Source organism: Niameybacter sp. (genome assembly GCF_036655075.1).
In the GTDB taxonomy this organism is placed as follows: Bacteria; Bacillota; Clostridia; order Lachnospirales; family Cellulosilyticaceae; genus Holtiella.
The window spans coordinates 1-45,308 of the sequence record NZ_JAVVQU010000025.1 but is presented as its reverse complement, the minus strand read 5'-3'; the positions used below and the strand labels follow the sequence as shown (position 1 = coordinate 45,308).

The following is a 45,308-nucleotide window of genomic DNA, read 5'->3' as shown; positions in this document are numbered from 1 at the left end:
ACCAATATATTACTTCAAAATTAGATTCACTAAAACTAAGCTATAACTATTTGTTAACTTTAAAGGATTTATAAAGTAAAAAATCGTCATAGATAATAATCAAATTATCTATGGCGATTTTTTCACTATCAGTCTTGGTTAGCTTCTTCCATTGAATCCACATCACTAGGAGTGGCTTCTTCGGTTTCGCCCATATCATCAGAGATGATTGTTTCAGATAAAACATCTTCAGCTAAAGCGTCTTCAGGTTTAGCTTCATCCATGTCTTGTGAAACTTCTTCAGTAATGGCTTCAAGAAGTGGTACTTCGTAAGTAGTAGTAAGGGTTGCATCTTTTTGTTCTGAAAGAGCTACCTTTACAGCATCCATTAGAATGCTTGTTGATGCAGTGACATTGCTTGGATCTGGAAGTTCTACAGACTGAGTAGAAGTGACATAATCATTGACAAAAGAGACGCTGTTGTTTAAGTCAGAATACAACGTTCTTTCTGTTTCATCAAAGCTTTCTAAAGCGATAGAAGTGATGAGTTTGTCTTTGATTTGAACAACTAAGTCCATATCTGCATCCGTAAAAGCAATGCTTGCTATGTACATACCATCTGCATAGCTGCTATCGGGTGCAAAGGTTGGTGTTGCATCATCACCGCCAGTAAACATGAAGAAAGAAAAAGCGGCAATAGCAACGAGTAACATAATAAATGGGATACGTAGGTCTTTTAGTTTAAAGACCAAAAACTTGGGACGAGACATAGTTACCCTCCTTTAAAATTATAAGATGTCCTACTACATATATATGAAAAAAGGACAAATATATGCTTGTATTCTTCGGAAAATAAAATGATAAAATAGAAAAGTTATAAAGAGTAAAATCGAACATTACAAAATTTAAATGAAATAACGTTCGAAAAAACTATTGACCTAGATAAAGTTCTCGTGTAATATAAGGATGTAACACATAAAAGGTAAACATTGATACATAAATATAAACGATAAACATTTAAGGGAGAAGTATCGTGGAGAAATTTTTTAAACTTAAAGAAAATAAGACTACAGTAAAAACAGAAATTTTAGCTGGTATTACAACTTTCATGACAATGGCGTACATATTAGCAGTTAACCCGGATATTTTAAGTGCAGCGGGTATGAATAAACATGGTGTATTCGTAGCAACAGTTCTTGCATCTGTTATAGGAACAGCAGTCATGGCACTTGTAGCAAACTATCCATTTGCACTTGCTCCGGGTATGGGACTTAATGCATTCTTTGCATTCACTGTATGTGGTGTAATGGGACATAGTTGGCAATTTGCTTTATTCGCAGTATTCGTAGAAGGTATTATCTTCATTATCTTAACAGCATTTAACGTACGTGAAGCACTTTTCAATGCTATTCCAAAGTGTATGAAATATGCAGTAAGTGCGGGAATTGGTTTGTTTATTGCCTTTATCGGACTTAAAGGTGCGGGTGTCATTGTAGCAGATGGTGCAACATTCTTAACACTTGGAAATATGACAACACCTCAAGCTGTACTTTGTATGGTTGGTGTTATCTTAATCGTTGTTTTAATGAAACGTAACGTACCGGGTGCAGTGCTTATTGGGATTGCTACAACTTATGCATTAGGGATTGTAGCAGAACTTACAGGGTGGTACGTAGTAGATATCGAAGCGGGTGTTTACTCACTTATTCCAAACTTTGCAGCAGCAGAAGGAATCTTTGGTGGTCTTAATGAAGTAGCATTCAAATTCCCGGCTATGAGTGAAGTGTTCGGAAGTGCTGAAAGTATTATTACTTTCATTATCGTAGTATTCTCATTCTTATTCGTAGATTTATTCGATACATTAGGAACACTTATCGGGGTAGCAGCAAAAGCTGACTACTTAGATGAAAAAGGTGAATTACCACGTGTTAAACATGCATTATTTGCAGATGCAGTAGGTACAACAGCAGGTGCCCTTCTTGGTACTTCAACAGTAACAACATTTGTTGAAAGTAGTGCAGGGGTTATCGCTGGTGGACGTACGGGCCTTACAGGTCTTTCAACAGCAGCATGTTTTGCTTTAGCATTATTCGCAGCTCCAATTTTCATTGCAATTCCTTCATTTGCAACAGCACCAGCACTTATCGTGGTAGGTGTATTAATGCTTGAAAGTATTGTAAAAGTAGACTTTAGTGATATTACAGAAGCGCTTCCAGCCTTCTTAACACTTATCATGATGCCTCTTGCTTATAGTATTTCAGAAGGTATCGTATTCGGTGGTATTTCTTACGTATTAGTAAAAGTATTTACAGGTAAAGCAAAAGATGTAAGTATCGTCATGTACATTATGGCAGTACTCTTTGCAATCAAAATGGTGATCTAAGGCATTTAAGGCATACAAGTGAATAAAGTTTCTATATGACTGACGGATAAGCAGAATCAACTGCAGGGAGTATAGAAATGTAAAGTCGACCGTCTGGGCACTACTTAGTAGCAAGTAGCGTTCAGGCGGTCTTTTTTATTTTCCCAAACTTATAGATTAAAGTATTTATTATAACATTCATATAAAAGGAGAGAAAACATGAGAGCATTAATTAGTGTATCAGACAAAACAGGTATCGTAGCATTTGCAAAAGAACTTACAGCATTAGGTGTAGAAATTATATCAACAGGTGGAACTTTCAATGCTTTACAAAATGAAAGGGTACCAGTTATTGGGATTTCAGATGTAACAGGTTTTCCAGAATGTTTAGATGGACGTGTAAAAACACTTCATCCAGCAATCCATGCAGGTGTGCTTAACATTCGTGACAACGAAGAACATCAAAAACAAATGCAAGAATTAGGTCTTTCTAATATTGATCTTGTTGTAGTCAACCTTTACCCATTCAAAGAGACTATTCTAAAAAAGGGCGTTACACTTGCAGAAGCTATTGAAAACATTGATATCGGTGGCCCAACAATGCTTCGTTCAGCAGCAAAGAATAACCATGATGTGACAGTTGTTGTAGATCCAGCAGACTATAGTGTTGTATTAGAGGAATTAAAGGCAAATCATAAGGTAAGTACTGAGACAAATTTCTACCTTGCAACCAAAGTATTTGAACATACAGCTAACTATGATACAATGATTGCTAACTACTTAAGAGAACAACGCGGGGAGTATAGCTTACCAAATACTTTCACTATGACATTTGAGAAAGTACAAGATATGCGTTATGGAGAAAATCCACATCAAGGCGCTGCGTTCTACAAAGAAGTAGGTAAAACAAAAGGAACACTTGCAGATGTAGTTCAATTAAATGGGAAAGAACTTTCTTATAACAACATTAATGATGCAAATGGTGCACTTGAATTACTTCGTGAATTCAATGAACCTGCTGTGGTTGCTGTAAAGCATGCCAATCCATGTGGTGTAGGTGTAGGAGTTAATGTGCTTGAAGCTTACCAAAAAGCTTATAAAGCTGACCCGGTTTCTATCTTTGGAGGAATTATTGTTACCAATCAAGTTGTTGATAAAGCTACAGCAGAAGAAATGTCTAAGATTTTCTTTGAAATTGTGATTGCTCCAGACTACGAAGAAGAAGCACTTGAAATCTTCAAGCTTAAGAAAAACCTTCGTGTATTGAAACTTGAAAACATCTCATATTTTGACCCACATGCTGTAACAATGAAAAAAGTAGATGGTGGTCTTATCGTTCAACAAAAAGATTTAGAGCTTTTAGTTGAAGATGAACTTAAAGTTGTAACGGATCGTACACCTTCAGAACAAGAAATGGATGACTTACACTTTGCATGGAAACTCGTAAAACATGTCAAATCAAACGGAATCGCTCTTGCTAAAGAGGGTATGTCAGTTGGAATGGGTGGTGGCCAAACTAACCGTATTTGGGCAACAACACAAGCGATTGACCATGGAAATGAATTCTTAGGTGCAGAAGGTGTTAAGGGAAGTGTATTAGCTTCAGACGCATTCTTCCCATTCGATGACTGTGTGAAGGCAGCGGCTGCAGCTGGTATTACAGCAATCATTCAACCAGGTGGTTCAATCCGTGATGAGGATTCTATTAAGGCTTGTAATGAGGCAGGGATTGCCATGATTTTCACAGGAATGAGACACTTTAAACATTAATAACAAAGCCAGAGATACTTATGCTGCATAAATATTTCTGGCTTTATGTGATATAAAGTATTATTTTCTATTCTATAAAGAGGTGTAGAGGAGTTATTTCCTTGCACCTCTTTGTAGCGTTCTAAGCGGTAGTTACTTAATAATAAATTCATATCATAAAAGAAAATGGTAAAAAATAGAAAACAGTTTAAAATTAGCTTTAATTTTTTTTGAAATTATGGTAGAATATTATAATAATTGGAGTTTTTTGTGAGGGGGGAAACAATGGATATCGATGCTAGGATGCATGGAATATCAAACGCATTAAAAGAGCTTAAAAATTATACAGACATCGAGGGATTTGTTACAGACTTGGAATATCATGTAGGGCAGCTATCCTATTTTTATGATGAACTAACGCCTAAACAAACAGGGGATCCATCAACGACATTTTATCGACCTAAACATATACCTAAAGTACATCAGATAGCTTATTTTAATTTAACAAGGGGATTTCCTAAAGAACTTTATGGGGGACATTGGTGCTATGTTTTTAAGTATTTTAAGAGTAAGTTTGTTGTTATCCCAACAACATCTGTAAAAGCAGATTCATTACCACCTGACCCAGAGTTTCAACTAGATATTGCAGTCAATAATTTTAAGAACGGAATGTTGACACGTTTACAACTAAGTGATATGCGCACAGTGGATATACAGCGTCTCTATTGTGGAAAGGGTTTTTATGATGTAATTACAGATAGAGAATATATTGTACAGAATGTAAATAAAATGCTATTAGATAAATAAGATCAATAAAATATAAAAATTTATAAGTAATAAAAGTGTAGGAAACTTTTATTACTTATTTTTTTGCATTATACTTATAATTCTCGATAATATTGTGTTGTGTATATAAAAATTATATAATGAGAGTAGGAATGAAGTTCAGATGTGGAGGAATTACCCATGATTAAAACCACTATAGTAGGCTAGGGTAAAGCTAGAACTAGCATAATGGACCGTTACATAGATAGATTAGAGAAGTATTTCCCCCTATATTATCCGAATATATCTTGGCAATTTCGAGATAGTAGATTAAAAGAAGTAACAGCTAAGAAGTATGGTGAAACCGTAAGAAAAAAAGTGCTAACGTATCATCCCAATATAGTTTTTATTGAGCTAGGTATAGAGGGATTTCAGAATAATGAGACTACATTTGTTTCTTTAGATACATATGAAAAAGAGTTAGATGAATTGCTAAGTAAAATTAAGACTTGTAATAATAGAACAGGATTAAACGGATGTATGCCTATTCCTATTATTGACTTGTTTAATACGATGAGACAATTACCAAACTATGAAATGCTTTACCTTAATGAAGCAGGTACAGGCCTTAATGCAAAAGGCGAAGACCTTCTATACGATTTAGTGTTTATAACTTTAACACGTTTGATTAATTATCAGGGTGTATTAAAAGACCGATTTGTATCTTAGAGTAATAAAAGAGGAGTAGCGATTAGTGGCTACTCCTCTTTTATTACCTTTAGTTAGCGGCTATATCAATAATATAGTGTAGCTTTCTAGATTGATGTACACGCTGAACGCGAATAGTATAAGTTGTTTCATGTTCAGTTAATAAATCATTATCAGCATAAGAAAGGCTATAAGTTTGATGTAGCATTTCATTAGTGCGTTCAGAACTAATAAGTGTAAATGGACTAAAATATTTATCATCTTTCAAGTCATGCTTATTTCTATAGTACTCATAGAGCGCACGCATAAGTGTCGCATCTACAGATTTATGAAGATCCATTTCCGTTAGTGAGTAGGTAGGATAGAAAGTAGACCAAATAGTAGGGTAAGTCCATTTATCACTCCCTAAATGTAACTGGAGTGTACTTCCGTAGAAATCTATTTTTAAAGGTAAAGTCACTGTATCCACAATTTGATTAGGATAAGTATGGGTATTAAGGATACGATAGGTTACTTGAATATTGTTATAGGGTGAATGACCTAAACGTGACCTTAAATAATCTAGGACTTTTGTTTGGTTAGTATTGTCTAAAAAGCTGACGTACTGCTTGTTAGATATAGCTGATTCTAAAATTATCTCGGTAGGCGTACCTGTACTTAGACTTACAATGTGTTTGGGCAAGTTCTTTAAATTGTAAGTGGATTCTAGATAGGTATGATCTGTAGGTGAATCACTATTTCTGGAATAGGCCACAGGCGTAGTAATTTGAAGCGTATGATCCTCTAGTGTTACAGTACCATCTTCTAGGATGAGCTGCAAAAAGTGAATAGGGACATAGAGTGTATCTTCTAACTTAAAGCAAGGCTCAGAAAGTATTAATTTCTCAGAACCAGAAGAGAAAGTTCTAAGCTCAGGTTGAAGCTTGAAAGTTTTAGATTGGAAATTTAAGAAGTAAGATTCACCTTCGATAGTTAAATCTGCATAGAAAATATCAGCAAGTTCACTTAGGCTTATATAAAGTGTATCATTCCTTTCAATAAGTGGTGCCTTAGTTTGATAAGGAACCTCATTTACTTCAAGTGTGTAGGACGTAGCGGCATTGATAGGTTTAATGAGAAGTAGGCAAATGAAGCTGAAGCAAATAAGTTTTATATAATTTTTCATAATGCACCTCCAGGTGCAATTATAACATATAAATAAAGTATTAATCAAATATATAAAATTTGTTTCGAATAATACATTGACTATTAATGTATAAATAATGATTTGCTTAAAAAACCTTGCTATGTATGATTACTCGTACATAGCAAGGTCTTTTAAGTCTTCAAAGAAGTGGGGATAGGAAATGCGTACACATTCACTATTTGCAATCTCAGAAGGTGAAGAGGCCATAAGAGCGGCAACAGCTAAACTCATAGCAATACGGTGGTCATGATAGCTTTCGAAGCTAGCACCCTGGAGTGGGTGACCACCTTCTATAATAAGACCGTCTTCTTTGGCAGTAACATGTGCCCCCATCTTAGTGAGCTCGTCTGTCATGGCGTCAATTCGGTTAGATTCTTTTACACGCAACTCTTTAGCGTCTTGGATGATTGTTGTACCCTCTGCAAAGAGGCTAGCTACAGCAAAAGCAGGAATCTCGTCAATCATAGTTGGAATAATATCGCCACCTATGGTGATACCTTTTAAAGTGGAAGATTCTACAATCATATCACAAACAGCTTCCCCGCAGAGTTCTCTTTCATTGACACAGGTGATACGTCCACCCATTTGAATAAGGGCATCTAAGAGGCCTCGTCTTGTTGGGTTAATCCCTACATTTTTTAGGGTTAACTTACTATTTGGAACGATAAGTCCAGCTACCATAAAGAAGGCTGCAGAGGAAATATCTCCAGGAACAATGACCTCACGTCCAGAGAGTTTATTGCCTGGATGTAGGGTTACACACTTACCCTCTTGCTCAATATGAACACCAAACGCTTGAAGCATACGTTCTGTATGATCTCTTGAAATACTAGGTTCACACACTGTAACTGGACTATCTGCATATAGGCCAGCGAGTAGTATAGAGGATTTAACTTGGGCACTTGATACAGGTGAGTTGTAATGAATACCTGTTAAGGTGCTTGGAGTAAGTGTAAGAGGACAAAAACGTTCTTCTTGACCTGAGATTTTAGCATGCATCTCTTGAAGTGGAATCATAATACGATTCATAGGACGCTTTTGAATAGAAGCATCGCCTGTTAACGTGGACGTAAAGGGCTGACCTGCCAAAATACCTGCAAGTAGACGGGTTGTTGTTCCGCTGTTGCCACAATCTAATATTTCATTAGCAGGCGTGAGGCCATAGAGGCCTTTACCTTTTACGACTATAGATTCTGGACCTATTTCGATATCAACACCGAGTTGACGGAAGCAACGGATGGTGGAAAGGCAGTCATCTCCCATTAAAAAATTATAAATACGTGTTTCACCTTCAGCAATACTGCCGAACATAATACTACGATGAGAGATAGACTTATCGCCTGGTATAGGAAGTGTCCCATTTAGAGAGGCTACAGGTTGTATAATCATAACAAAACTCCTTTGTAAGATAAGTTTTAGCAATAAACCGTATAGTTGTGTTTGGTCAATAAATGATGCGCTTTTTGCATATCTTGTTTATGTCCAAAAGCAATACGGAGTACACCACTTGAAAATTCACGATGGTTGACAATGCCAATATCTTTGATGTTAATACTGTGAGAACTAAGGAGTGTTGCAATACAAGCAATAATACCAGGCTCATCTTCGGCATCTACAAAAATAGTATAGCTCTTTGCAATGTCTGGCTTGATGCCATCTTGGAAAGAGTCACGATAGTTTCTAGCATCTTCAAAAAAGTCATATAAGCTGTCGCTTTCTTCTACATCAAGCATGTTATAAAATTCAGAAAGTGAATAGATGAATTTTTTTAGACATATTTGGATATTTGCTTTATTGGATAAGCAAATATCTTGCCAAATGGTAGGATTTGAAGAGGCAATTCTGGTAATATCTTTAAATCCACCAGCAGCTAAAGTATGAAGGAAGTGACCATCTCCATCGTTATCTTTCACGAGATGGACTAAGTTACTTGCAATAATATGAGGTAAATGACTTACAGCGGCTGTTGCAAAGTCATGGTAATCTGGTTCAAGTGTAATAGGAATAGCACCAAGGCGCTCAATCATCTTTTGCATAATAAAGAGGATAAAGTCTGGTGTCCCCTTAAGTGGTGTTAAAATGTAGTAAGCATTTTCAAATAAGTAACTTGTAGATGCTGTGTAGCCTGATTGCTCAGAGCCGGTCATAGGATGGCCACCGATGAAGTAACACTTCTTAGGGCTGTTGGCAATGAGATGACCAAGTTTTTCTACAGTAGCTTGTTTGGTACTGCCTATGTCCGTTAAGATACAGTCTTTAGAGACATAAGGTAAGAGCTGTGATGCTACTTTTGTAATAGAAGAAACAGGTGTACAAATAAAGATAACATTGCAGTCTAAAAAGTCTTCACCTATTTCGACAGCGATATGGTCTATAGCACCATCAGCTAATGCTTTGGCACAAGAGATAGAATCTGTATCATAGCCAATAATATAGCTATTTTGTGCGTGAACCTTTTTGAGTGTCTTGGCAATTGATCCCCCGATAAGTCCAAGACCGATAATGCCAATACGCATTTAGAGTGTTCTACCCATAGCCTCAGCAATTGGGCGAAGTTCATCCATTAATACCTTGAAGTCATGGGGATCAAGAGATTGAGGACCATCGGATAAGGCTACCTTTGGATTTGGATGTACCTCAATCATAAGGCCATCTGCACCAGCAGCAATAGCAGCCTTAGCAAGACTTGGAATGTATGGACGCTTACCACACGCGTGACTTGGGTCAACAATAATAGGTAAGTGGCTCTTAGATTTGATGACAGGGATTGCACTAATGTCTAAAGTGTTACGTGTAGCCGTTTCAAAAGTACGTATACCACGTTCACAAAGGATAACGTTAGGATTCCCTTCACTCATAATGTATTCAGCAGCATTGAGCCATTCATCAATGGTTGCAGATAAACCACGTTTTAAAAGTACAGGTAAGTTTGTTTTACCCACAGCTTTTAAAAGTTCAAAGTTTTGCATATTACGTGCACCTACTTGAAGAATATCTACATAGTTAACAGCTGTTTCTACTGCACTAATGCTTGTGACCTCACAAACAATAGAAAGACCAGTTTTTTCTCTGGCTTCTTGCATGTATTTTAGACCTTCTTCTTCTAAACCTTGGAAAGAGTAAGGAGAAGTACGTGGTTTATAAGCGCCACCACGTAATACGGTTGCCCCACCTGCATAAACAGCGTCGGCAGATTCGAAAAGTTGCTCACGGCTTTCAATGGCACAAGGTCCAGCCATTACAATAAGTTGTTTACTACCCACCGTACAGTTACCAAGTTTCACTTGTGTTGGTTCAGGATGAAATTTAAGATTAGCTAATTTATAAGTCTCAGTTACAGGCACGATTTTATCTACTCCATTCAATGAACAAAGGCAGTCACTACTTAATAAAGATTTATCTCCAACAACACCGATAATGGTTACAACAGTACCTTGAGAAATATGAGCTGATAAGCCAGCATTTTCTATTTGTTTCACAGCGCTATTGATATCATCTGATGATGCAGTATGTTTCATAACAATAATCATAGTACAAACCTCCTTTTATAACCCTATTTTACCTTTTATATGCTCATTGTACAATGAGCAAATCTTGAATGTCAACGGGAGACAAGTTACATATTGAAGTAAAAGCTTGCATTAAAGGCCTTTTAACAAAAAGAGGCTTTTATGCAAGCTTATAGAATGTTATACCAATCATTATATGTAATATGCAAGTTTATAAAATAATATTTGCATATTAATGTTTCTTAACGGTGTGTTTTCTAAAATAGAAATAAGAATAAATCATAGGAAGTAATAAGCACCCCAGAGCAATCACACTCATAAAGGCTACGCAACCTGTAGGTGCAAAACCACTAATAATGAAGCAAATACCAGATAAAACATAACAATAGCCACCCATACGATGTGTAGCACGCCAATTGTCTTCATCATTGTAGGTCCAAGGCAACTTAATCCCAAAGGTGTAGTTTTGTTTGATTTGTGGCATATAATTTCCAATGACAATAAATAAAAGACCGATGAGTGGAGGTGTAATTTTGTTGATAGAAAGGCTAACTCCAAGTGAAATGCTCATTGTTACCCAGTGTAAGGCAAGCAACATTATTATAAGAAAAATAATAAAGATATTGTAGACCTTAGCATGTTTAACATAGGCATCTCCCTTAGGGTCTAATTTGGGGACTACCTTTAAGAAGCCTAGCATAAGAATAGGTAAAGCAGCAGTGAAAAATACAAAGATGCGAGGACCATAACCATCGGGCGTACCAGCATAATTGAAGTGGATAGGAACTTCAGTAGGTAATTGATTATAGAAATAGAGTGTAGCTAAAATAGAGACTACTGCTAGGATTAATATACTTTTGATAATAGGATTTTTAGTTTTCATCATTCATATCCTCCTTATTAATAAGATCAAAGAAAAACGTAAGTGCATCTTGAAGTGTTGTTGTATTTAATGAGTAAATGACATTTTGCCCCTGCTTTTCAGATGTTACAAGACCAGCTTGCTTGAGTAAATTTAAGTGATGGCTAATGGATGGTTTAGCCATATCAAAGTTGTCTGCAATCTGACCTGCAGATAGGTCACCATTTTTCAGTAGTTGAATCATTTTCCGTCTAGAAGGATCTGACAGCGCTTTAAAAAGATCATTCATAAGGGTACCTCTGTTTCTGAATAGTATTGACATTAAAATAAAGAGTATTTATAATATTAGTTAATTAGATAAGTATCTAAATGTCTAATGGTAGTATATACTAAATTAATAAAAAAATCAAGTAAGTAGGGTGTAAGTAATTAAGTGTGGATGTATAGAAAACAAAGGGAATATGAGGAGAGGGATGACTAGTATGTTAAGTATTAAGCATTTTACAAAGAGCTATAAAGGCGGTAAAAAGGCAGTAGACGATTTAACCATACAAGTAAACAAGGGAGATTTATATGGATTTATTGGTCATAATGGAGCAGGTAAAACAACTACATTAAAGGCGGTTGTTGGCATTCTTGACTTTGAAGAAGGGGAAATAGAAATAGATGGCATGTCTATTAAGAAAGACCCACTAGGTTGCAAATCTAAACTTGCCTACATACCAGATAACCCAGACTTATATGAGCATCTAACAGGAATACAGTATTTAAGCTTTGTTGCAGATATTTATGGAATTAGCCAAGCAGATAGACAAAGTCGTATTCAAAAATATGGAGATTTATTTGAACTTACAGGAAGTTTAGGTGATTTGATTTCTTCCTATTCACATGGAATGAAGCAGAAGTTAGCAATTATTGCAGCATTTATGCACAAACCCAAACTACTCATTTTAGATGAACCTTTTGTTGGTCTTGATCCTAAGGCGGCACATACTTTGAAGCAACTTATGAAAGAAATGTGTGAAAATGGAGGTGCTATATTCTTTTCTACACATGTGTTAGAAGTGGTTGAAAAGTTATGCAATAAAATAGCCATTATTAAACAAGGTCAGTTGGTGGCTTGTGGTGAGACAGAAGAGGTAAAGGGTAGCCAAAGTTTAGAAGACCTATTTATGGAGTTGATTCGTCATGAGTAAAGTATGGTATTTAGTTAAAGTTCAATTACTATCTACAGGAGGCATCAACAAGATGCTTCATGAGCATGATGCCAATAAGAAAAGAAAAATGCTAGGAATGGCTGTTGGCTTTTTGCTCATTGGAATTCTGTGTTTATGTATGTCTATTGTCTATAATGGAGCACTTCTAATTAATTTAGTACAGTGGAAAATGGAGACATTGTATTTGCCACTGGTGATGACACTAACAAGCCTTTTCTTATTTATAACAACTATTTACAAAGTAAGTGGGACACTTTTTGGAGTTAAAGACTATGACACACTTATGGCTTTGCCTATTCCAACATCTTATATTGTAGCCAGTCGTATGATTTGGTTGTATAGTATGAATTTCTTGTTTTTATGTGTCATTATGCTTCCGGCAGGTGTGCTCTATAGTGTGATGGTGGAGGGAAGCCTAATCTTTTGGGTAAAATACATTATAAGTCTTATATGTGTTCCATTAATCCCAATTATAGCAGGGGCAGTGATCGGAACCATTATTACAGCTATAGCCTCTAGGTTTAGACATACGAGTATAGTGAGCATTATCATCTCTATGTTAGTTGTTGTTGCTATTTTTGCAGCTACAGGGACAATTGGACAGGTGTCAGAGAACTTATTAGAGCATGTAGATCTGTTAGGGGAAATGATGCAGTCCTTTATACAAAAGGTATATCCATTAGCATTAGTCTATGGCGTAGGTGTTTGTGGAAATAATATAGGGCGGTTTTTAAGCTTTATAGGTTTATCTTTAGGAAGTTTTATTCTATTTGCTATTCTCTTAGGTAGTAAGTATAAGACCATCCAAACTGGACTGATGTCAGCAAGTGCTCATAGAGTCTATAGATTAGGTGAGTTAAAGGGCAAATCATCATTGATGGGACTTTATCAAAAAGAAATTAGACGTTATATAAGTTCTACACTTTATGTAATGAATACGGCCATTGGAGGTGTAATGCTTTTAGTTGCAGCTGTAGGCTTATGTGTAGTAGATATTTCTCAACTAGAGAGTATGTTAGGTATTCCTAATGTAGACATATATCTTGGGCAGTTTGCCCCACTTGCTATGTCATTATTTATGATTTTAACATGTACGACAGCATCTGCTATTTCCTTAGAAGGCAAGAACTTATGGATTTTAAAGTCTTTGCCTATTAAAATAGAGGAAATTTTCATCAGTAAGATATTAGTACAACTGACAGTTACCCTTCCAGCAGTACTAATGAGCGGTATTATTATTATAGTAGTATTTCAATTAAACTTGATACAAAGCGTGCTTATCTTTGTACTCCCAAGTGCTTATAGCATTTTGATGGGCATTATGGGACTAATCATCAACATTAAATATCCTAGGCTAGATTGGACAAGTGAAGTACAGGTCATCAAACAAGGTGCAGCAACAATGATTGCTATGGTTATAGGTTTATTGAGCTTAGTTATTCCGAGTATCATCATTATCTTAATACCTGGATTACATCAGGATATGAAGTTGGTCTTAAGTACATTAGTAGTTGTAGTTATGATAGTAGTAAGTTATAAACATCTCACCACCAAGGGTGTAGAGCAGTTCAAAATATTAGAATAGAAGCAGTATCACAAAAAGGCAATGAGCACTCACTAGGAGCACTCATTGCCTTTTATGATATTTGAATTAATTTTCTTCTAAGTGTTCAAAGAAATGTTTGCTATGAAGATGTGTAATATCACAGTAAATAGGAAGGCCGTTGGCGTATCCAATAGAAGTTTCACCTTCAATTAATGGGCGAAGGTATGTAATCATTTCTTCTGTGACATCATTGCCTGCTTCATTAATCCAAGCTCTTGGAATAACTTTTTCTTTGTTTGCAATGCCATCAATGGCGTGTGATACGATTTCCATTTTATAAGGTATATCACTTATACGGTTGTAGCACATCATTGTTGCAGTATCGCCAGCAAGGGCAGCTTGTACACCAGCTTTACCAATTTGGATACTCTCATCAATATCTCTTTTAGAACCGACGTGAGCGGCACAACGTTGAGTAACATTTAACTCGACAGAACGTACTTTGCAACCAATGTGCTCTTTTAAGTAGTTCTCAAGTGCTTTACCAGCCCCACAAAGTTGTTTGTGACCAAAAGCATCTACGCTTGTACCAGTTGCTGAAATGTAGTTTCCATCTGCATCTTTAATCCCTTCAGATACAGCTACAATAATATTTTTACGTTCATGTTGAAGTGCACGTACATCGTTTGCAAATTGTTCGAGAGAGAAGGGTACTTCAGGTAAGTAAATAAGGTCTGGTGCAGTAGAATAAGCAGTACTTGCAAGAGAAGCACTTGCTGTTAACCAACCTGCGTTACGTCCCATAATCTCAACGATTGTTACGGATGGAATATTATAGATATAGGTATCATGAGCGATTTCCAGCATTGTAGTTGCAATAAATTTTGCAGCACTACCGAAACCTGGAGTGTGATCAGTCATTGGTAAATCGTTATCAATTGTTTTTGGAATACCAATAATACGAATAGGGAAGTGGTTAGCTTCAGCGTAAGAAGAGAGTTTCAAAACAGTATCCATAGAGTCGTTACCACCAATATAGAATACACTTGTTATATTATGGGTGGTAAAGAATTTGAAAAGTATTTCATAAACCTCAGGAGCTACTTCGTAGTGAGGTAATTTGAAACGACAAGAACCTAAAAACATAGCAGGTGTAACTGAAAGTGTATCAAGAGATTCACGAGTGGCAAAAGTTTCGCTTAAATTGAGGTATTTACCTTGAAGTAAACCTTCAATACCATTTACCATTCCATATACTGAGTTATAGGAATCAGATTCTAATACCCCTTGTAAAACACCGCTTAAAGAAGCATTTATAGCAACAGTAGGGCCTCCAGATTGCCCAACAATACAATTTCCTTTAGATAGCATGCAAATCCTCCTTAGAAATATCAGTCATTCATGTAAGCATACTTATTCATCATACTAAAAAGCGTTAGTATTGACAAGAGTAAGCAAGTTTCAATCTTTCGGTGTAAAAAACCTAAAAATTTGGCAATAATGTTGATACATTATAAAAACGAGGTGCTAATATGGATGAAATAAGTATGATTCAAAAGGAACATTGGACGATTCAGAGTATTTTAAGAGAGTTGAAGAAGGAATTGGTTTCGCTCGTCCAAGATGAAAGTGTAGATAAGGTAATGTGGTCAATTTGTCTAGCCTTTATTAAAGAGAATATTATAGGAATACATCACGTGAAAGAGGAAGAGGCTATCAGAGCTTATAAAATAGAGGGGAAATATGGCGAGCTGATAGAGAGTATTAAGGAAAGGCATGAACTTATCGCATGCCATTATGAAAGGCTAGTCGAGTTTTGGAATTGGTATCAAAATGGGCATGCACTTGCTAGGTTCAATGTGATGGAAGAAGGCGAAAGTCTTATCCTTTTAATGGAAGTGAGTATGGCTATGGAAGAAAAACTTTTTGACTTGACAAGGGGGAAATGTATAGTACAATAATGAATATATAATTAAAATGCTAGGAAAATGCAAAGTAGCTTTTTTTCAACCATAAGAGAGAAGGTGTCACCGGCTGTAAGCACCTTTTGGCTCTGAGAAAAGTGAATTTCACATTGGAGCAGTACTTTTGAAGTTAGATTCAGCAAAGGTTGAAACTGAAGGTAGGAAGTATCGGTTGCGCGTTATAGCTATATAAGTGTTTATACTATGTATAAAAATTTGGGTGGTACCGCGGAGTCAAGCTTCGTCCCTTTTAGGAGGGATGGAGCTTTTTTTATTGTCTCAAATTATAAAAAGGTGTCATTTTAAAGTCCAGAAAGGAGTAAGAAAAGTGAAAGAAAAATTAGAGCAAATTCAACAAGTCGCTTTAAGCGCAATACAAGATGCAAGTGACCTTAAACAAGTAGAAGACTTAAGAGTGCAATACTTAGGTAAAAAAGGTGAGCTTACAGCCGTTCTTAGAGGTATGAAGGATTTAACAGCTGAGGAAAGACCAGTTGTAGGTCAAATGGCAAATGAGGTACGTGAAGCATTAGAAACAGCTTTAGGAGATAAAAAAGAAGGTCTTGAAAGTGAAGCTGAAAACCAAAAACTTAAAGAAGAAGTTATCGACATCACAATGCCGGGTAAGAAAATGAACAAAGGTCATATGCACCCACTTCATAAAACACTTGAAGCAGTTGAAAGCATTTTCATGGGTATGGGTTATGAAATCGTAGATGGTCGTGAAGTAGAAACGGCGTACTACAACTTCGATGCCCTTAACCTAGGTGAAGAGCATCCAGCACGTGATGAGCAAGATACTTTCTACTTTACAAACAACTTAGTACTTCGTACAGCTACATCACCAGTACAAGTACACACTATGGAAAGTCAAGAACTTCCAATTCGTATGATAGCACCAGGTCGTGTATACCGTTCTGATGAATCAGATGCAACACACTCACCAGTATTCCACCAAATTGAAGGTTTGGTTATCGACAAAAATATTACATTTGGTGATCTTAAAGGGGTTCTTGCGGAATTCGCTAAGAAATTCTTTGGAGATAAAGTCCAAGTTAAATTTAGACCTCACTATTTCCCATTCACAGAGCCAAGTGCTGAAGTGGACGTAAGCTGTGTAATGTGTGGAGGTAAAGGCTGTAACGTATGTAAAGGTTCAGGTTGGATTGAAATTTTAGGTTGTGGTATGGTTCATCCTAAAGTACTTGAAATGGCTGGCATTGACCCAACTGAATATCAAGGATTCGCATTTGGTATGGGACTTGAGCGTTTAACAATGCTCAAATACGATATTAATGATTTAAGATTATTCTACGAAAACGATGTGAGATTCTTATCACAGTTCTAAGTAGCAAGCATATAAATTGATAGATCAGAAAGGAAGTTGAAAAAATGAACATACCTATGTCTTGGTTAAAACAATATGTAGATATTGATGTAGATGTAAACACTTATATAGATGCAATGACAATGTCTGGTTCAAAAGTTGAAACAGTAGAAGTGAGTGGAGAAGAAATCACTAAAGTTGTTGCGGGGAAAATTATTGATACACAAGGACATCCAGATGCGGACAAACTTCGTGTTATGCAAGTAGATATTGGAGCGGAAGCAACTATCCAAATCGTTACAGCGGCAACAAACGTCAATACAGGAGATGTTGTACCGGTATCACTAGATGGGGCAACACTTGCTGGTGGGCTTAAAATCAAAACAGGAAAACTTCGCGGTGTAGAATCACAAGGGATGTTCTGTTCAGTAGAAGAACTTGGATTTGCTACAAGTGACTTTGAAGATGCTCCAGAAGATGGTGTATACATTTTCAACCAACCGATTGAACTGGGGGCAGATGTAAAACCATACTTTGGTCTTGGTGAAGAAGTTGTAGAATATGAAATTACTTCAAATAGAGCAGATTGTTTCAGTATTTTAGGAATCGCAAGAGAAGCGGCAGCTACTTTCAAGAAACCTTTCAAATACCCAGAAATAACTGTAGAAGAAGTATCTGGTAATGCAACGGACTTAGCAAAAGTGACAATCGAAAACGAAACACTTTGTCCAAGATATGCAGCACGTATTATTAAAAATGTAAAAGTAGGCCAATCACCAAAATGGCTTAAAGACAGACTTTTATCAGCAGGTCTTAGACCAATTAATAACATTGTAGATATTACAAACTACATGCTTCTTGAATTTGGTCAACCAATGCATGCATTTGACTACAACAAACTTCAAGGTCACCACATCATTGTACGTAATGCACGTGATGGAGAAAAAATGGTCACTTTATTTGGTGATGAGGTAGAGCTTGATAGTACAATGCTTGTGATTGCAGATGAAGCAAAACCAGTTGCTATTGCAGGTGTAATGGGTGGTGAGGATACAAAAGTAACAGAAGAAACAACAACAATTCTTTTTGAATGTGCAAACTTCAACGGTTACAATGTACGTCAAACTTCTAAGAAACTTGGAGTTAGCAGTGATTCTTCTAAAAAATATGTTAAAGGACTTGATCCAAACAACATTACAGATGCAATTGAGCGTGCAGCTCAACTTATCAATATGACAAATGCTGGTGAAGTTGTAGCAGGTATCATTGATGTATACCCTGTAAAACGTGAAAGCATTACTATTCCATACGATTTAGCATGGATCAACAACTACCTTGGTACAAAAGTAACAGAAGAAGAAATGAAAGCATACTTCGAAAGTCTTGAATTTGAAGTAAACACAGAAACTAAAACAGTTAAACTTCCAACATTCAGATCAGATATCACTATGATGGCTGACCTTGCAGAAGAAGTAGCAAGACTATATGGCTATGATAAAATTGAAGTAACACTTGAAAGAGGTAAACCAACTGTTGGTCATAAAAACTTCGAACAAGAAACAGTTACAGAAATTCGTAACTTAATGAGTAGATACGGTGTACATGGGGCGGTGACTTACACCTTTGAAAGTCCAAAAGCATTAGATAAACTTTGTATTCCAATGGACAGCGCACTTAGAGATGTATTAACGATTACTAACCCATTAGGGGAAGACTTTAGTGTCATGCGTACAACGACTTTAAATGGTATCTTAACTTCACTTTCTACTAACTACAACCGTAGAAATGAAACAGCTATGCTTTATGAAGTAGGAAAAGTCTTTGAAAAAGTGGAAGGTCAAGAACTTCCAAATGAGATCAAAAAGATTACTGTAGGGATATATGGTAAAGATGTAGACTTCTATACACTTAAAGGACTTGTTGAAGCGTTAGTAGAAGACCTTTATGTTCAAAAAGTAGATTTCGAAAGAAATACAGAACTTCCATTTATGCATCCAGGACGTACAGCAAATCTTCTTATTAGTGGAAAAGTTTGTGGTTACTTTGGAGAAATTCATCCACAAGTAGCGAAAAACTACAACATTGAAGCGAAAACTTACGTAGCTGAACTTGACCTTATGATGATGCTTAACAATATGGAAAAAGCACGCAGTTACACTGCACTTCCAAAATATCCAGCAACAACAAGAGATATTGCAATGCTTGTACAAGCAGATGTACTTGTTGGAGAAATTGAAAAAGTAATCAAACAAAGAGCAGGGAAGTTACTTACAAGTTGTGAACTCTTTGACGTTTACCAAGGGAAACAAATTGAAGAAGGATTCAAATCTGTAGCCTACAACTTAGTATTTAGATCACCAGATCATACGCTTACAGATGAAGAAATTCAAAAATCAATGAAGAAAATTTTAAATGGTCTTGAAACTGTTATCGGAGCAAAACTCAGAGAGCAATAAGACTCTAAAATGAAAAATGTAAACAAGACAAGGTACTGAACGTAAGCATCAGTACCTTTTTTTATATTCTAGTGCCTTTGAATCGTGCAATCTACAATGACAGATAGCACGTAGTAAGCGTGTTATGTCAAAAGTATAGGATTGAAAATAAAGTTTTAATTTTATATAATAGTCTATAAACTAAAGAAATATAAAAACTTAGCTACAATCAGGTGAAGAATAGATGAATGATAAAGGAGGGGAAAACATGTATGAAGTGCTACGAGATATACCAGATTTTTCTAAGTGGACTAAGATTGAGCAAATTAACAAGGGGTGGTCTCAAGATAGAAAATATTATGTAGAGAATAATGAAAATAGAAAGTTCTTGGTGCGTATAGCAGAGGCTACACAGTATGAAGCAAAGGAGAAGGAGTATCAGTTTTTGCAGAAGGTAAATAGAATAGATGCACCCATGTCCAGAGCTATTGAATTTGGTAAATGTCAACATAATCAGTTTGTCTATATGGTTTTGACTTGGGTTGAGGGACAATCACTTAATGAATGTCTCGCAAATTTGTCAGAAGATAAGCAGTATGCATTAGGTGTGGATGCAGGAAAGTTGCTTAAGAAAATTCATCAGATAAAGGTAGCACAAGAAGATAGACATCTACAAGATAGAAAAGAAAGGAAATTAGGGGGGATAGCAAAATATAAGTTAAGTCCGAATCGTATTCCAAATGATGAGCCTATTATAGCTTTTGTAGAAGAAAACATACATTTACTCAACCCTTATCCATCTGTTTATTTACATGGCGATTTTCATCCTGGGAATATGATTTTAACACCTGATAATAAGCTTGGGATTATTGACTTTAATAGATGGAAGTATGGAGATCAATATGAGGAGTTTTATAAAATTCAAAGTTTTGCAAGAGAACTGAGTATTTCTTTTTCAAAGGGACAAATAGATGGTTATTTTGAGGGTAAGCCAACGGAGTTATTTTGGAAGGTACTTTCTGTTTATGTAGCACATGCAGCGCTACATTCTATTGTATGGGCTGAAAAGTTTGGGCAAGAGGAAGTAGAGGGAATGAAAAAACGTTGCTTTGAAGCACTTGAAGACTATGATTACTTTGAAAGAACTGTACCAAAGTGGTATGAGACAGCCACTACTCTTTAGCAGATGAATAAAATAATAGAGATGCCTTTTTTATTTTGTACTTATATGAAGAGGTAAATATTTGTGTTCAATATGTGGAATTGTTGACTTAGTACATGAAGAGAAGGCAAGCACACTTCGGCTGGAGTAATGCTGTTGGTAAAATAACATGATCTAACAGACATTTAGGTATAGGGGGAGAACATTCCACTTATAGCTAGATGAAATGTCCAAGTGGAATGAAATCATGGGAATAATGAAAAAGGTGCTAGTAGAAAAAATATACTAGTACTTTTTATTATTTATAGATAAAAATTTATATTTACGTATTATAATAGAGTTAAATTGATCAAATTAGAAGTGATGCAAAGTAAAAATCAAAAAAGGAGTAATAAATATGATTAAATATAGACTCGCAAAAAAAGGAGATGAAGAAGCTGTACTTCAAGTTATAGAAAGCGTATTAAAAGATTATGGACTTGAACTTAATCCTAAAGAGGCGGACTTAGATGTTACAGACTTGGAATACTATTATATAAATAACAATGGATGGTTTCAAGTCGTTGAAGCAGAAGGGGAAATTATAGGATCTGTTGGTGTATTTAAAATGGATGAAAATGAATGTGAATTACGGAAAATGTATTTGTTGCCTAGTTTTCAAGGTCAAGGAATAGGAAGAGAGCTTATGGAAAATGCTATAGAGGCAGCTGTGCAATTAGGATATAAAATCATCACCCTTCAAACAAATTCTGTATTAATCAAAGCATTACCTCTTTATGAAAAATATGGATTTAGTGAAGAAAAGGGCATAGAAGTATGTAGTAGATGCGATCTATTCATGAAAAAGCATTTATAAGACTTTAAAAAGTTGAATTATTAAAATATTTTATTAAAATTAAGAATAAATAAAGTAAAAATTTAAGAAAGCTTAAGAGTTGAAGCCATCATTTTTAATAATTACTTGTTAGAATTAAGATAAGACATCATGTTAAAGCTTAAAAAATGAACGGGGGATTAAGATGATTTATAAAATTGATATGCTTTCACAGGCGGCAAAAGTAAAGGGTCAAGGCGTACTTTCTGCTTATGATGAACAAGTAAGTCTTGTACGAAGTGGATTAAAGGAGCAATTTGTTATAACCGAGAATAAGTGGCCAGATGCAGATATAACGCATTATCACACAGTTAACTTGAGATATTTTTTATCTATTCCATTTGCAAAGATGAATGGGGTAACAGTAGGTTACGTTCATTTCTTACCAGAGACAGTGGATACAAGCTTGCAGTTGCCAAAGGTATGTAAAAAAGTTTTCTATAAATATTTGATTCAGTTTTATAAGAGTATGGACTATCTTGTAACGGTTAATCCATATTTTATTGAAAGGCTAGCAGCTTATGGGGTTGATCCAGATAAGGTAACATATATTCCGAATTTCGTTTGTGATAAACAGTTTTACCCAATAGAGAAATCTAACAAAGCGGGACTTCGTGAAAAGTATAAATTAGATAAGAATAAATTTACAGTAGTATGCGTAGGACAACTTCAAACGAGAAAAGGAATTTTTGACTTTATACGAATTGCAAAAGAAATGCCTCATATGCAATTTGTATGGGCAGGTGGATTTTCTTTTGGAAAGATGACAGATGGATACAAAGAAATTAAAGAGGTAGTAGAGAATCCTCCAGAAAATCTTAAATTTCTAGGGATTATTGAAAGAGAACTAATGAATGAAGTTTATAATCTTGGAGATGTTATGTTTTTACCATCTTTTGAAGAATTATTCCCAATGACCATTTTAGAGTCTATGAATTGTAGGACACCTATTTTGCTGCGCGACATTGATATTTACAAGAATATCTTATTCGATTTTTATCTGCGAGGAAGTAATATAGAAGAATTCAAACAAATCTTAGAGCGATTATCCGAGGATGAATGCTACTACCAAAAGGCATGCTCAGCAGCATGGAAGGGGCATGAGTTTTATCACCATGACCATGTTTTAAGTATGTGGGAGGAATTCTATAACCAAATTTTAGATGATACTAAACCAATAAAAATAAAAAACTTATTGAATAGGTTTGTAGGATAATGAAAATAAAAAAAAGAAATCTGATTATTATTTTAATTTCGCTCATCAGCATCATAGGATATGTCAGTTATAAAGAAAAAAGTAACCTGTTAACTATAGTGAGTAAAACTGATGGACGATGGATAGTAGCCACTATTTTATTAATGGTGGCGTACTGGACATTGGAGAGTATCACTTTGCATATGGTGACCTCCAAGCTACATGACAGGCAAAAGTTTAAAGATACGGTGAAAACAACAATGATTGGACAGTTTTTTAACTGTGTAACACCTTTTTCAAGTGGTGGACAACCGATGCAAGCTTTGCATATGGCTAAGACAGGCGTACCTTTTGGAATAGCTAGTTGCTGTTTACTTACGAAATTTATTGTATATCAATTGGTACTTACGTTATATTCGTTAGCAGTATTAAGTTTTAAGCTTAAAGAGTTTGTTGGCACTATAAATGGGTTTACTTACATGGTGTTTGTTGGATTTGCTGTCAATACAGTTGTTGTGGTAGGGTTACTTTCTATAGGATATTCTAAAACAGGTACAGTTAAATGGACATGTAAAATAATTGATAGGCTAGGCAAGTTTGGATGGATAAAGCATGTTGAAGAGAAAAAGCATTATGTAAGAAGAGAGTTTAATAGTTTTTATGAAAGCTTTAAATGGATGAAGCAAAATAAAAAAATGATTTTTTATATGATGATTTGTTCTACCATACAACTTACAGCATATTTCTTAGTTCCATATTTTATTTTAAAAGGATTCCACTTACAAGGGTCAGTAAGTTCTGTAATAGCTGCGCAAGCTTTTGTATTGATGATTTCTAGTTTTATTCCTTTGCCAGGTGCAGCAGGTGGTGCAGAAGTTAGTTTCTTTACCTTCTTCAAGTTATTCTTTCCACCGAATGTGTTAAATGTGTCTATTCTTGTATGGAGAATGATTACTTTTTATTTAACCCTATGCGTAGGGATGTGTTTTACCTTCTGGAGAAGAGATGAAGGAGCAGTAAGAGATAGGCTGAAGGGGAGAAATACAATACAATTACTGGCTAGAACGACAAAAAAACCTAAATCGTAAGATTTAGGTTTTTTGAATTGCGGAGTCAGGACTTGAACCTGAGACCTTCGGGTTATGAGCCCGACGAGCTGCCAACTGCTCCACTCCGCGTCATTAAGTATAAATTCAGTATAGACCTTACTATAGAAGAAGTCAAGGAAGTTTAGTAACTAAAATTATCCAATTTTTTAAAAAGATAAATAAAATAATCCTAATCCTTTGAAATATAAGGGTTTCAGTGTTTGAAAACAAATTTAGGCTTTAGTAACATACAGATTTTAGATATAATAGCTATAAAAATGACAGAATACAGGAGGCTAACAAAATGAAGGTGGATTTACACATGCACACTTATTTTTCTGATGGAACAATGTCACCACAGGAAATTGTAGATAAAGCAGTAAATAGAGAAGTGAAGATTTTAGCAATAACAGATCATAATAAGTTAGATTCTTGGGAGGACTTACAAAAAGCGGCTCAGGAAGTGGGAATTGTTCCTATTCGTGGGGTGGAGATTAATGCAGCTTATAAGAATAAAGTTGTCCATCTACTAGCCTATGGGTTTGAGAATTTACAGAAATTGTTTGACTTAATAGATTTAGCAGATAGTGAGATGCAACGTATGAGTGATGATTTGATTGCCAATATGGAAGGTGCTGATCCTCGTATATCTGTATCAGATTTTAAAGCCTATAACTATGATAGAAGAAAAGGTGGCTGGAAAGGTCTGCACTATCTTTTTGATAGAGGACTAAGTGATAAGTTATTCGGAGGATTCAAGTACTATAGAGAGTATGGGTGTGACTTTGCTGAGTATAACTTCCCGACAGTTGCACAATTATGTGCGGCAATTAAAGCTGCAGGAGGATACAGTGTACTAGCTCATCCCATGTCTTACTTTAAAGACCTTTCAAAAGAAGAGTTAGAAGAAGAATTACAACAGCTCTATGATATGGGGTTACAGGGGGTTGAATGCTACTACCCAACGCATAGTGAAATGATGACAAAGACTTGTGCAGCATTTTGCAAGCAACATGAAATGCTTATTACAACAGGAAGTGACGAGCATGGTGAGTTTGGAAAAGAAGCAAAGACACTAGATCAAACAATAGGATGTATGAATGTAACAAGAGATATGATTCATATTGAACCACTTCTCAAATAAGCAGGAATACAAAGAGCAGCATCTCATGTAGTAAGTTATGTTGAGCGTACTACATTTACGCTAGAAGAATGGTTGAGAAAGTGTTTAAGTAGTTGAGATACACTAAAGGATGTGAGGGGATTGCACAAAAAGGTACAATGCCCTTTTTGTTTTATGGACAATCATTGATTTCAATCAATTATGGTTTTTCGGGTAGTCGATCAGTTTCAACAAGAAGATATAACTTTTTTGCCAGAGGGTTGCTTAGAGGTAAATGTAAGTTATCCAAAGAGAATTTCAAAGAAATATTGGTGGATTCTTATAAATTATCTAATAGATATGATTCATAAAATGAGTAAGAACATCTCATAATACAAAAGCTAATGAAAAGAGTAAGGTGCTTGCGGTGTGTAGAGAAAGAAGAGGGATGAAAATGCTGAATGAGATGAAGAAGCTGTTTGAAGGAAAAGAATTACTCAAAGGACATTTTGGAATTGAAAGAGAGAGCGCTTAAGATGTGACCCCGATGGAAATTTAGCTAGGACACCTCATCCAGAAGTGTTTGGTGCAAAACTATTTAATCCTTATATCACTACAGACTTTTCAGGAAGTCAAGTAGAGCTGATTACGCCTGTTTTTGAGACAATAGAAGAGACTTATCAATTTTTATGTGCCTTATATGATATGACTGCATTAGAGATAGGAGAAGAGTATCTGTGGCCACAGTCCATGCCTTGTAACATTCCAGAGGATAGACAAATTCCTATTGCAGACTTTTGTAAATGTTCTCCGGGGCAAAAAGCTTATGCATACAGAAGAGAGCTGTTAGCTAAATACGGAGGTAAGCGTCAACTTGTATCAGGTATTCACTATAATTTTTCTTTTAATGAAGAGTTCATAGAAAAGCTATATAAAATAGATAACCAAAACAAAGATTATAAAATGTTTAAGGATGAAATGTATTTAAAGGTTGCTAGAAATTATTTACGTTATCGCTGGCTATTAATCTATTTGTTAGGAAGTACGAGTGTCATTCACGAAAGTTATATAGAGGAGTGCGTCAAGCAACTAAAAGAAGTGGCTAAAGAAAGCTATACCAATAAAATTGAGTTGTTCCCTAACTATCAAAGTATAGATGGGTATACAAAGAGCTTGGAAAAGTTTGTGACGGATAGACTTATTGCAAGTCCTAAAGAACTATATAGCCAAATTAGATTGAAAGCTTATGATAATGAATATTTATTAGATTCCCTAAGAAAAGATGGGATTGCCTATTTAGAGTATAGAAGTATTGATATTAATCCTTTTGATAAAGCAGGCATTAAATTAGAAGATTTATATTTTATGTACCTCTTTAATTTGTTTTTGCTTTTAAAAGAGGGGCAATTAATTAGTAAGGAAGACTGGACCTAGAAATTCTTGAGCGTATGCAGCAAATTAATGAGATATTAGAATTAGGGCAAGAAACTGTATTAGAGCATGTGAGACGAAGAGTGAAGGATTATACCCTAACTTACGCGTATCAAATTGTAGAAAAGGTGAAAAAAGAAGGTTATATTAAGGCGAACTTAGAACTTGCTAAACAATATAAAAATGAAGCTTATAAAAATCGTTTTAAATTTGAAGGTTATGAAACGCTTGAACTATCTACACAAATTTTGATGAAGGAAGCGGTTAAAAGAGGAATTAAAGTAGAAATATTAGATGAAAGTGAGAACTTTATTGCCTTAAAAAAAGGAAGATACATAGAATACATTAAGCAATTTTGGGATAGGTATTAGTATATTTCCTGAAGGAGGATGTAAAGAGGAGCTCATTCAAGCATTAAACCTTGCATTTAGCCATGATCATACCGTGTTAGTAGAAAGCTATATTGTAGGTAAGGAGTATCATTTCTTAGTCATTGGAGAAGAAGTGGTAGCTATATTAAATCGTGTGCCTGCAAATGTTAAGGGAGATGGCAGGCATACGATAGAAGAACTTGTGAGCATAAAAAATCAAAATCCACTTAAAGGAAAAGGTTATAAGACACCACTAGAAATAATACAACTAGATGAGGGTGTTACATTATTTTTAAAACAACAAAATAAAAATTTAGAATACGTTCCAGACAAAAACGAAAGAGTGTATTTAAGAGAAAACTCTAATATTAGCACAGGTGGAGATAGCCTTGACTATAAGAAAAGAAATATAGCAAAAGATGTGTTGCAATTACTTGGATTCTAAAAAAAATGCAAAATCTCATCTAAAACTAGATAAAGTTTTAATTTATCTAGTTTTTCTTATTGTTAAAAGATGGAGGTTTGACAATTTGCACGTTGACCTATATACTAAAAGAGTGAAGTAAGCTTATAAAGCTACCTGAGATGGAACGGTCAAATATCAATGTTAAGCGTATAGAAAAGGCAATCGGAACGGCAAATTTAACGATTTAACCTTTTACTAGACATCTTATAATCCAAGAAAAGACAGCATTAATTTAATTTTAAAACAAAAAATAGAAGTTTGAGACAAGAATATTCATAAAAATTACTATAAATTTAAAACTGTAACAAAGAATATCAAAATATAAATAACAATAAAATAGAAAGAGAAACATGGAGGTAAATGCGTGACAACACGACACACAAAAGGCAAATTAAAAATGATTTCCCTAGGGGGACTAGGTGAAATTGGAAAGAACATGACTGTTTTTGAATACGGGGAAGACTTAATTATCGTAGACTGTGGATTATCATTCCCAACAGATGATATGCTAGGGATTGATTTAGTTATTCCTGATATAACCTATTTAACACAAAATAAAGATCGTATTAGAGGGATTGTTTTAACACATGGACATGAAGACCATATTGGTGCACTCCCATATATTTTAAGAGAATTAAATGTACCTGTATATGGTACACAACTTACAATTGCACTTGTGGAAAATAAACTTATTGAACACAAGATGATGAATACAACAACACGTATTGTTATAAAGCAAGGGGACACTATTAAACTTGGAAGTAGTTTTAAAATTGAATTTATACGTTCTAACCACAGTATAGCAGATGCCGTTATGCTAGGAATTTGGACACCTGTAGGAACTATTATTCATACAGGAGACTTTAAAGTGGATTATACACCGATTAGAGGAACTGTATTAGATTTACATCGTTTAGCTGAACTTGGTAAAAAAGGTGTTTTAGCTTTACTTGCAGATAGTACAAATGTAGGTAGAACAGGTCATAACCCATCTGAAAGAATGGTTGGAGAAACAATTGATAAGGTATTTAACCAGTATAAAGACAGACGTATTATGGTAGCAACTTTTGCATCTAATATTGACCGTGTGCAACAAGTTATTAATGCAGCGTATAAATACAATAGAAAAGTAGCAGTACTTGGGCGTAGTATGGTGAACATTGTACGTACAGCAAATGAACTTGGCTACTTAGATATACCAGAAAAAACTTTAATTGAAGCAAATCAATTCAATCGTTATAAAGACGAAGAAGTGGTAACGATTATGACGGGAAGCCAAGGTGAGCCAATGGCAGCTTTGTCTAGAATGGCATTTTCTGAACATAAACAAGTTGATTTAAAACCAGGGGACGTTATTGTTTTAAGTTCTACGCCTATCCCTGGAAATGAAAAAACAGTATCAAAAGTTGTTAATGAATTAGCAAGAAAAGGTACAGTGATTGTACGTGAAGATACTCATGTATCAGGACATGCTACACAAGAAGAACTTAAACTGCTTCATGCACTTGTAAGACCCAAATACTTTATTCCGGTTCATGGTGAATACAGACATTTACAAAAACATGTTGAACTTGCAGTAGAACTTGGAATGGAAAAAGAGAATACCACGATTCTTTCAGTTGGAGAGGTACTTGAAATGAATGGGGACGGCTGTAAAATTGTAGGCCGTGTGCCATCAGGACAAGTGCTTGTAGATGGACTTGGTGTAGGTGATGTAGGAAACGTTGTACTACGTGATCGTAAACTCCTTTCACAAGATGGTCTTATTATGGTTGTTATGACGCTTGAGCGTGATTCTAAAGCTGTTGTATCAGGTCCAGATGTCATTTCACGTGGATTTGTATATGTAAGAGAAGCAGAATCACTCATGAATGAGGCGAAGCGCGTTGTGCAACGGTCATTAGATCATTGCCAAGATGAAGGTATTGTGAGTTGGTCAGAGATTAAGAGTATCGTAAAAGATGATCTGAGGACGTTTATTTGGCAAAAAACAAGACGTAATCCAATTATTTTACCGATTATTATGGAAATTTAATACTTATTTAAATATATTTAAGCTTATTTAGAGTAGCATCTGCTACCTTCTGAATAAGCTTTTTTTGTTGCTCAAATTTAATGCTGCTAAAAAGAGATATTAAATATAAATCAAAATAACTAATAAAAATAATCATTATTTAGAGAAATTATTATTTTCATCAATAAAAAATTAAAATAGATTAGAGTGATGATTGTATTTAAAATTATAATTATTGTGACTTATAAAGAATAAAATTTATATAAAAATTCCAATATTTTAATGTAAACTTACAAAAAAATATGCAAAGTAGGTAAAAAAGTTGATGGAGTCTTGGCAAAGTGATACAGTTGTATTAGTAAAAAAATGGTTTTGTTAGTGAAAATGATGAAAACTTTATTCCTGGAAAGGGGTTTTGAAATGGGAATTCTTTCAGTTTATGCCACCAATAAAAGTCTTATACAACTAACAACTGAGGATATTTGTGCACTTGATATTTTAAATGTAGCATTTGGCGTTGTAGAAGAAGGAGAAATAAGTTTAAAAGGACTTACAAATATTGAACGTATAAAAGAAATAAGAAGGATTAATCCAGAACTAAAGATTTACCTAACACTTGCAAGTGGTCCAAAGTATAGCTTTGGAGAAGCCTCTAGTACATCTGAAAAACTTGAAAAATTAGTAGCAAGCGTTGTAGAAGTTGTAAGAGTATGGGCGTTTGATGGTGTGGATGTAGATTGGGAATACCCATCAGGGCTAGAAGAAAGACATCAGCATACATTATTGCTGAAATCATTAAGAGCGGGACTAGATAGGATAGGGGAGGAAAAATATAGAGGACTCTCCATAGCGGCGGGAAGTAAGACTTGGTACTTCGAAATTACTGAAATTGAAGAATCTGTACGTTATTTAGACTATGTCAATTTGATGACCTATGATATCAATGCCAATGCATTAACTACGATGCATCATACTTGTCCAACTAAGATGAATACGGATTTAATAGAGGAAGGTAGCGTAGAAGAAAATATTGAGTTGTTCATTAAAAGAGGCATTCCGGCAGAAAAACTTATCATTGGTGCAGCTTTTTACTCACGGCAGTGGAGAGGTGTAGAAAATAAAAATAATGGATTACATAGCTATGCAGGTACACCTAGTGACTATGGCCCAGGCTATACACAATTAATAGAAGAGTATGTAGATAAAAAGGGGTATACATATTATTGGGATGAGACAGCACATGCACCTTACCTTTTTAATGGAGATAACTTTATTACCTATGAAGATGAACAATCTATTAAGTATAAATGTTATTTAGTAAAAAGGTGGAAAATTGCTGGAATTATGGCATGGGAATATTCTTATGATGAGAAACACACATTGATAACTTTGATGCGTAAGGAATTGGGATAAAAGGGGAGGAGCGGTTTTTATGAAAGCATTAAAAAAATACGTTACTTTAAGCCTATGTACGCTCATGTTTTTGTCATCGATGCAAATTAGGCAAGTCGATGCACAAGAGACCATACTTCATGAAGAAGCAGAGTTAGTACAAAGTTTGTTGAAAGCTAGTAATTATGAAGTATTTTTAGCAGAACACAGTGAAGCACAAAGACCTAACAAAAAAGTAGAATTTAGCTTAGACACAAATCAAGTAAATAATGTGGATGTCTACGAAAATTATGTATTAGGTATGGATAAAGGGATTTATACCCGAGAAGGGGACAAAGTTGTTTGGACAGGGGAAGTTGAAGAGGAAGGGCTATATGCAATCGAATTAGAGTATGTGGCGGAATATGATAGGGGGTCTCCAATACAGCGAACCTTTTATCTTAATGGAGAGATTCAGCATAGTGGTGCGGTAGATGTAGAATTTCCAAGAATCTATGTAGATAATGCTTCAGATATAGGGAAGAGAGACCAAAATAATAATGAGATTAGACCCTCTCAACTAGAGGTTAAGAAAGCACAAACAACCTATGTTAAAGATTCATTTGGATCCTATAGTGAACCCTATTTATTTTATTTAAATAAGGGAGTTAATACGATCACAATAGAGGCTATAAGTGAGCCGATGACAATTGGTAAAGTATGGGCAAGTCCACTAGATCAAATACCTTCTTATGAAGCGTATAAACAGGCACAAAGCGGTGCCAAGTTAGCAGAACAAGAAACGATTTTCTTAGAGGCTGAAAAGGCAGACTTTAAGTCTACTCCAGTGCTTTATGCTCAACATGATAGGACAAGTCCTAAGACAAGTCCATTTGACCAAGATGCTCAGCTTCTTAATATGATAGGGGGAGGGAACTGGAGTATACCAGGACAAAATCTTGTTTGGAATTTTGAACTAGAGGAAGCTGGTTTATACACTATTTATTTGAAAGCAAAGCAGAATTTCAATAGAGATTTCAAGTCAAGTCGTACCATTTCTATTGATGGCGAAATCCCTTTTAAAGAATTAGAAAACTGGGAGTTTTCCTATCAACCTAAATGGCAACTTGTAGGACTTGGAAATGAGGAGGAAGCTTTCACAATCTACTTAGATAAAGGTAGTCATGAGTTGAAGATAGAAGCCAACTTAGGTGCTATTACAACACAAATTAGAAAAGTACAAGAGATTCTCCTACAACTAAATGACTTATACACAGACATTATGGTTGTGACGGGTCCTGCACCAGATAGAATGAGGGATTATCGTTTGGGAACCTTAATGCCAGACTTAACAAGTGAGATGGAGAGATTGGCGGATGAGTTGCAAGATGTAGCCAATTGGATGGGGGAGTACAGTGGTAAAGGACAAAATAATGCAGCGCTTGAAGTATCAGCCCGTCAGCTTCAAAAAATGAGTAAAGATGCAGATGTTATTCCAAAAGAACTAGACTTCTTCAAATCTAATAATGGTGCATTAGCAAACTGGCTGATTAAAGTGAGAGAGCAATCTTTAGCTCTAGACTATATTGCACTTGTATCACAAGACGATGTAACACTTTCTACACCTAATGCTACATTTTTTGAACAGTTGGCATATGAAGTAAGGAACTTCTTGAAATCATTTTCTAGTGACTATGCTTCATTAGGAGCAGTCGCTTCAGAAGATGCAACAAGAGAAAGTATTAAAGTATGGATTCCTACAGGTAGAGACCAAGCACAGGTGCTGCGAAAGCTAATTGATATGTACTTTACACCTCGATATGGGATAGATGTAGATTTGCAGCTCGTTACAGGTGGGTCATTATTGCCAGCAACTGTAGCAGGTATAGGGCCTGATGTTGCACTGAGTATGGGAGATACAGAACCTGTAAATTATGCAGTAAGAGATGCTGTTATTGATTTAAATAGATTTGAGGACTTCGAAGAAGTTGCTAATCGCTTCTTGCCAGAACGTATGGTACCTTTAACTTTTAATGATAAAGTTTATGCTTTGCCAGAAACACAAAACTTTAATGTCATGTTCTATAGAACAGATTTATTAGAGGAACTAAATTTAGAAGTACCTAAGACGTGGACAGATGTAGTTGCAACGATACCACTTTTACTTAAAAACAATATGAATTTTGCACTTCCTGTGTCAGTACCTCGTGCTGACTTGATTGAAGCAGGAACAAGTAGTTATTATACGATGCTGTTCCAAAATGGTGGAGAAATTTACAAAGACCAAGGGATGTCTAGTGACTTAGATTCAGAAGTAGGGCTTGAGTCCTTTAAACAATGGACCAATCTATTTGTCAACTATGCATTACCTCAAGAGTATGACTTTTTGACGAGATTCCGTACGGGAGAATCACCTATTATGGTAGGAAACTTTGCACATTTCAACACACTTATGGTGTCAGCACCAGAAATAAAGGGATTATGGGGCTTTTCTCTTATCCCAGGAACTCAAAAGGCAGATGGAACAATAGATTGTAGCACACCTATATCAGGCGCCGATTGCTTTATATTGAAGAACTCCAATAACTATGATGCATCTTGGAAATTTTTGAAATGGTGGACTAGTGCAGAAATTCAAGTTGCATTTGGAAAAGAAATGGAAAGTATATTAGGACCTTCGGCAAGATATGCAACAGCAAACTTAGAAGGATTTTCTAAGATTCCTTGGGATAATGAATTCTATAAAGTCTTGAAAGAACAGATGCAATGGGGTAGAGGTATTGAACAAGTACCAGGTGGCTACTTTACAGGAAGACATATTAACAATGCATTCCGTAAGGTAGTTACAGGAAAAGCAGATATTAGAGAAACGTTACTTGACTATGTTTATATTATTAATCAGGAGTTAATAGGTAAACGAAAAGAGTTCGGCTTACCGATTGCACAGCAATATTAAGTAGCGGTATACATGAGGAGGGCTAAAGTGAATTTCGTACAACAACAAAAAAAGAAGTTTTTAGGAGTTTTAAAGCAAGTACGTCTTAATTATGATGCTTATTTACTCTTAGCACCATTTGGAATCATATTCATTCTATTTACGTTATTGCCAGTTGTAGTTGCTCTGTATTACAGCTTTACGTATTATAACGTTTTGGAACCAGCTCAATTTATTGGATTCCAAAATTATATTAATTTATTTGTAAATGATGATGTCTTTTTGATTGCCTTGAAAAATACTTTTATTATTGCAGCAATAACAGGGCTTATAGGATACTTTGCTTGTTTCTTCTTTGCTTGGTTGATTAATGAGCTACCACCAATACCTAGATCTATTATGGTTCTTGTATTTTATGCACCTTCTATTTCAGGGTCAGCCTTCTTAATCTGGTCGATTATATTTAGTGGGGATGCTTATGGATATTTAAATGCTATTTTACTCAACTTAGGGCTTGTAAATGCACCTGTTAGATGGTTGACAGATCCTAAGTACATGCTAGGTGTAGTGATTATTGTACAGTTATGGATGAGCCTTGGAGCAGGGTTCTTATCTTTTGTAGCAGGATTTAAAATGGTAGATCAAAGTCAGTATGAAGCAGGCTATATAGATGGGATTAAAAACCGTTGGCAAGAACTTTGGTTTATCACATTTCCGTCTATGAGACCTCAATTAATGTTTGGAGCAGTTATGACTATTACATCGTCTTTCACAGTAGCAGATGTAACAGCTCAGCTTTGCGGAAGCCCTAGTACAGACTACGCAGCACATACAATACTAAACCATCTCAATGACTATGGAGGTGTAAGGTTCGATATGGGTTATGCATGTGCCATTGCAACCATTCTATTTATTACCATGCTTACGTTAAATCAGATTATTCAAAAGCTACTTCATAAACTTGGACGTTAAAAAGAAGGGAGGATATTTCCTTGGTTATTAAAAATAAAACAATTAATAGATGGCGCAAATCATTGGGAGTCCGTGTAGGGCGTTCGGCTTCTGGTAATATGCTAAACCTCATTATTTTAGGGGCAGTCGGTTGCTTTATGGTTTTGCCTTTGGTTTATACCGTTTGTAACGCTTTTAAACCGATGGATGAGCTTTTTAGGTTTCCACCTAGGATATTAGTACAAAATCCCACATTAACCAATTTTAGCGATTTAGGCCTTTTGCTTGGTGAGTCGTGGGTACCTTTTCCTCGATACATATTTAATACTGCACTCATTACTGTAGTGGGGTTAGGTGGACATATTATTTGTGCTTCTATGGCGGCTTACGCTTTGGAAAAAAGAAAATTTCCAGGGAGAGACTTTTTCTTCAAGGTGATTGTAGCCACATTGATGTTCACACCTGCAGTCACACAAATTCCAAACTTTATTATTATGAAGCAGTTGGGATGGGTAGACTCGTTGATGTCTGTTATTGTGCCAGCTTTTGGAGCACCTATAGGGCTTTATCTCATGAAGCAATTCATGTCTGGTATTCCAGATTCATTACTAGAAGCAGCCAAGATAGATGGTGCTAGTGAGTGGTATATTTTATGGAAAGTTGTTATGCCTAACTTAAAGCCTGCATGGTTGACCTTAAGTATGTTTACCATTCAATCACTATGGAATGCTACAGGTGGGGTGTATATTTTCTCTGAACAGAAAAAAACACTTTCATATGCAATGAGCCAAATTGTAGCAGGTGGTGTAGCCAGAGCAGGAGCCGGGGCAGCGGTAGGTGTTATCATGCTGATTGTACCGATTACTGTGTTTGTTTTATCACAAAGTAATATCCTTGAGACAATGGCATCTTCTGGGATGAAAGAATAAGACTTAGGCGAAAGGAGTTTTGAGCATGAGGGGAAGAAAATTGATGGTATGGTTTTTACTCATTGTGACGTTAATGAGTTCCATGATAAACGTCTTTGCGGAAGAAGCCAATCAGAGTTATCTATACGGACCAAATAGTTTTGTAAAAGCACCTGTAGCAGCTGAGCCTGGAAGAGATATTGATCATAGTACAATAGGGACCACAAGTTTGAAAAAACCCAGTGATTTATATGCTACAGAAAATTATCTTTATATTGTAGATACAGGCAATAACCGTATTTTGAAAGTTAATCAAGTGTATCAGCTGATCAAAGAATATACAGAGTATGAAGTAGATGGTGTAAAAATACCATTTGCGTCACCAGAAGGTGTCTATGTAGATGCACAAGATCAGCTGTTGATAGCTGATACGAACAACGGCAGAATTGTAAAGTTAAATGAAGAAGGAGAAGTGGTAGCCCTTTTTGAAAAACCACAATCTAAGATGCTACCTACAGACTTTAACTACTTACCGTCTAAAGTTGTTTGTGATGAAGCGGGACGTATATTTGTAGCTGTAAAAGGATTCAATATGGGGCTTATTGAACTGGATAAAACAGGGGAGTTCGTTCAACTTTTAGGTGCTTCAAAAGTTACATATAGTGTGACAGATGCCATATGGAGATTATTCTCTACAAAAGAGCAACAAAAACGTATGGCAGCTTTTGTCCCAGCAGAGTATAACAACATTTCTGTAGATGCAGATGGCTTTGTATATGCGACAACAGGTACGATGAGTCAGAACAACAAAGAAGGCATGAAGTTTGTACGTAAGTTAAATGCAAGAGGAGATGATGTACTTCGTAGAACAGATTATGATGGGGTATCTGGAGATCTAGAGTGGGCTAATACGGGCTCGATTAAAGGGCCATCTCAAATAGTAGATTGCTTAACTCTTTCAGATGGAGTCTATGCTATCTTAGATCAAAAACGTGCAAGAGTATTCGTTTATGATACAGGTGGTGTTATGTTATTTATCTTTGGAGAACTAGGACAGACAGAAGGTACTATGACTTCACCATCTTCATTAGAGATGTTCAATGACCATTTCCTTGTCTTAGACAGTGTAAAAAATAAAATTGTATCTTTTGACTTAACAGAATACGGAAGAACAATTTTAGATGCTTGCCATTACCGAGAAAAAAATGATTTGGTCAATGAAGAAGCAGCATGGCAAAGAGTATATGCAATGAATAACAATCATCCTGCAATTATGAGGGAAATGGGTAAGATTGCTTATCGTGAGCGAGATATGCAGTCTGCCATGGATTATTTCCAACAAGGAGAAGATAAGGAAGGCTATTCAAAAGCATTCCAGTTTTATCGTAGAGAGATGATTAATAAGTACTTTACTCCTGTGGCTTTAGGCATATTAAGCTTATTGGCAATCTATACGATGTATAAAATCTATAAAAAATATTGGTGCAAAAAGAAAAAAATAGTTAAGAAACAGGGACCTTTTGGATATGCCTTTTATGTCATTTTCCGTCCGCTAGATGGATTTTGGGACTTAAAGCATGAAAAACGCGGAAGCGTAAAAGTAGCTTTAGGATTGATGGCTGCTGTAGGAGGCGTCTTAATTATTCAGTCACTACTTACGAGCTTCATCTTTAGTACGGTAAGCGTAGAAGAGTACAACTTCATCTTTGATTTATTAAAAGCTTATATTCCTCTTATACTTTGGACAGGGAGTACCTGGTGTGTATCCACACTTATGGATGGAGAAGGTTCTTATAAAGATATTATTACAGCAACAGGTTATAGTTTGACGCCCATACTTGTCATCCTACCATGTGTAGCGCTATGCTCTAACTTTTTGATTCAAGATGAAGGTGTATTATGTACTTTCTTTATCAGTGTGGCTTACCTATGGATGGTGGTACTGCTTGTAGCAAGTGTTATGCAGACACATAATTATAGTTTGAAAAAAACGCTCTTAGTGATCATCATTTCTTTATTAGTCATTGTCATGATTTTATTTATTCTATTACTTTGCATAGCCTTAATGCAAGAAATCTTAGCTTTTGTTATTGATCTACAAACTGAGATTGTGAATAGGTTATAACCTTTGAGCAAGAGGCGGGTCAAAATGGAGAAGAAAGGGGATTTGCTTGTGAAAAAGATTATCAGGCTACTGCTCGTTTTAAGTGTTATCTTCCTATTTGCAGGATGTGCAAAAGAGGAAGAAGTACAAGTATTACCAGAAGGGCTTTTAGAACCTAATACAACAGCATTTTCGGAAAGTGATGAAGCCTATAAAGTTGTAGCAGAAAATGAGTTTCTGACCTTATCTTATTGGGAAAGTGCGGCACAGTTCATGGTGAGCAATAAAAAGGATGGGTCAGTTTTTAAGACGGTTACAAGTGAACCGGCTGTAAATGCTGAGAAATCTCTATTTGAGATTTATTATGTAGATGAAAAAAACAATTTTGCAAGGATGTATAGTCATTCGGATAGCGTAGCTCGGGGGCAGTATCAAACTGAACTTATAGAAAATGGTGTGAAGGTAGGATTTACACTTGGTGAAGTCACACAAGATGTATTTTGTCCACCAGCTATTTCAAAAGATAGATTTGAAGCTATACTAGAAAAGATAGAAAGCAGCTTTGATCAAATACGATTTAAACAAAGCTACTTCTTGCCAGACTTAGAAAAGGTTTCAGAAGAGAAGAAAGTTTCCTTATTAAAACAATATCCAACTTTAGAAGCTGATCCACTCTATGTATTAACACAAGAGAATTTGCCAAGTAGTATGCAAAAAGAGATTAGTAGAATTTTAGAAGCTACAGGCTATACAGAGGAAGATTATGAAATAGATATGCAGAATGCCCAAGAACTTAAAGGGGGTAAGAATGTAGTCTTCCATGTGAATATGTACATGACTTTAGAAGAAGACCAACTACAGGTAAGTATACCATTAGATGAAATGATTGAAGTCAATGGTGGGAAAGTATTGAGTATATCATTGCTTAAGAATTTTGGATCACCTGAATATGGAGAAGTCGGTCAATTTATCCTACCAGATGGTTCTGGATCTACTATGAAGTTCTATAATGGAAAAGAGAATTCAGGTGCATTTCGTGTGCCAATCTATGGAAGTGATAAGGCGATACCGGTAGAGGAGCAAATTTTCACACCAGAGCAAGCCTACCTACCTATTTTTACAACGCAGTATACAGATCGAGCGATGATAGGGATAGTAAGTGATGGTGAAGCTTTTGCGGAGATTCATGCATGGCCTGGGAGTGATATTGCACATGCCACAGCATACCCTGTATTTAACGTAAGGCAGATGGCTAAAGCCTTTTTACAAGGGACACAAAATGGAACAGAAGCTTTTAATCTACTACAGAAAAAGCTTTATGATGGTGCGTTAACTGTGAAGTATTATTTTTTTGATCGAAATGAATGCGAAGTAGCAGATATAGCAAGTTACTATGCGAGTGAACTCTTCGGACAAGAAAAGCAAGAGCTAGAAGTAAACAAACCTTATATCTATGTAGAGTTTATAGGTGCAGCTTATAACAAAGAAGGAGAATTCTCCCTAGGTGGAGGGCAACTTGAAACATTTACAACAGTTGCACAAGCTAGAAGTATTGTAGAAGACTTAGTTAAAGAGGGGATTGGTCCATTAGCTGTAAAACTTATAGGATTTGGACAAAAGGGGTTAGATGGTGTACCTACAAAAGCCTTTAAACTAAATAAGGATTTAGGCACACAAAAGGAGTTGGAAGCATTTGTAGAGTGGACGAAAGCGAATAATGTAGCACTCTACATAGATGTAGATCCACAATATGCCTATAATCCAAGCTTATTAGATGGTTTTTCAAAATCAAAGCATACCTCGTATTTAATAACTAATGAATACGGAGAGTCTTATCCATATTGGCCTAATACTTTGCAAATGAATAAGTTAGAAAAGCCAAGTTACATACTTAATCCACCAACTGTAGCGAAATCAATTTGTGAAAATAATGAGGCTATTAAACAATATGATACTGTGGGTCTTTCTTTAAGTGGAATTGGGAATAATCTTAATTCAGATTTCCAAAAAAAAGTGCCTATAGATAGAGAAAATACTAAAAAAATAGTAGAAGAAGCTATAAAGGGGATATATGGGAATCAAAGTATGACAACAAATGGTGCAAATGCCTTTATATTGCCTTATGTGGATCATGTGATGCGTGTACCTGTATTGAAAGAACCTTTTGATAGTGTGGACCAAGCAATTCCTTTTTTACAAATGGTCTTAAATGGAAGAGTAGGGTATTCAGATATCCCAGTTAATCTTTCAAGTAACTCAGAAGACTTTGTTAGGGAAAGTATAGATGCAGGGGCAGGATTTACTTATGTATTAACAGGAGAGCCTAATAAGTCTATGAGAAAGACTACTCATCCAGAGTATTATTCTACTCAGTATGAGACTTGGAAAAGCGATATATTAGAAAAAAATCAGTTATTACAAGAACAGGGCTACAAACAAGCAACATTTCAAGGGTTGAGGGGAGGTGACAGCAATGGCAAGTAAGAAGAAGGTTGTTTCATGGGAAAAAAAGAGAAACAGAATGGGCTATATATTTATTTTGCCTTTTATAATAGGATCAATATTTTTCTTAATTATTCCTGTCATGACTTCTTTAATTTATAGCTTGTCTAAGCTTACAGTAAATACAACAGGTTATGAGTTAGAATTTGTAGGACTTGCTAACTTTAAGCAACTCCTATTGATTGATCCTATATACCGAAAAGTATTAGTGGATTCACTTATGGAGCTCATCAATGTACCTATCACTGTTATATTTAGTTTCTTTATGGCAAGTTTGTTGAATCAGAGGTTTCGTGGCAGAGGCTTAGTAAGAGGTATCTTCTTCCTACCTGTTATTCTAGCTTCAGGGGTCTATATTCAGCTTGAGAGAATGGATCAACTTGTTTCTCAGTATGCTTCAACAGGGCAAGAGACTTATTATTTCTCTGGTGCATTTATTAATCTACTTAATATGATGGACTTAAATCAAGATTTAATTTTGTTTTTAACGAGTTCTGTAAGCCGTATTGGAACGATTGTAGCTATGAGTGCTATTCCAATTGTTATTTTCCTAGCAGGTTTTCAATCTATTTCACCTTCTATATACGAAGCAGCCTATATGGAAGGTGGTACAAAATGGGAGATTTTCTGGAAGATTAGTTTCCCTATGATTAGTCCTCTTATTCTGGTATGTGTTATTTACTCTGTTGTCGATAACTTTACAAAGTCTTCAAGTGTAATGATTAACTTAGTCCATCGAACAATTTTTACAGAGTTTAAATTTGGGATAGGGTCGGCCATGGTATGGATATTCATTATAGTGGTATTTAGTATTATAGGCATTACCTATAAGGCAATTAATAAATATGTATTCTATTATGATTAATAAAACAGGGGAAAGGAGTAAAAAGATGACAATTTCAGCACATAAAAAGGCAAAAATACTAAAGAATACAAGGAGTTTTCTTATCAAGTTTGGAAGAGCTATCTTATTATTTGGAATTTGCTTTGTTATTCTCTATCCGTTAATTACGAAGTTTATGATTTCATTTATGAGTATCGAAGATGTCTATGATAATTCTGTCCGGTATATTCCAAGGAACTTTACATTAAACAATTATGTGAATGCCTTTAAAATATTAGAAATAAAGGATATTGTATGGATGTCGTTTCTAGTTCCAGGTATTTTGTCAGTCATTCATATGTGTGCAAGCACAGTAGTAGCATATGGCTTTGCTAGATATAATTTCCGCTTTAAAAACTTTTTCTTCGTACTGGTTATATTGGGGATGGTTATACCACCAGATTTAGTTCTTTTGCCATTATACATGAGATTTAGATACTTTGATATCTTTGGAATCCTTGAAATGCTTATGGGATCTTCTTTGAATTTGTTAAATACACCATGGCCACAAGTGTTGCTTGGGGCAACGTGTACAGGACTTAAAAATGGTTTATATATTTTCATTATGGTGCAGTACTTTAGAGGTCTTCCAAAAGAGTTAGAAGAGGCAGCCTATGTAGATGGAGCAGGTACTTTCCAAGCATTTATGAAGGTGTTCTTGCCAAGTGCAAGGCAGATTATGATGACTGTTTTCTTATTCTCTTTTGTATGGCAATGGCTAGATGATATTTATACATCTGCTTTTATGAAAAATACTAAAATCATGTCTACCCAGCTCCTGCGCTTATCTAATACAGACTTAGGTAATGCAATGGGCATTCAAAATACAGCAGAATTTAGTTTAATGAGAAATGCAAGTATGGTAATTGCACTCTTGCCAATATTAATTCTTTACTTAATTTGTCAAAAATACTTTACAGAGAGTGTAGAACGAAGTGGTTTAACAGGTTAGGGTAACACAATTCAAAGGGAAAATGAGCCGAAAGGCTTCATTAATATTAAGGAGGAATTTTATATGAAAATCTTAGGCAAAAACACAAAGAAACTTTGGGCAACATCTCTTTCAATGATGCTTCTTTTAACAGGATGTGGAACAACAGGGAATGTAGAAACATCAACGCCGGCTCCTGAAAAAGAAGACGTAGCTGTGACACAAGAGGTAAGTAAGACTGAAGAATCCGCAGAGCCTTTAAGTAAGACAGAACAAGCAAAGGCTGACTTAGACTTTGGTGGTGAGACAATTGTATTTTGTTATCCTCCAGGTTATGGCCTCATTGATACAGATGGCACATCACTCTCACTTGGACGTCGTGACGCAAAAATGAAAGAATTAGAAGAAAAATATAATGTGAAAATTGAACAACGTGATGATGCATCTACATATTGGGAGAACATGGTGACAAGTATTGCGTCAGGTTCTCCAGAAGGACACATTATGGTTACTCAAGAAAGACAATTACTCTCTTGGCTAGAAGCAGGTGCTGTCGCAGATTTAACAACAGCTATGGAAAAAACAGGTATTGATTTCACAGATACTGAAAAGTACTCACAAATCGTTAGAAAATATAGTAACTACAACGATGGACAATATGGATTTAGTGAACCAGCGCCTTATGTTTCTCAATCTTATTGGTTCTACAACAAACGTATTTTTGAAGAAATGCAATTAGGCGATCCTTATGAAATGGTGGCAAACAAAGAATGGACTTGGGACAAAGTCACAGAGATTGCACAAAAAGCAACGAAACGTAAACCAGATGGTACCATCGAACAATATGGATTAGGAACAATGATGGTCACAGATTTACTAGGTTCATTATGTCAGTCTAATGGCACGAATATGGCGACCTTCAATGAAGAAGGTAAAGCTGTACTTACTTTGGCAGAACCTAAAGGTATGAAAGCCTTTGAACAAATGTCAGATTGGTTATTTAAAGATAAGGTAGCTTTATTTAATGATGGTTCAGTAGATTGGGATGCTACTATTAGTGATTTTCTCAATGGTAATGTAGCTATTATGTGTGGAACAAATCCAGTCTTAAATAAAGCTAAAGGTGCACCTATGGCGGATGACTTTGGTATTGTACCACCACCAATGGGACCAGATGTAACAGAGTACACAATAGGTGGTGCAATGGGGCAATTCTACTTCATTCCAAAAACCTATGAAGATATGGCAGATAAACTACTTTTATTAATTGATGATCTTTATGAATTACCAGAAGGTATGACACGTGAAGATACGGTTATTGAATCTTATGCAACACATGTACGTGATGAAGAATCATTGAAAAATTATGCTGAAATGGCACTTAACTTTGATACTTCTATCTATGAAATTGCCATTATGGCAGGATTAGATTGGGGTGATCCTTCTCTCGTAGAAATTTGTAATAAAGTTATTAAAGGAGAAGCCACACCAGCAGATATGATGGAGCAGAATAAAGTACAACTACAAACGTTGTTAGATGATAAGTTTAATGCACTTAAGTTTACAGGCAAATAAAATAGCTGTTTAAAGTGGGGAGGGTTGCCAAGATGAAACTTAGTAAAAAAATTATTTTTTATGGGATAACAGTACTTTGCTTAGGGTCAACAGCTTGTGCTGGGAGTATGCAGGCACTAGAAAAATCAGGTGATGAAGTTGCTAGCACAGAAGTGAGGGCAACACCAACTCAAGAAGTGGAAGTAAAAGAAACACAAGTTCAAGAAGCAGATTTTAGGCTTCTTGAACTTGAAGGTGGTATGCAAACTATTAATGCTATTGAACTTAGTGAAGAAGGTAGTAATGTTCGAAAGTTTCATCTAGAGGCACAGGTAGATGGACAGTGGCAATCTATTTATACAAATGATTTAATAGAAGAATATCATCTTTGTATATTAAAAGATGAGATCACAACGGATGCTATTCGCATAGTGGTAGATGAGAAATCAGCAGCTACAAAGATTACTTCAATGTCTGCTCGCTATATAGATGAAGTTGAACGAGAGGAAATGTTTAGTAATACGGCCTATGTATCAAGCACCTACTTTGAACATGACTGGGATGTCATTCACCCAGAAAACTTCGATTCCTTAACAGATATTATTATGATTGGAAACTTCTCTTTCAACAATAAGGGTGAGTTTATTCTGATTGAACATGGTCCAACAGGAGAAGGGACTACGCCCTATTCATGGGAAAGTGACTATGCTAAAATAACTTTTCCAACATGGAAAGAAAAAGTGACAAGAGACTTAGATGAGGATGCAGATGTATGGGTATCTATTACTTGTTATAAAGGGGAGCCAGATGGTGCCCCTAATGGACAAACAGATGTATTTAATGACCCGGCGATAAGAACGGATTTCTTAGAAGATTTAGTAGAATTTGCTAAACTATATAATATAGCAGGCTATGATATTGACTGGGAATACCCGAATACAGCGAGTCAGTGGCAAGACTATAATCATTTAATTTTAGAGGCGTCAAAGCTTTTTAAAGAAAATGGTTTAAAACTTTCTTCTGCACAGTCTAGAGGGTCTGGTTTAAGTCTAGAAAGTCTAAATGCATTAGACCGTATTAACATTATGTCTTATGATAACTACGGAACAATGAATAACCATTCTACATTCTATAATAGTGCGGTGAAGATTATTGATGAATTTAAGAAAAAAGGTATTCCTTCACAGAAATTAATTTTAGGATTACCTTACTATGGTGTAAAGGTAGATAGCTATTTTGAGCAATGGGACTACAAACATATTTATAAGCAAATGTTAGAAGAAGATGCGTATGACCCAGGTGTAAATATATATGGAGGATGGGGATTTAATGGACCTAACTTAATAAGAGATAAGGTCGTATATGCCATTGAACAAGACTTAGGGGGCGTATTCTGCTGGCAAATGAAAAATGATGTTAAAGATTTTGGAAATTCAACATCGCTAGCAACCACTACAAGTGAAACAATTGAGGAGTTTGTAGAAGATTAAGAAAACACTCAACAATAGATGTAAAAATCTATTGTTGAGTGTTTTTAATTGTAAATTGTAAAAAATTAGATATAATATAAGTAAGAAGATAGAAAATATAGTTAAAAATATAATCGCTAATTTTTATACGATAGGGGATTTTGAATGAATGAAATAACATCATATTTGTTTTTTGAGGACTTTCAACCTATGGAAAAAGGATTTTATTTTTTTGCAGAAACAGCAATGATGAAAATGCCATTAATTGAAACGGGAAAAATTGAAGAAGGGAGAATTTTTACAATTAAGTTAGCTGAGCGTGGGAAACTGGAAATCACTCAGAATCAAGATAGCGCATCAAAAATGATGTTAAAAGAAATTATGAAGT

At 35.5% G+C, this 45,308-nt stretch carries 36 protein-coding genes, 1 tRNA gene, 1 pseudogene, 1 riboswitch and 1 other annotated feature; of the genes and pseudogenes, 29 read left to right on the top strand and 9 right to left on the bottom strand.

Annotation, left to right across the window (positions count from 1 at the left end):
- Positions 1-128: 128 nt before the first annotated feature.
- Positions 129-749, bottom strand: a complete 621-nt coding sequence (locus RRY75_RS08545) for a hypothetical protein (RefSeq protein WP_332491288.1) — start codon at positions 747-749, stop codon at positions 129-131.
- A 260-nt stretch (positions 750-1,009) separates the two neighbouring features.
- Here RRY75_RS08545 and RRY75_RS08540 point away from each other — a divergent pair, with 260 nt between their 5' ends.
- The 4 genes from RRY75_RS08540 (at position 1,010) to RRY75_RS08525 (ending at position 5,584) form a co-directional block, all read left to right on the top strand.
- The gene (locus RRY75_RS08540) at positions 1,010-2,362 is read left to right on the top strand and encodes an NCS2 family permease (RefSeq protein ID WP_334309696.1); all 1,353 of its coding nucleotides are present in this window, start codon (positions 1,010-1,012) and stop codon (positions 2,360-2,362) included.
- Between the two features lie 25 nt (positions 2,363-2,387).
- A riboswitch (ZMP/ZTP riboswitch) is annotated at positions 2,388-2,468 on the top strand.
- Positions 2,469-2,560: 92 nt separating this feature from the next.
- Positions 2,561-4,111, top strand: coding sequence for a bifunctional phosphoribosylaminoimidazolecarboxamide formyltransferase/IMP cyclohydrolase (gene purH, locus RRY75_RS08535; RefSeq protein WP_332527613.1), 1,551 nt, complete (start codon positions 2,561-2,563; stop codon positions 4,109-4,111).
- A gap of 264 nt (positions 4,112-4,375) precedes the next feature.
- The gene (locus RRY75_RS08530; protein WP_332491294.1) at positions 4,376-4,897 is read left to right on the top strand and encodes a hypothetical protein; all 522 of its coding nucleotides are present in this window, start codon (positions 4,376-4,378) and stop codon (positions 4,895-4,897) included.
- Positions 4,898-5,104: 207 nt separating this feature from the next.
- Positions 5,105-5,584 (top strand): hypothetical protein, encoded by a 480-nt coding sequence (locus tag RRY75_RS08525; RefSeq protein WP_332491296.1) that lies wholly within the window; start codon positions 5,105-5,107, stop codon positions 5,582-5,584.
- A gap of 49 nt (positions 5,585-5,633) precedes the next feature.
- Here RRY75_RS08525 and RRY75_RS08520 read toward each other — a convergent pair whose 3' ends face one another.
- From RRY75_RS08520 to RRY75_RS08495, 6 genes are all read right to left on the bottom strand, one after another.
- On the bottom strand, positions 5,634-6,728 hold the full coding sequence (locus RRY75_RS08520; RefSeq protein ID WP_332527611.1) for a hypothetical protein: 1,095 nt from the start codon (positions 6,726-6,728) through the stop codon (positions 5,634-5,636).
- 129 nt (positions 6,729-6,857) lie between these two features.
- The gene (gene aroA, locus RRY75_RS08515) at positions 6,858-8,138 is read right to left on the bottom strand and encodes a 3-phosphoshikimate 1-carboxyvinyltransferase (protein WP_332491299.1); all 1,281 of its coding nucleotides are present in this window, start codon (positions 8,136-8,138) and stop codon (positions 6,858-6,860) included.
- A gap of 26 nt (positions 8,139-8,164) precedes the next feature.
- The gene (locus tag RRY75_RS08510) at positions 8,165-9,265 is read right to left on the bottom strand and encodes a prephenate dehydrogenase/arogenate dehydrogenase family protein (protein WP_332491301.1); all 1,101 of its coding nucleotides are present in this window, start codon (positions 9,263-9,265) and stop codon (positions 8,165-8,167) included.
- Positions 9,266-10,279, bottom strand: a complete 1,014-nt coding sequence (gene aroF, locus RRY75_RS08505) for a 3-deoxy-7-phosphoheptulonate synthase (protein WP_332491303.1) — start codon at positions 10,277-10,279, stop codon at positions 9,266-9,268. It abuts the gene before it with no gap.
- 211 nt (positions 10,280-10,490) lie between these two features.
- Positions 10,491-11,144, bottom strand: a complete 654-nt coding sequence (locus tag RRY75_RS08500) for an SdpI family protein (protein ID WP_332491305.1) — start codon at positions 11,142-11,144, stop codon at positions 10,491-10,493.
- Positions 11,131-11,409, bottom strand: coding sequence for an autorepressor SdpR family transcription factor (locus tag RRY75_RS08495; protein WP_332491307.1), 279 nt, complete (start codon positions 11,407-11,409; stop codon positions 11,131-11,133). Before RRY75_RS08495 ends, RRY75_RS08500 begins: the two co-directional genes overlap by 14 nt.
- Before the next feature lie 193 nt (positions 11,410-11,602).
- On the opposite strand from RRY75_RS08495, the gene RRY75_RS08490 reads away from it, so the two are divergent.
- Together RRY75_RS08490 and RRY75_RS08485 are read left to right on the top strand one after the other, a co-directional pair.
- Complete coding sequence (locus RRY75_RS08490; protein ID WP_334309697.1) at positions 11,603-12,316, top strand: ABC transporter ATP-binding protein; 714 nt, start codon at positions 11,603-11,605, stop codon at positions 12,314-12,316.
- Positions 12,309-13,922: a hypothetical protein gene (locus RRY75_RS08485; RefSeq protein WP_332491310.1), complete on the top strand. Its 1,614-nt coding sequence runs from the start codon at positions 12,309-12,311 to the stop codon at positions 13,920-13,922. The genes RRY75_RS08490 and RRY75_RS08485 overlap by 8 nt, the downstream gene beginning before the upstream one ends.
- Before the next feature lie 66 nt (positions 13,923-13,988).
- Here the strand turns inward: RRY75_RS08485 and RRY75_RS08480 are convergent, their stop codons facing one another.
- Positions 13,989-15,254 (bottom strand): 6-phosphofructokinase, encoded by a 1,266-nt coding sequence (locus RRY75_RS08480; protein ID WP_332527610.1) that lies wholly within the window; start codon positions 15,252-15,254, stop codon positions 13,989-13,991.
- Between the two features lie 161 nt (positions 15,255-15,415).
- Here RRY75_RS08480 and RRY75_RS08475 point away from each other — a divergent pair, with 161 nt between their 5' ends.
- From RRY75_RS08475 to RRY75_RS08445, 7 genes are all read left to right on the top strand, one after another.
- Entirely contained in the window at positions 15,416-15,844 is a 429-nt protein-coding gene (locus tag RRY75_RS08475; RefSeq protein WP_332491314.1) for a hypothetical protein, read from the top strand.
- 12 nt (positions 15,845-15,856) lie between these two features.
- Positions 15,857-16,099: a binding site (T-box leader), on the top strand.
- Between the two features lie 76 nt (positions 16,100-16,175).
- Positions 16,176-17,195: a phenylalanine--tRNA ligase subunit alpha gene (gene pheS, locus RRY75_RS08470; RefSeq protein ID WP_332491316.1), complete on the top strand. Its 1,020-nt coding sequence runs from the start codon at positions 16,176-16,178 to the stop codon at positions 17,193-17,195.
- 44 nt (positions 17,196-17,239) lie between these two features.
- The gene (gene pheT / locus RRY75_RS08465; RefSeq protein WP_332527609.1) at positions 17,240-19,630 is read left to right on the top strand and encodes a phenylalanine--tRNA ligase subunit beta; all 2,391 of its coding nucleotides are present in this window, start codon (positions 17,240-17,242) and stop codon (positions 19,628-19,630) included.
- Between the two features lie 247 nt (positions 19,631-19,877).
- The gene (locus RRY75_RS08460; RefSeq protein ID WP_332716364.1) at positions 19,878-20,792 is read left to right on the top strand and encodes an aminoglycoside phosphotransferase family protein; all 915 of its coding nucleotides are present in this window, start codon (positions 19,878-19,880) and stop codon (positions 20,790-20,792) included.
- Positions 20,793-21,168: 376 nt separating this feature from the next.
- The gene (locus RRY75_RS08455) at positions 21,169-21,627 is read left to right on the top strand and encodes a GNAT family N-acetyltransferase (protein ID WP_332491322.1); all 459 of its coding nucleotides are present in this window, start codon (positions 21,169-21,171) and stop codon (positions 21,625-21,627) included.
- Positions 21,628-21,790: 163 nt separating this feature from the next.
- Positions 21,791-22,861, top strand: a complete 1,071-nt coding sequence (locus tag RRY75_RS08450) for a glycosyltransferase family 4 protein (protein ID WP_332491323.1) — start codon at positions 21,791-21,793, stop codon at positions 22,859-22,861.
- Complete coding sequence (locus tag RRY75_RS08445) at positions 22,861-23,928, top strand: lysylphosphatidylglycerol synthase transmembrane domain-containing protein (RefSeq protein ID WP_332527608.1); 1,068 nt, start codon at positions 22,861-22,863, stop codon at positions 23,926-23,928. The genes RRY75_RS08450 and RRY75_RS08445 overlap by 1 nt, the downstream gene beginning before the upstream one ends.
- A 17-nt stretch (positions 23,929-23,945) precedes the next feature.
- On the opposite strand, the gene RRY75_RS08440 is transcribed toward RRY75_RS08445, so the two are convergent.
- Positions 23,946-24,018, bottom strand: a tRNA-Met gene (locus tag RRY75_RS08440).
- A 214-nt stretch (positions 24,019-24,232) separates the two neighbouring features.
- Between RRY75_RS08440 and RRY75_RS08435 the strand changes: the two genes are divergently transcribed.
- From RRY75_RS08435 to RRY75_RS08360, 16 genes and pseudogenes are all read left to right on the top strand, one after another.
- Positions 24,233-25,072: a PHP domain-containing protein gene (locus RRY75_RS08435; protein ID WP_332491326.1), complete on the top strand. Its 840-nt coding sequence runs from the start codon at positions 24,233-24,235 to the stop codon at positions 25,070-25,072.
- A gap of 492 nt (positions 25,073-25,564) precedes the next feature.
- Positions 25,565-26,464 (top strand): annotated as a pseudogene (locus RRY75_RS08430) (bifunctional glutamate--cysteine ligase GshA/glutathione synthetase GshB); the annotation flags it as partial.
- Positions 26,465-26,478: 14 nt separating this feature from the next.
- Complete coding sequence (locus tag RRY75_RS08425) at positions 26,479-26,832, top strand: hypothetical protein (RefSeq protein WP_332528162.1); 354 nt, start codon at positions 26,479-26,481, stop codon at positions 26,830-26,832.
- A gap of 73 nt (positions 26,833-26,905) precedes the next feature.
- On the top strand, positions 26,906-27,277 hold the full coding sequence (locus RRY75_RS08420) for a hypothetical protein (protein ID WP_332491329.1): 372 nt from the start codon (positions 26,906-26,908) through the stop codon (positions 27,275-27,277).
- Between the two features lie 418 nt (positions 27,278-27,695).
- Complete coding sequence (locus tag RRY75_RS08415) at positions 27,696-29,333, top strand: ribonuclease J (RefSeq protein ID WP_334309698.1); 1,638 nt, start codon at positions 27,696-27,698, stop codon at positions 29,331-29,333.
- Positions 29,334-29,732: 399 nt separating this feature from the next.
- The gene (locus RRY75_RS08410; RefSeq protein ID WP_332528163.1) at positions 29,733-30,725 is read left to right on the top strand and encodes a glycoside hydrolase family 18 protein; all 993 of its coding nucleotides are present in this window, start codon (positions 29,733-29,735) and stop codon (positions 30,723-30,725) included.
- Between the two features lie 19 nt (positions 30,726-30,744).
- Complete coding sequence (locus RRY75_RS08405) at positions 30,745-33,639, top strand: extracellular solute-binding protein (RefSeq protein ID WP_332491334.1); 2,895 nt, start codon at positions 30,745-30,747, stop codon at positions 33,637-33,639.
- Positions 33,640-33,666: 27 nt separating this feature from the next.
- A complete protein-coding gene (locus tag RRY75_RS08400) occupies positions 33,667-34,590 on the top strand; it encodes a carbohydrate ABC transporter permease (protein WP_332491336.1) in 924 nt (307 codons plus the stop codon).
- A gap of 20 nt (positions 34,591-34,610) precedes the next feature.
- The gene (locus RRY75_RS08395) at positions 34,611-35,498 is read left to right on the top strand and encodes a carbohydrate ABC transporter permease (RefSeq protein ID WP_332491338.1); all 888 of its coding nucleotides are present in this window, start codon (positions 34,611-34,613) and stop codon (positions 35,496-35,498) included.
- Between the two features lie 25 nt (positions 35,499-35,523).
- Positions 35,524-37,602, top strand: a complete 2,079-nt coding sequence (locus RRY75_RS08390; RefSeq protein WP_332527849.1) for a YIP1 family protein — start codon at positions 35,524-35,526, stop codon at positions 37,600-37,602.
- A gap of 24 nt (positions 37,603-37,626) precedes the next feature.
- Complete coding sequence (locus tag RRY75_RS08385) at positions 37,627-40,065, top strand: DUF5696 domain-containing protein (RefSeq protein WP_332491342.1); 2,439 nt, start codon at positions 37,627-37,629, stop codon at positions 40,063-40,065.
- A complete protein-coding gene (locus tag RRY75_RS08380) occupies positions 40,055-40,948 on the top strand; it encodes a carbohydrate ABC transporter permease (RefSeq protein WP_332491344.1) in 894 nt (297 codons plus the stop codon). Before RRY75_RS08385 ends, RRY75_RS08380 begins: the two co-directional genes overlap by 11 nt.
- Positions 40,949-40,973: 25 nt before the next feature.
- Entirely contained in the window at positions 40,974-41,918 is a 945-nt protein-coding gene (locus tag RRY75_RS08375; RefSeq protein ID WP_332491346.1) for a carbohydrate ABC transporter permease, read from the top strand.
- 63 nt (positions 41,919-41,981) lie between these two features.
- A complete protein-coding gene (locus RRY75_RS08370) occupies positions 41,982-43,472 on the top strand; it encodes an ABC transporter substrate-binding protein (protein ID WP_332491348.1) in 1,491 nt (496 codons plus the stop codon).
- A 32-nt stretch (positions 43,473-43,504) separates the two neighbouring features.
- A complete protein-coding gene (locus tag RRY75_RS08365; protein ID WP_332716353.1) occupies positions 43,505-44,941 on the top strand; it encodes a glycosyl hydrolase family 18 protein in 1,437 nt (478 codons plus the stop codon).
- 144 nt (positions 44,942-45,085) lie between these two features.
- A partial coding sequence (locus tag RRY75_RS08360) for a hypothetical protein (protein ID WP_332716350.1) occupies positions 45,086-45,308 on the top strand: 223 nt, incomplete at its 3' end.

What these genes read in the sequence shown, in the direction of transcription:
- RRY75_RS08545 (WP_332491288.1), bottom strand. Translation starts at nt 749, where the DNA reads ATGTCTCGTCCCAAGTTTTTGGTCTTTAAACTAAAAGACCTACGTATC.
- purH (WP_332527613.1), top strand. Translation starts at nt 2,561, where the DNA reads ATGAGAGCATTAATTAGTGTATCAGACAAAACAGGTATCGTAGCATTT.
- RRY75_RS08530 (WP_332491294.1), top strand. Translation starts at nt 4,376, where the DNA reads ATGGATATCGATGCTAGGATGCATGGAATATCAAACGCATTAAAAGAG.
- RRY75_RS08525 (WP_332491296.1), top strand. Translation starts at nt 5,105, where the DNA reads ATGGACCGTTACATAGATAGATTAGAGAAGTATTTCCCCCTATATTAT.
- RRY75_RS08520 (WP_332527611.1), bottom strand. Translation starts at nt 6,728, where the DNA reads ATGAAAAATTATATAAAACTTATTTGCTTCAGCTTCATTTGCCTACTT.
- aroA (WP_332491299.1), bottom strand. Translation starts at nt 8,138, where the DNA reads ATGATTATACAACCTGTAGCCTCTCTAAATGGGACACTTCCTATACCA.
- RRY75_RS08510 (WP_332491301.1), bottom strand. Translation starts at nt 9,265, where the DNA reads ATGCGTATTGGCATTATCGGTCTTGGACTTATCGGGGGATCAATTGCC.
- aroF (WP_332491303.1), bottom strand. Translation starts at nt 10,279, where the DNA reads ATGATTATTGTTATGAAACATACTGCATCATCAGATGATATCAATAGC.
- RRY75_RS08500 (WP_332491305.1), bottom strand. Translation starts at nt 11,144, where the DNA reads ATGATGAAAACTAAAAATCCTATTATCAAAAGTATATTAATCCTAGCA.
- RRY75_RS08495 (WP_332491307.1), bottom strand. Translation starts at nt 11,409, where the DNA reads ATGAATGATCTTTTTAAAGCGCTGTCAGATCCTTCTAGACGGAAAATG.
- RRY75_RS08490 (WP_334309697.1), top strand. Translation starts at nt 11,603, where the DNA reads ATGTTAAGTATTAAGCATTTTACAAAGAGCTATAAAGGCGGTAAAAAG.
- RRY75_RS08485 (WP_332491310.1), top strand. Translation starts at nt 12,309, where the DNA reads ATGAGTAAAGTATGGTATTTAGTTAAAGTTCAATTACTATCTACAGGA.
- RRY75_RS08480 (WP_332527610.1), bottom strand. Translation starts at nt 15,254, where the DNA reads ATGCTATCTAAAGGAAATTGTATTGTTGGGCAATCTGGAGGCCCTACT.
- RRY75_RS08475 (WP_332491314.1), top strand. Translation starts at nt 15,416, where the DNA reads ATGGATGAAATAAGTATGATTCAAAAGGAACATTGGACGATTCAGAGT.
- pheT (WP_332527609.1), top strand. Translation starts at nt 17,240, where the DNA reads ATGAACATACCTATGTCTTGGTTAAAACAATATGTAGATATTGATGTA.
- RRY75_RS08460 (WP_332716364.1), top strand. Translation starts at nt 19,878, where the DNA reads ATGTATGAAGTGCTACGAGATATACCAGATTTTTCTAAGTGGACTAAG.
- RRY75_RS08455 (WP_332491322.1), top strand. Translation starts at nt 21,169, where the DNA reads ATGATTAAATATAGACTCGCAAAAAAAGGAGATGAAGAAGCTGTACTT.
- RRY75_RS08450 (WP_332491323.1), top strand. Translation starts at nt 21,791, where the DNA reads ATGATTTATAAAATTGATATGCTTTCACAGGCGGCAAAAGTAAAGGGT.
- RRY75_RS08445 (WP_332527608.1), top strand. Translation starts at nt 22,861, where the DNA reads ATGAAAATAAAAAAAAGAAATCTGATTATTATTTTAATTTCGCTCATC.
- RRY75_RS08435 (WP_332491326.1), top strand. Translation starts at nt 24,233, where the DNA reads ATGAAGGTGGATTTACACATGCACACTTATTTTTCTGATGGAACAATG.
- RRY75_RS08425 (WP_332528162.1), top strand. Translation starts at nt 26,479, where the DNA reads ATGCAGCAAATTAATGAGATATTAGAATTAGGGCAAGAAACTGTATTA.
- RRY75_RS08415 (WP_334309698.1), top strand. Translation starts at nt 27,696, where the DNA reads ATGATTTCCCTAGGGGGACTAGGTGAAATTGGAAAGAACATGACTGTT.
- RRY75_RS08410 (WP_332528163.1), top strand. Translation starts at nt 29,733, where the DNA reads ATGGGAATTCTTTCAGTTTATGCCACCAATAAAAGTCTTATACAACTA.
- RRY75_RS08405 (WP_332491334.1), top strand. Translation starts at nt 30,745, where the DNA reads ATGAAAGCATTAAAAAAATACGTTACTTTAAGCCTATGTACGCTCATG.
- RRY75_RS08390 (WP_332527849.1), top strand. Translation starts at nt 35,524, where the DNA reads ATGAGGGGAAGAAAATTGATGGTATGGTTTTTACTCATTGTGACGTTA.
- RRY75_RS08385 (WP_332491342.1), top strand. Translation starts at nt 37,627, where the DNA reads ATGGAGAAGAAAGGGGATTTGCTTGTGAAAAAGATTATCAGGCTACTG.
- RRY75_RS08380 (WP_332491344.1), top strand. Translation starts at nt 40,055, where the DNA reads ATGGCAAGTAAGAAGAAGGTTGTTTCATGGGAAAAAAAGAGAAACAGA.
- RRY75_RS08375 (WP_332491346.1), top strand. Translation starts at nt 40,974, where the DNA reads ATGACAATTTCAGCACATAAAAAGGCAAAAATACTAAAGAATACAAGG.
- RRY75_RS08370 (WP_332491348.1), top strand. Translation starts at nt 41,982, where the DNA reads ATGAAAATCTTAGGCAAAAACACAAAGAAACTTTGGGCAACATCTCTT.
- RRY75_RS08365 (WP_332716353.1), top strand. Translation starts at nt 43,505, where the DNA reads ATGAAACTTAGTAAAAAAATTATTTTTTATGGGATAACAGTACTTTGC.